This is a genomic window from Enterobacter cancerogenus, assembly GCF_019047785.1.
Lineage (GTDB): Bacteria > Pseudomonadota > Gammaproteobacteria > Enterobacterales > Enterobacteriaceae > Enterobacter > Enterobacter cancerogenus.
In genome coordinates this window covers 3144670-3199788 of the sequence record NZ_CP077290.1, presented here as the reverse complement: position 1 = coordinate 3199788, position 55119 = coordinate 3144670, and the positions used below count along the sequence as shown (strand labels likewise).

The 55119-nt window shown below is 52.6% G+C and carries 66 protein-coding genes, 2 tRNA genes and 4 rRNA genes (1 of these 72 only partly in view); 27 read left to right on the top strand and 45 right to left on the bottom strand.

The genetic code is table 11. From position 1 onward, the window contains the following. A protein-coding gene (gene csrD, locus I6L58_RS15155) for an RNase E specificity factor CsrD (protein ID WP_088208426.1) crosses the window boundary here: on the bottom strand, positions 1-1632 show its 5' portion. Its footprint begins 309 nt before the window's first position; 1632 of the gene's 1941 nt are visible here — the first part of the coding sequence; it begins with the start codon at positions 1630-1632; its stop codon lies beyond the left edge, outside the window. Positions 1633-1814: 182 nt separating this feature from the next. Here csrD and acuI point away from each other — a divergent pair, with 182 nt between their 5' ends. The 14 genes from acuI (at position 1815) to I6L58_RS15085 (ending at position 14753) form a co-directional block, all read left to right on the top strand. Continuing rightward, positions 1815-2789 (top strand): acrylyl-CoA reductase (NADPH), encoded by a 975-nt coding sequence (gene acuI, locus I6L58_RS15150; protein WP_088208425.1) that lies wholly within the window; start codon positions 1815-1817, stop codon positions 2787-2789. A 77-nt stretch (positions 2790-2866) separates the two neighbouring features. Next, positions 2867-3868: a protein-methionine-sulfoxide reductase catalytic subunit MsrP gene (gene msrP, locus I6L58_RS15145; protein WP_088208424.1), complete on the top strand. Its 1002-nt coding sequence runs from the start codon at positions 2867-2869 to the stop codon at positions 3866-3868. Further along, positions 3868-4467 carry a protein-methionine-sulfoxide reductase heme-binding subunit MsrQ gene (gene msrQ, locus I6L58_RS15140; protein WP_006178856.1) on the top strand — a complete coding sequence of 200 codons (600 nt, stop codon included), beginning with the start codon at positions 3868-3870 and terminating at the stop codon, positions 4465-4467. Before msrP ends, msrQ begins: the two co-directional genes overlap by 1 nt. A gap of 234 nt (positions 4468-4701) precedes the next feature. Beyond that, positions 4702-5154: a type II 3-dehydroquinate dehydratase gene (gene aroQ, locus I6L58_RS15135; RefSeq protein ID WP_088208423.1), complete on the top strand. Its 453-nt coding sequence runs from the start codon at positions 4702-4704 to the stop codon at positions 5152-5154. Between the two features lie 21 nt (positions 5155-5175). Then, positions 5176-5643: an acetyl-CoA carboxylase biotin carboxyl carrier protein gene (gene accB / locus I6L58_RS15130; RefSeq protein WP_006178858.1), complete on the top strand. Its 468-nt coding sequence runs from the start codon at positions 5176-5178 to the stop codon at positions 5641-5643. Between the two features lie 10 nt (positions 5644-5653). After that, the gene (accC, locus tag I6L58_RS15125) at positions 5654-7003 is read left to right on the top strand and encodes an acetyl-CoA carboxylase biotin carboxylase subunit (RefSeq protein ID WP_006178859.1); all 1350 of its coding nucleotides are present in this window, start codon (positions 5654-5656) and stop codon (positions 7001-7003) included. A gap of 109 nt (positions 7004-7112) precedes the next feature. After that, entirely contained in the window at positions 7113-7355 is a 243-nt protein-coding gene (locus I6L58_RS15120) for a YhdT family protein (RefSeq protein ID WP_088208422.1), read from the top strand. Continuing rightward, positions 7345-8796, top strand: a complete 1452-nt coding sequence (panF, locus tag I6L58_RS15115) for a sodium/pantothenate symporter (protein ID WP_088208421.1) — start codon at positions 7345-7347, stop codon at positions 8794-8796. Before I6L58_RS15120 ends, panF begins: the two co-directional genes overlap by 11 nt. A gap of 11 nt (positions 8797-8807) precedes the next feature. Further along, complete coding sequence (gene prmA, locus I6L58_RS15110) at positions 8808-9689, top strand: 50S ribosomal protein L11 methyltransferase (protein ID WP_006178862.1); 882 nt, start codon at positions 8808-8810, stop codon at positions 9687-9689. A gap of 136 nt (positions 9690-9825) precedes the next feature. Further along, entirely contained in the window at positions 9826-10566 is a 741-nt protein-coding gene (locus I6L58_RS15105) for a carbonic anhydrase (protein ID WP_088208420.1), read from the top strand. Positions 10567-10896: 330 nt separating this feature from the next. Next, a complete protein-coding gene (gene dusB, locus I6L58_RS15100) occupies positions 10897-11862 on the top strand; it encodes a tRNA dihydrouridine synthase DusB (protein WP_006178865.1) in 966 nt (321 codons plus the stop codon). Positions 11863-11885: 23 nt separating this feature from the next. Continuing rightward, positions 11886-12182, top strand: a complete 297-nt coding sequence (gene fis, locus I6L58_RS15095) for a DNA-binding transcriptional regulator Fis (RefSeq protein ID WP_000462905.1) — start codon at positions 11886-11888, stop codon at positions 12180-12182. Positions 12183-12363: 181 nt separating this feature from the next. Beyond that, entirely contained in the window at positions 12364-12528 is a 165-nt protein-coding gene (locus I6L58_RS15090; RefSeq protein ID WP_006178888.1) for a DUF2556 family protein, read from the top strand. Positions 12529-12668: 140 nt separating this feature from the next. After that, positions 12669-14753: a putative bifunctional diguanylate cyclase/phosphodiesterase gene (locus I6L58_RS15085; RefSeq protein WP_088208419.1), complete on the top strand. Its 2085-nt coding sequence runs from the start codon at positions 12669-12671 to the stop codon at positions 14751-14753. Here I6L58_RS15085 and envR read toward each other — a convergent pair. Then, entirely contained in the window at positions 14748-15395 is a 648-nt protein-coding gene (gene envR, locus I6L58_RS15080) for an acrEF/envCD operon transcriptional regulator (protein ID WP_088208418.1), read from the bottom strand. The genes I6L58_RS15085 and envR overlap by 6 nt on opposite strands. Before the next feature lie 401 nt (positions 15396-15796). On the opposite strand from envR, the gene I6L58_RS15075 reads away from it, so the two are divergent. The 7 genes from I6L58_RS15075 (at position 15797) to I6L58_RS15045 (ending at position 25139) form a co-directional block, all read left to right on the top strand. Then, the gene (locus I6L58_RS15075; protein ID WP_006178891.1) at positions 15797-16936 is read left to right on the top strand and encodes an efflux RND transporter periplasmic adaptor subunit; all 1140 of its coding nucleotides are present in this window, start codon (positions 15797-15799) and stop codon (positions 16934-16936) included. Positions 16937-16947: 11 nt separating this feature from the next. Then, complete coding sequence (locus I6L58_RS15070; RefSeq protein ID WP_088208417.1) at positions 16948-20061, top strand: efflux RND transporter permease subunit; 3114 nt, start codon at positions 16948-16950, stop codon at positions 20059-20061. Between the two features lie 243 nt (positions 20062-20304). Continuing rightward, positions 20305-20526: a lipoprotein gene (locus I6L58_RS15065; protein WP_006178893.1), complete on the top strand. Its 222-nt coding sequence runs from the start codon at positions 20305-20307 to the stop codon at positions 20524-20526. A gap of 459 nt (positions 20527-20985) precedes the next feature. Continuing rightward, complete coding sequence (locus I6L58_RS15060; protein ID WP_088208416.1) at positions 20986-22011, top strand: amino acid ABC transporter substrate-binding protein; 1026 nt, start codon at positions 20986-20988, stop codon at positions 22009-22011. Positions 22012-22078: 67 nt separating this feature from the next. Beyond that, on the top strand, positions 22079-23260 hold the full coding sequence (locus I6L58_RS15055) for an amino acid ABC transporter permease (RefSeq protein ID WP_088208415.1): 1182 nt from the start codon (positions 22079-22081) through the stop codon (positions 23258-23260). 9 nt (positions 23261-23269) lie between these two features. Continuing rightward, complete coding sequence (locus tag I6L58_RS15050) at positions 23270-24373, top strand: amino acid ABC transporter permease (protein ID WP_088208414.1); 1104 nt, start codon at positions 23270-23272, stop codon at positions 24371-24373. Positions 24374-24380: 7 nt separating this feature from the next. After that, positions 24381-25139: an amino acid ABC transporter ATP-binding protein gene (locus tag I6L58_RS15045; RefSeq protein ID WP_042322185.1), complete on the top strand. Its 759-nt coding sequence runs from the start codon at positions 24381-24383 to the stop codon at positions 25137-25139. A gap of 102 nt (positions 25140-25241) precedes the next feature. Here I6L58_RS15045 and rrf (I6L58_RS15040) read toward each other — a convergent pair. The 6 genes from rrf (I6L58_RS15040) to I6L58_RS15015 form a co-directional block, all read right to left on the bottom strand. Further along, positions 25242-25357: ribosomal RNA gene (gene rrf, locus I6L58_RS15040) — 5S ribosomal RNA — on the bottom strand. 43 nt (positions 25358-25400) lie between these two features. Then, a tRNA-Thr gene (locus I6L58_RS15035) sits at positions 25401-25476 on the bottom strand. A 14-nt stretch (positions 25477-25490) separates the two neighbouring features. Then, positions 25491-25606: ribosomal RNA gene (rrf, locus tag I6L58_RS15030) — 5S ribosomal RNA — on the bottom strand. Positions 25607-25678: 72 nt separating this feature from the next. After that, positions 25679-28583: ribosomal RNA gene (locus I6L58_RS15025) — 23S ribosomal RNA — on the bottom strand. Positions 28584-28765: 182 nt separating this feature from the next. Beyond that, positions 28766-28841: transfer RNA gene (locus tag I6L58_RS15020), tRNA-Glu, on the bottom strand. Positions 28842-28926: 85 nt separating this feature from the next. Then, a 16S ribosomal RNA gene (locus tag I6L58_RS15015) occupies positions 28927-30466 on the bottom strand. Together the 16S, 23S and 5S rRNA genes with 2 tRNA genes alongside form the textbook arrangement of a ribosomal RNA operon. Before the next feature lie 472 nt (positions 30467-30938). Between I6L58_RS15015 and I6L58_RS15010 the strand changes: the two genes are divergently transcribed. After that, complete coding sequence (locus I6L58_RS15010) at positions 30939-31493, top strand: gamma carbonic anhydrase family protein (RefSeq protein WP_042322194.1); 555 nt, start codon at positions 30939-30941, stop codon at positions 31491-31493. Here I6L58_RS15010 and I6L58_RS15005 read toward each other — a convergent pair. From I6L58_RS15005 to dprA, 6 genes are read right to left on the bottom strand one after another with little or no spacing between them, the layout of a single operon-like run. Further along, positions 31469-31717: a DUF1488 family protein gene (locus I6L58_RS15005; protein WP_006178899.1), complete on the bottom strand. Its 249-nt coding sequence runs from the start codon at positions 31715-31717 to the stop codon at positions 31469-31471. The two genes, I6L58_RS15010 and I6L58_RS15005, sit on opposite strands and share 25 nt — an antisense overlap. Beyond that, on the bottom strand, positions 31714-32532 hold the full coding sequence (gene aroE / locus I6L58_RS15000; RefSeq protein WP_088209520.1) for a shikimate dehydrogenase: 819 nt from the start codon (positions 32530-32532) through the stop codon (positions 31714-31716). The genes I6L58_RS15005 and aroE overlap by 4 nt, the downstream gene beginning before the upstream one ends. A gap of 4 nt (positions 32533-32536) precedes the next feature. Then, positions 32537-33109, bottom strand: a complete 573-nt coding sequence (gene tsaC, locus I6L58_RS14995; RefSeq protein WP_088209514.1) for an L-threonylcarbamoyladenylate synthase type 1 TsaC — start codon at positions 33107-33109, stop codon at positions 32537-32539. Then, positions 33102-33656 (bottom strand): DNA topoisomerase family protein, encoded by a 555-nt coding sequence (locus tag I6L58_RS14990; protein WP_042322196.1) that lies wholly within the window; start codon positions 33654-33656, stop codon positions 33102-33104. The genes tsaC and I6L58_RS14990 overlap by 8 nt, the downstream gene beginning before the upstream one ends. 27 nt (positions 33657-33683) lie before the next feature. Further along, complete coding sequence (gene smg, locus I6L58_RS14985; protein WP_006178903.1) at positions 33684-34157, bottom strand: DUF494 family protein Smg; 474 nt, start codon at positions 34155-34157, stop codon at positions 33684-33686. Beyond that, positions 34129-35253 (bottom strand): DNA-protecting protein DprA, encoded by a 1125-nt coding sequence (gene dprA / locus I6L58_RS14980; RefSeq protein WP_088209515.1) that lies wholly within the window; start codon positions 35251-35253, stop codon positions 34129-34131. The genes smg and dprA overlap by 29 nt, the downstream gene beginning before the upstream one ends. 127 nt (positions 35254-35380) lie before the next feature. Here dprA and def point away from each other — a divergent pair, with 127 nt between their 5' ends. The 5 genes from def to mscL all read left to right on the top strand — a co-directional run bounded on the left by def (position 35381) and on the right by mscL (position 40158). Continuing rightward, a complete protein-coding gene (def, locus tag I6L58_RS14975; protein ID WP_042322199.1) occupies positions 35381-35890 on the top strand; it encodes a peptide deformylase in 510 nt (169 codons plus the stop codon). Between the two features lie 25 nt (positions 35891-35915). Continuing rightward, positions 35916-36863, top strand: a complete 948-nt coding sequence (gene fmt, locus I6L58_RS14970) for a methionyl-tRNA formyltransferase (RefSeq protein ID WP_042322201.1) — start codon at positions 35916-35918, stop codon at positions 36861-36863. A 52-nt stretch (positions 36864-36915) separates the two neighbouring features. Then, the gene (gene rsmB / locus I6L58_RS14965; RefSeq protein WP_088209516.1) at positions 36916-38202 is read left to right on the top strand and encodes a 16S rRNA (cytosine(967)-C(5))-methyltransferase RsmB; all 1287 of its coding nucleotides are present in this window, start codon (positions 36916-36918) and stop codon (positions 38200-38202) included. 22 nt (positions 38203-38224) lie between these two features. Further along, positions 38225-39601: a Trk system potassium transporter TrkA gene (gene trkA / locus I6L58_RS14960; RefSeq protein ID WP_006178908.1), complete on the top strand. Its 1377-nt coding sequence runs from the start codon at positions 38225-38227 to the stop codon at positions 39599-39601. A gap of 143 nt (positions 39602-39744) precedes the next feature. Beyond that, positions 39745-40158 (top strand): large-conductance mechanosensitive channel protein MscL, encoded by a 414-nt coding sequence (gene mscL / locus I6L58_RS14955; protein WP_088209517.1) that lies wholly within the window; start codon positions 39745-39747, stop codon positions 40156-40158. Here the strand turns inward: mscL and I6L58_RS14950 are convergent, their stop codons facing one another. From I6L58_RS14950 to rpsJ, 31 genes are all read right to left on the bottom strand, one after another. Next, complete coding sequence (locus tag I6L58_RS14950; RefSeq protein ID WP_006178910.1) at positions 40159-40374, bottom strand: alternative ribosome-rescue factor A; 216 nt, start codon at positions 40372-40374, stop codon at positions 40159-40161. Between the two features lie 57 nt (positions 40375-40431). Beyond that, complete coding sequence (zntR, locus tag I6L58_RS14945) at positions 40432-40857, bottom strand: Zn(2+)-responsive transcriptional regulator (RefSeq protein ID WP_006178911.1); 426 nt, start codon at positions 40855-40857, stop codon at positions 40432-40434. Positions 40858-40859: 2 nt separating this feature from the next. After that, complete coding sequence (locus I6L58_RS14940; RefSeq protein ID WP_088209518.1) at positions 40860-41228, bottom strand: DnaJ family domain-containing protein; 369 nt, start codon at positions 41226-41228, stop codon at positions 40860-40862. A gap of 107 nt (positions 41229-41335) precedes the next feature. Next, positions 41336-41722, bottom strand: a complete 387-nt coding sequence (gene rplQ / locus I6L58_RS14935; RefSeq protein WP_001216372.1) for a 50S ribosomal protein L17 — start codon at positions 41720-41722, stop codon at positions 41336-41338. Between the two features lie 40 nt (positions 41723-41762). Next, the gene (locus I6L58_RS14930; protein ID WP_002919219.1) at positions 41763-42752 is read right to left on the bottom strand and encodes a DNA-directed RNA polymerase subunit alpha; all 990 of its coding nucleotides are present in this window, start codon (positions 42750-42752) and stop codon (positions 41763-41765) included. Positions 42753-42777: 25 nt separating this feature from the next. Beyond that, a complete protein-coding gene (rpsD, locus tag I6L58_RS14925) occupies positions 42778-43398 on the bottom strand; it encodes a 30S ribosomal protein S4 (RefSeq protein ID WP_004868345.1) in 621 nt (206 codons plus the stop codon). Positions 43399-43430: 32 nt separating this feature from the next. After that, a complete protein-coding gene (rpsK, locus tag I6L58_RS14920) occupies positions 43431-43820 on the bottom strand; it encodes a 30S ribosomal protein S11 (protein WP_003863312.1) in 390 nt (129 codons plus the stop codon). 16 nt (positions 43821-43836) lie between these two features. After that, positions 43837-44193 (bottom strand): 30S ribosomal protein S13, encoded by a 357-nt coding sequence (rpsM, locus tag I6L58_RS14915; protein ID WP_003863308.1) that lies wholly within the window; start codon positions 44191-44193, stop codon positions 43837-43839. A gap of 146 nt (positions 44194-44339) precedes the next feature. Next, positions 44340-44456: a 50S ribosomal protein L36 gene (gene rpmJ / locus I6L58_RS14910; RefSeq protein WP_000868187.1), complete on the bottom strand. Its 117-nt coding sequence runs from the start codon at positions 44454-44456 to the stop codon at positions 44340-44342. Positions 44457-44487: 31 nt separating this feature from the next. Next, entirely contained in the window at positions 44488-45819 is a 1332-nt protein-coding gene (gene secY, locus I6L58_RS14905; protein WP_003863305.1) for a preprotein translocase subunit SecY, read from the bottom strand. Between the two features lie 7 nt (positions 45820-45826). After that, complete coding sequence (rplO, locus tag I6L58_RS14900) at positions 45827-46261, bottom strand: 50S ribosomal protein L15 (RefSeq protein WP_003863304.1); 435 nt, start codon at positions 46259-46261, stop codon at positions 45827-45829. Between the two features lie 3 nt (positions 46262-46264). Further along, complete coding sequence (rpmD, locus tag I6L58_RS14895; RefSeq protein ID WP_003863301.1) at positions 46265-46444, bottom strand: 50S ribosomal protein L30; 180 nt, start codon at positions 46442-46444, stop codon at positions 46265-46267. A 6-nt stretch (positions 46445-46450) separates the two neighbouring features. Beyond that, positions 46451-46951, bottom strand: coding sequence for a 30S ribosomal protein S5 (rpsE, locus tag I6L58_RS14890; protein ID WP_003863299.1), 501 nt, complete (start codon positions 46949-46951; stop codon positions 46451-46453). Positions 46952-46965: 14 nt separating this feature from the next. Further along, complete coding sequence (gene rplR, locus I6L58_RS14885) at positions 46966-47319, bottom strand: 50S ribosomal protein L18 (RefSeq protein ID WP_003863297.1); 354 nt, start codon at positions 47317-47319, stop codon at positions 46966-46968. Positions 47320-47328: 9 nt separating this feature from the next. Beyond that, on the bottom strand, positions 47329-47862 hold the full coding sequence (rplF, locus tag I6L58_RS14880) for a 50S ribosomal protein L6 (protein ID WP_006178917.1): 534 nt from the start codon (positions 47860-47862) through the stop codon (positions 47329-47331). A gap of 12 nt (positions 47863-47874) precedes the next feature. After that, the gene (gene rpsH, locus I6L58_RS14875; RefSeq protein ID WP_006178918.1) at positions 47875-48267 is read right to left on the bottom strand and encodes a 30S ribosomal protein S8; all 393 of its coding nucleotides are present in this window, start codon (positions 48265-48267) and stop codon (positions 47875-47877) included. Between the two features lie 30 nt (positions 48268-48297). Further along, positions 48298-48603, bottom strand: a complete 306-nt coding sequence (rpsN, locus tag I6L58_RS14870; protein ID WP_003863291.1) for a 30S ribosomal protein S14 — start codon at positions 48601-48603, stop codon at positions 48298-48300. A gap of 14 nt (positions 48604-48617) precedes the next feature. Beyond that, positions 48618-49157: a 50S ribosomal protein L5 gene (gene rplE, locus I6L58_RS14865; RefSeq protein ID WP_001096206.1), complete on the bottom strand. Its 540-nt coding sequence runs from the start codon at positions 49155-49157 to the stop codon at positions 48618-48620. A 14-nt stretch (positions 49158-49171) separates the two neighbouring features. Further along, positions 49172-49486, bottom strand: a complete 315-nt coding sequence (rplX, locus tag I6L58_RS14860; RefSeq protein ID WP_006178919.1) for a 50S ribosomal protein L24 — start codon at positions 49484-49486, stop codon at positions 49172-49174. 10 nt (positions 49487-49496) lie between these two features. Next, on the bottom strand, positions 49497-49868 hold the full coding sequence (rplN, locus tag I6L58_RS14855) for a 50S ribosomal protein L14 (RefSeq protein ID WP_006178920.1): 372 nt from the start codon (positions 49866-49868) through the stop codon (positions 49497-49499). A 166-nt stretch (positions 49869-50034) separates the two neighbouring features. Next, on the bottom strand, positions 50035-50289 hold the full coding sequence (gene rpsQ, locus I6L58_RS14850) for a 30S ribosomal protein S17 (protein ID WP_006178921.1): 255 nt from the start codon (positions 50287-50289) through the stop codon (positions 50035-50037). Continuing rightward, positions 50289-50480 carry a 50S ribosomal protein L29 gene (gene rpmC, locus I6L58_RS14845; protein WP_003863282.1) on the bottom strand — a complete coding sequence of 64 codons (192 nt, stop codon included), beginning with the start codon at positions 50478-50480 and terminating at the stop codon, positions 50289-50291. The genes rpsQ and rpmC overlap by 1 nt, the downstream gene beginning before the upstream one ends. Beyond that, the gene (rplP, locus tag I6L58_RS14840; RefSeq protein WP_002919759.1) at positions 50480-50890 is read right to left on the bottom strand and encodes a 50S ribosomal protein L16; all 411 of its coding nucleotides are present in this window, start codon (positions 50888-50890) and stop codon (positions 50480-50482) included. Before rplP ends, rpmC begins: the two co-directional genes overlap by 1 nt. Before the next feature lie 12 nt (positions 50891-50902). Continuing rightward, positions 50903-51604, bottom strand: coding sequence for a 30S ribosomal protein S3 (rpsC, locus tag I6L58_RS14835; protein WP_000529945.1), 702 nt, complete (start codon positions 51602-51604; stop codon positions 50903-50905). Positions 51605-51621: 17 nt separating this feature from the next. Further along, entirely contained in the window at positions 51622-51954 is a 333-nt protein-coding gene (rplV, locus tag I6L58_RS14830) for a 50S ribosomal protein L22 (RefSeq protein WP_002919773.1), read from the bottom strand. A 14-nt stretch (positions 51955-51968) separates the two neighbouring features. Next, positions 51969-52247: a 30S ribosomal protein S19 gene (gene rpsS, locus I6L58_RS14825; protein WP_001138117.1), complete on the bottom strand. Its 279-nt coding sequence runs from the start codon at positions 52245-52247 to the stop codon at positions 51969-51971. A 16-nt stretch (positions 52248-52263) separates the two neighbouring features. After that, a complete protein-coding gene (gene rplB, locus I6L58_RS14820; RefSeq protein ID WP_008457150.1) occupies positions 52264-53085 on the bottom strand; it encodes a 50S ribosomal protein L2 in 822 nt (273 codons plus the stop codon). A 17-nt stretch (positions 53086-53102) separates the two neighbouring features. Then, positions 53103-53405, bottom strand: coding sequence for a 50S ribosomal protein L23 (rplW, locus tag I6L58_RS14815; protein WP_000617546.1), 303 nt, complete (start codon positions 53403-53405; stop codon positions 53103-53105). Beyond that, positions 53402-54007 carry a 50S ribosomal protein L4 gene (rplD, locus tag I6L58_RS14810; protein ID WP_003031119.1) on the bottom strand — a complete coding sequence of 202 codons (606 nt, stop codon included), beginning with the start codon at positions 54005-54007 and terminating at the stop codon, positions 53402-53404. Before rplD ends, rplW begins: the two co-directional genes overlap by 4 nt. Positions 54008-54017: 10 nt before the next feature. Then, positions 54018-54647, bottom strand: a complete 630-nt coding sequence (rplC, locus tag I6L58_RS14805; protein ID WP_006178923.1) for a 50S ribosomal protein L3 — start codon at positions 54645-54647, stop codon at positions 54018-54020. Positions 54648-54679: 32 nt separating this feature from the next. After that, positions 54680-54991 carry a 30S ribosomal protein S10 gene (gene rpsJ, locus I6L58_RS14800; RefSeq protein ID WP_001181005.1) on the bottom strand — a complete coding sequence of 104 codons (312 nt, stop codon included), beginning with the start codon at positions 54989-54991 and terminating at the stop codon, positions 54680-54682. Positions 54992-55119 lie beyond the last annotated feature (128 nt).

Genomic DNA, 55119 nt, shown 5'->3' with positions numbered 1-55119 from the left:
CGCGACGCGAGCACCAAGCGCATTGATTAACCGTACCACAGGACGTAACCGGCTGATGTGTTGACCTACATCTGCCTCTGCAAGTTCAAAAATAATGCGTTTACGTTGCGATTTTTCGCATTGCATTAACGTATCGCGTAGCCAGCGCTGGAAACGCGGGCGAATCAGTGACTCAACGGTGACCTGTAATGCCAGGTTTTCCTCGGGCCAGAACGACAGGAACGGGATCAGGCGGGAGATTTGCTGGCGGTCGTACTCTTCGGACAGGCCAAACTGCAGCACCATCGGCAGGTATTCGGCGGAGATGACCTCTTCCGTGCCGTCAAAAATACGGCACATCAGCTCGCGATGATGAACCAGGCCATTTTTCATAACCGCCGGTTTTTGGTATATGCGCGGCCCGCCGCGACTTAACATCTGCTCGATCAGCGTACGCCAGCGCACGTTGCCGCGCCCTTTTTCCGGCAGCGAATCATCATAAATCGCCCAGCCGTTCGCCCCCTGCAGGACCGCATTGCGGGTTGCCGCTTCCGCATGTTCCATCACCTGTTCGGTTGCCTGCCCGCCGCGCCATGCGCAGATGCCGATGTGCACCATATCGTCTCTGTCGAACAACTTGCTTTGCGGCAAGGCATCGACGGCTTTCAGCAGTTGGCTGGCAATACTCTCTGACTCTTTCAGCGTGCGATGGGGAAGCAACACGGCAAAATCACTGCGGTGATAGCGCGCCAGAAGCGAACCCGGGTAGCGCATAATAAAGGTTGAGAGCAGGTTGATGAGCGTAAAGAGATTCTCTTCCGCCACGCGGCGGCCCCAAGTATCGCGCAGCAGATCGAAATCAGGCAGGCGGATCATCATCACCACCCCGTGCGCCCCTACCTTTTCGGCATCATCCAGCAGCGTGGCCAGCTGATTATCAAAGAAGAGACGGTTATTCAAGCCCGTTTTGTTATCCTGCGCGGCGTAGGAGCGGATCAAGGTATCCATGCGGCTACGCTGATCGCTGGCGAACTGAATTTCAGACAGCAGCACGTCCAGCGCGCTGCTGGTGCGTGTCGGCCATTCATAGACCGAACCGCGCACCTGCGGACCACGTTCGCCGTTCAGTATTCGTACCGAACGGTTCTCCAGCAGCTCCTGGCCCGAGAGCTGACGACGCAGCCAGCGCACGGCGAGAAAAATCAACACCACGATAAAGCCAACGGCCATGGTCAGCGGTGCGGTGGTCATCAACGAGCGGAAGTAATTGGACATCGGGTCCAGGTAGACCATCCTGATGGTCATGCCGGGATGTTTGAGCGAATTAACCGCGACCTCCCGGTACTGATTCACCGTGCCGGCAGGCCGATAGCTTGTTTGTCGGGCATGGCTAAAAACCGTTTTTTTGCCCTGGGTGATATCGATCTGAACAATATCTACCGGCACCATCAGCTCGTCCAGCTCGCGCGACAGCGCCGGGAGCGAGGTGGTAATCAGACGGGTATCAATGACCGATGCCACCGACTGAACGCGATTGACCAGCTTATCCTGAATGGCATTGTAAAAGCTCAGGGAACAGCCAATCAGCGTGACGAAGATGGTGAGCCCCGTCAGCAGCGTGATAAACGCTGAAAATTTTGTGGTTAATCGCATCCTTGAGATTACTCCGTGGGTTGATGGAATAGCGAGTAAGCGCTAACTTGCATTTGAGATGCGACATACTACCAAACCTGGCCTATCTGGCAATTTATTGCGTTAAATCGGCATAACGTTTCATTGTGCGAGTATAGTCTTAAGGAATTATTTTCCAATCATCTGAGTCGTAAGGAACCAGTATGCAGGCTTTGATTTTAGAACAGCAGGACGGTAAAACCCTTGCCTCGGTGCAAGCCATTGAAGAGGGCCGTCTGCCCGAAGGCGACGTCACCGTGGACATTGACTGGTCCAGCCTGAACTATAAGGATGCGCTGGCGATTACCGGCAAAGGTAAAATCATCCGAAATTTCCCGATGGTGCCAGGAATTGATTTTGCGGGCCATGTGCACACCAGCGAAGATCCGCGCTTCCACGCCGGGCAGCAGGTGCTGCTCACCGGCTGGGGCGTGGGTGAAAACCACTGGGGCGGCCTGGCTTCTCAGGCGCGCGTGAAGGGCGACTGGCTGGTACCGATGCCGGCGGGGTTAGATGGCCGTAAAGCGATGATCGTAGGGACAGCCGGCTTTACCGCTATGCTGTGCGTGATGGCGCTGGAGGACGCCGGGATCCGCCCGGAATCTGGCGAAATTGTCGTGACCGGCGCGAGCGGTGGCGTGGGTAGCACCGCCGTTGCCCTGCTGCATAAGCTGGGTTATCAGGTTGTGGCCGTCTCTGGCCGTGAGAGTACGCATGACTATCTGCGTCAGCTGGGGGCGAGCCGCATTCTTGGCCGGGAAGAGTTTGCCGAAACCCGTCCGCTGGAAAAACAGCTTTGGGCAGGCGCAGTTGATACCGTAGGTGACAAAGTGCTCGCGAAAGTCCTGGCGCAGATGAACTACGGCGGCTGCGTGGCTGCCTGCGGTCTGGCGGGCGGTTTTGCCCTGCCAACCACCGTGATGCCGTTTATTCTGCGTAACGTGCGCCTGCAAGGGGTCGATTCTGTGATGACGCCTGCAGCCCGTCGCGCTGAAGCCTGGGAGCGTCTGGTGCGTGATCTGCCGGAGTCCTTCTTTACCCAAAGTGCCACCGAAATTTCCCTCAGCCAGGCACCTGACTATGCCAATAAGATCATGGACAACCAGTTCCATGGCCGCGCGCTGGTGAAAATAGCCTAATCTTCAAATTTTCGTGACATATTCGCGCTAACCGCTCTCCTCCGTCATGCTTACAAAAACGCATGACGGAGGATGCCATGAAAAACCGAAAGCTGACGGAAGCCGACGTAACGTCTGAATCTGTCTTTATGTTACAGCGCCGCCAGATCCTGAAAATGCTTGGCATCAGCGCGACCGCCTTAACGCTTACCCCTGCGGCCCACGCCGACCTGCTCGACTGGTTTAAGGGTAACGACCGCCCCAAAGCGCCCTCCGGTGCGCCCCTCACCTTTACGAAACCCGCACAATGGCAAAATAAACTGGCGCTGACGCCAGAAGATAAAGTCACGGGCTATAACAACTTCTATGAATTTGGCCTTGATAAGGCCGATCCTGCGGCCAACGCAGGCAGCATGAAAACCGATCCCTGGACGCTGAAAATTGACGGCGAGGTTGCCAAACCGCTGACGCTGGATCACCACGACCTCACCACCCGTTTTCCGCTGGAGGAGCGCATCTACCGGATGCGCTGCGTGGAGGCCTGGTCCATGGTGGTTCCCTGGGTTGGCTTCCCGCTGCATAAGCTGCTGGCGATGGTTGAGCCCACCAGCAACGCGAAGTACGTCGCGTTCCAGACGCGGTATGCGCCAGACGAGATGCCGGGTCAAAAGGATCGCTTTATCGGCGGCGGGCTTGAATACCCCTATGTGGAAGGGTTGCGCCTCGACGAAGCCATGCATCCGCTTACGCTGCTGACCGTGGGCGTTTACGGCAAAGCGCTGCCGCCGCAGAACGGGGCACCCATTCGCCTGACCGTGCCGTGGAAGTACGGCTTTAAAGGGATTAAGTCCATTGTCAGCATCAAACTCACCCGCGAGCGCCCCCCCACCACCTGGAACCTGGCGGCACCGGGCGAATACGGCTTTTTTGCGAACGTGAACCCGCATGTGGATCACCCGCGCTGGTCGCAGGCCACCGAACGGTTTATTGGGTCGGGCGGTGCGCTGGACGTTAAACGCCAGCCGACGCTGCTGTTTAACGGCTACGCGGATGAGGTGGCGTCGCTGTACCGTGGGCTGAATTTACGGGAGAATTTCTAGTGCGCTTAACCGCAAAGCAGATCGTCTGGCTGAAGGTGCTGCTGCACCTGGCCGGTTTGCTTCCTTTTATCTGGCTGTTCTGGGCGGTGAATGCAGGCGCGTTCAGCGCCGACCCAGCGAAGGATATCCAGCACTTTACGGGTAGGATGGCTCTGAAATTTTTACTGGCGACCTTGCTGGTCTCACCGCTGGCGCGTTACGCTAAACAGCCATTATTGATACGCACCCGTCGTCTGTTAGGGCTATGGTGTTTTGCCTGGGCGACGATCCATCTCACCAGCTATGCGCTGCTTGAGCTGGGGATTAACAATTTGTCGCTACTGGGCCGCGAACTGGTGACGCGCCCCTACCTGACGCTGGGCATTGTGAGCTGGCTGATTTTGCTGGCGCTGACGCTCACCTCCACGCAGTATGCCCAGCGAAAACTGGGCCGACGGTGGCAGTATTTGCACAACGTCGTCTATCTGGTTGCGATCCTCGCCCCCATTCATTACCTGTGGTCGGTGAAAATTCTCTCGCCGCAGCCCATCCTCTATGCGCTCCTGGCGCTGGGCCTGCTGGCGTGGCGTTATAAGAAGTTCCGCCAGTGGTTGCGATAGTGCGCGAAACTGTGCGTTTTCCCGCAGAATACTTATCATCCGTGAATCTTTTTGGGTTTGCGGTTGATAATCTTCCCTGATAAGACCAGTATTTAGCTGCCAAATGCTACGAAATCGTTATAATGTGCGACTTTGGTTTTCCTGACAGGGGTTTTAGGCCTCTGAAAAGGTGACAATCGCGCATCGAAGGTATATTTTGTTTTTTACCCGAGATTCGCAGGAGATAGCGGCACAATGGCTGATAAATTTCAAATCTTAGTCCTTAACGGACCGAACCTGAACATGCTCGGAACCCGTGAGCCAGAGAAGTATGGCACGCTAACATTGAGTGAAATTGTTAACCGTCTGGGTACGGAAGCAGCGTCATTAGATGTGGATTTGGATCATTTTCAGTCAAATGCGGAGTACGCAATCATCGACCGTATTCATCAGGCTAAAGACAATGTGGACTATATCCTGATCAATCCGGCCGCGTTTACGCACACCAGTGTTGCTATCCGCGACGCACTGCTTGCGGTGAGTATCCCGTTTATCGAGATCCACCTGAGTAACGTGCATGCCCGAGAACCGTTCCGCCACCATTCCTACCTGTCGGATATCGCCGCTGGTGTTATCTGTGGACTGGGTGCAGACGGTTATTCATACGCTTTACAGACAGCGGTAAAACGCCTGTCACAATCACACTAAACAAGAGTACGGAACCCACTCATGGATATTCGTAAGATTAAAAAACTGATCGAGCTGGTTGAAGAATCAGGCATCTCCGAACTGGAAATTTCTGAAGGCGAAGAGTCTGTACGCATCAGCCGTGCAGCCCCAGCCGCTAGCTTCCCGGTAATGCAGCAGGCTTATGCAGCACCGATGATGCAGCAGCAGCCTGCGCTTGCCGCAGCCGTTGCGCCAGCAGCAGACGCTGCACCTGCCGCAGCCGCAGAAATCAGTGGTCACATCGTACGTTCCCCAATGGTTGGGACTTTCTACCGCACCCCGAGCCCGGACGCGAAAGCGTTCATCGAAGTGGGTCAGAAAGTCAATGCAGGCGATACCCTGTGCATCGTCGAAGCCATGAAAATGATGAACCAGATCGAAGCTGACAAGTCAGGTACTGTGAAAGCGATTCTGGTCGAAAGTGGTCAGCCGGTAGAATTTGACGAGCCGCTGGTCGTCATCGAGTAACGAGGCGAACATGCTGGATAAAATTGTTATCGCCAACCGTGGCGAGATTGCACTGCGTATTCTTCGTGCCTGTAAAGAACTGGGCATCAAGACCGTGGCCGTGCACTCAAGCGCGGATCGCGATTTAAAACACGTATTGCTGGCGGATGAGACGGTCTGTATTGGCCCGGCTCCGTCCGTAAAAAGCTATCTGAACATCCCGGCTATCATCAGCGCCGCTGAAATCACCGGCGCGGTGGCAATTCATCCGGGTTACGGCTTCCTCTCAGAGAATGCCAACTTTGCCGAGCAGGTTGAACGCTCTGGCTTTATCTTCATCGGCCCGAAAGCCGACACCATTCGCCTGATGGGCGACAAAGTGTCTGCGATCACCGCAATGAAGAAAGCCGGTGTTCCAACTGTACCAGGCTCCGACGGCCCTCTGGGCGACGATATGGATGTTAACCGTGCCCATGCGAAACGCATTGGCTACCCGGTGATCATCAAGGCGTCCGGCGGCGGCGGCGGTCGTGGTATGCGCGTTGTGCGCAGCGATGCAGAACTGGCCCAGTCCATTGCCATGACAAAAGCGGAAGCGAAAGCGGCTTTCAGCAATGACATGGTTTACATGGAAAAGTACCTGGAAAACCCACGCCACATCGAAATTCAGGTGTTGGCTGACGGTCAGGGTAACGCCATCTATCTGGCAGAACGCGACTGCTCCATGCAGCGTCGTCACCAGAAAGTGGTCGAAGAAGCGCCAGCTCCGGGCATTACTCCGGAACTGCGTCGCTACATCGGCGAGCGTTGCTCCAAGGCCTGTGTGGATATCGGCTATCGCGGCGCAGGTACTTTCGAGTTCCTGTTCGAAAACGGCGAGTTCTACTTCATTGAGATGAACACCCGTATTCAGGTTGAACACCCGGTTACCGAAATGATCACCGGTGTTGACCTGATAAAAGAGCAGCTGCGTATCGCTGCCGGCCAGCCTCTGTCCATCAAACAGGACGAAGTTGTGGTCAAAGGCCATGCGGTAGAATGCCGTATCAACGCCGAAGACCCGAACACCTTCCTGCCAAGCCCGGGTAAAATTACGCGTTTCCACGCGCCGGGTGGCTTTGGTGTGCGCTGGGAGTCTCATATTTACGCCGGTTACACCGTACCGCCGTACTATGACTCAATGATCGGTAAACTCATCTGCTACGGCGAGAACCGTGACGTGGCGATTGCCCGCATGAAGAACGCCCTGCAGGAGCTGATCATCGACGGTATCAAAACCAACGTTGATCTGCAGATGCGCATCATGAGCGACGAGCACTTCCAGAATGGTGGAACTAACATCCACTATCTGGAGAAGAAACTCGGTCTGAACGAGAAGTAAGTTTGCAGCAACGCGAAAAGGCCGGTGAATCCGGCCTTTTTTTATTTCTGGGGGGAGCCATGCCCCATCATGTACAATCCCCGCTTTCTTCATCCACAAGGGACAAAAAATGGACAAGCGTTTTGTTCAGGCCCATAAAGAAGCGCGCTGGGCGCTGTGGCTGACCCTTCTCTATCTCGCCGCTTGGTTGGTAACTGCTTACTTACCTGATTCGTCTATCGGCATTACCGGCCTGCCTCACTGGTTTGAGATGGCGTGTCTTCTGGTGCCGCTGGTCTTTATCCTGCTGTGCTGGGCAATGGTGAAATTCATTTATCGCGATATTCCGCTGGAGGACGATGATGCAGCCTGAAGTCATTCTGCCGCTTATCGCTTACCTGTTAGTGGTGTTTGGTTTGTCCGTTTATGCGATGCGTAAAAGGAGCACCGGCACCTTCCTGAATGAGTATTTTCTCGGTAGCCGCTCGATGGGCGGCGTTGTGCTGGCCATGACGCTTACCGCCACCTATATCAGCGCCAGCTCGTTTATCGGGGGTCCCGGTGCCGCCTATAAATACGGGTTAGGCTGGGTGCTGCTGGCGATGATCCAGTTGCCTGCCGTCTGGCTCTCTTTGGGTATTCTCGGCAAAAAATTTGCCATTCTGGCTCGTCGCTATAACGCCGTGACGCTCAACGATATGCTGTTTGCGCGCTATCAGAGCCGTCTGCTGGTGTGGCTCGCAAGCCTGAGCCTGCTGGTCGCCTTTATTGGTGCGATGACGGTACAGTTTATCGGCGGCGCGCGTTTGCTGGAGACGGCAGCGGGGATCCCCTATGAGACCGGCCTTATCATCTTCGGGGTGAGTATTGCGCTGTACACCGCCTTTGGCGGGTTCCGTGCCAGCGTGCTGAACGATACGATGCAGGGGATGGTGATGCTTATTGGCACTATCGTTCTGCTGGTGGGGATTGTTCATGCGGCAGGCGGCCTGAGCCATGCCGTGGAAACCCTGGAAGCGATCGACCCGAAACTGGTCTCGCCGCAGGGCGCGGACGATATCCTCTCCCCAACGTTTATGACCTCGTTCTGGGTGCTGGTGTGCTTTGGGGTGATTGGCCTGCCGCATACCGCAGTGCGATGCATCTCTTATAAAGACAGCAAAGCGGTGCACAGAGGCATCATCATCGGCACCATCGTTGTGGCGATCCTGATGTTTGGTATGCACCTGGCAGGCGCGTTAGGCCGCGCGGTGATCCCGGACCTGACGGTCCCCGATTTGGTGATCCCAACGCTGATGGTCAAAGTGCTTCCGCCCTTTGCTGCCGGGATATTCCTCGCCGCGCCTATGGCCGCCATTATGTCGACGATCAATGCTCAGCTCCTGCAAAGTTCCGCTACGATCGTTAAAGACCTCTATCTGAACCTGCGCCCGGAGCAGGTCGAAAACGAGCGACGCCTGAAGCGGATGTCAGCCGTGATTACGCTGCTGTTAGGGGCGTTGTTGTTGCTGGCCGCCTGGCGTCCGCCGGAAATGATCATCTGGCTCAACCTGCTCGCGTTCGGTGGGCTTGAGGCGGTCTTCCTGTGGCCGCTGGTGCTGGGGCTTTACTGGGAGCGGGCCAATGCCGCAGGCGCGCTGAGCGCTATGATTGTTGGCGGCGTGCTGTACGCCGTTCTTGCGACGTTTAATATTCAGTATCTGGGCTTCCATCCGATTGTGCCTTCGTTACTGTTAAGCTTACTGGCGTTTGTGGTAGGGAACCGTTTTGGTCAACCCGTCCCACAGCCCGCTGTGATTTCTACTGATAAATAAAGAGTTTTGCCATGCCGTGGATCCAACTGAAACTGAATACAACCGGCGCGAATGCCGAAGAGCTGAGCGATGCGCTGATGGAGGCCGGCTCGGTTTCCATCACCTTCCAGGACACGCATGATACGCCGGTTTTCGAGCCGCTTCCGGGTGAAACCCGCCTGTGGGGCGACACCGACGTTATCGGCCTGTTCGATGCCGAAACCGACATGAACGAGGTCGTCGCGATTCTGGAAAACCACCCGCTTCTGGGCGCAGGCTTTGTCCATAAGATCGAGCAGATCGAAGACAAAGACTGGGAACGCGAGTGGATGGATAACTTCCATCCAATGCAGTTCGGTAAACGCCTGTGGATCTGCCCGAGCTGGCGCGACGTTCCCGATGAAAACGCGGTGAACGTTATGCTTGATCCGGGTCTGGCATTTGGTACAGGCACGCACCCTACTACGTCGCTATGCCTGCAGTGGCTGGACGGACTGGATCTGGAAGGCAAGACCGTGATCGACTTTGGCTGCGGCTCGGGGATCCTCGCGATTGCCGCGCTGAAGCTGGGCGCAGCGAAAGCGATCGGGATCGACATCGATCCCCAGGCTATCCAGGCCAGCCGCGATAACGCTGAACGTAACGGCGTCTCCGACCGTCTGGAGCTGTACCTGCCAGACGCGCAGCCAGAAGCGATGAAAGCCGACGTCGTCGTCGCGAACATTCTGGCAGGCCCTTTGCGCGAGCTAGCCCCGTTAATCAGCGTGCTGCCCGTTGAAGGCGGTCTGCTGGGTCTTTCCGGCATCCTCGCCAGCCAGGCCGACAGCGTCTGCGAAGCCTATGCCGATCTCTTTACGCTCGATCCGGTGGTTGAGAAAGAAGAGTGGTGCCGTATTACTGGCCGTAAAAAGTGATCTTTTGGCGTGGTCATCTGACCACGCCTTTCCTCTCTGATATTGCTCCCGCCTCCTGGTTTTCTCCGGTAAAATACCCTTACAAATCATGCGTTAATTAAATGATTTGAACTATAAAATTCACCGGAAGAATATTATGAAACACATCACTGGCAAGGCAGCGCTGCTGGCGCTGAGCATCATTTCCGCTTCAGCGTATGCATCACACTGGAGCTATGAAGGCGAAGGCGCTCCGGAGCACTGGGGCGAACTGGATGAGGCGTATAAAACCTGTCAAAGCGGTATGAATCAGTCCCCGATTAACATTGATTCCACACTTAAGGCCCACCTCACCCCGTTACAAACGCACTACACCGAGGGTCCCATCACGCTGACGAACAACGGGCACACCATTCAGGCTGGAGAAAAAGCGGACACGCGCGACAGCATTACCCTGGATAAACAGACCTGGTCTCTTCAGCAATTCCATTTCCATGCGCCGAGTGAAAACACGATCCATGGCAAAAACTATGCGATGGAAATGCACCTGGTGCACAAGAATGCTGAAGGCGAACTGGTCGTGGTTGCGGTAATGTTTGATAAGGGCGCGCCGAACGCTGAGCTGGAAAAGCTGTGGAAAGTGATGCCTGAACATGCGGAGCAAAATGCGACGATTAATCAGAACCTTAATCTGAATAACCTTCTGCCGAAAGACAAAACCTACTGGCGTTTTAGCGGTTCGCTTACCACTCCTCCGTGTTCCGAAGGCGTTATCTGGGTTGTCCTTAAACATCCTTTGACGCTCTCTGCTGAACAACTGGAGAAATTCACCCATACCATGCACCACGATAATAACCGCTCGGTACAGTCACTCCATGGCCGTGTCGTCGTGGAGTAATGTGCATTTTTCGCACTAAGATCATGTTCTAAAATGCGACGCAGATCGCATTGAAGCGGGATAAACTGCTGCTAAAAACAGCAGATTATCCCGCTAAACCGATTCATTTATTCAGAAACGATGAGAAGTTACGGGAAATTGTAAGCGCCTATAAAATAAGCGTTAGCGCATAACTCAATGATTTAAATAGTGAATAAATCTCATCACCACGTCAGGCCGCTGATTCCTTGATCTACAACAGAGGATTGTTCAAAGTTTGGCCTTTCATCTCGTGCAAAAAATGCGTAATATACGCCGCCTTGCAGTCACAGTATGGTCATTTCTTAACTCATGCGCATCGGACACCACCAGCTCAGAAATCGCCTGATCGCAGCCCCTATGGCAGGTATTACCGACCGGCCGTTCAGGACGCTGTGCTACGAGATGGGAGCCGGATTAACCGTTTCCGAGATGATGTCGTCTAACCCGCAGGTTTGGGAAAGCGATAAGTCCCGTCTACGGATGGTGCACGTTGATGAGCCAGGTATTCGCACCGTGCAAATTGCCGGAAGCGTGCCTGAAGAGATGGCAGATGCCGCGCGTATTAACGTGGAAAGTGGTGCCCAGATTATTGATATCAATATGGGGTGCCCGGCCAAAAAGGTGAATCGCAAGCTTGCAGGCTCAGCCCTTCTGCAATACCCCGACCAGGTCAAAGCGATCCTGACGGCGGTTGTCAGCGCAGTGGACGTTCCTGTTACGTTAAAGATTCGCACGGGTTGGTCGCCGGAACACCGTAACTGTGTAGAGATTGCCCAACTGGCCGAAGATTGTGGCATTCAGGCTCTGACCATACACGGACGCACTCGCGCCTGCTTGTTCAATGGTTACGCTGAATACGACAGCATTCGGGCAGTTAAGCAGAAAGTTTCCATTCCGATTATCGCGAATGGTGACATTACTGACCCGCTTAAAGCCAGAGCTGTGCTCGACTATACGGGAGCTGATGCTCTGATGATAGGACGTGCAGCTCAGGGAAGACCCTGGATCTTTCGGGAAATCCAGCATTATCTGGACACTGGAGAGCTGCTTGCTCCACTGCCTCTGGCAGAGGTTAAGCGCTTGCTTTGTTCGCACGTTCGGGAATTGCATGACTTTTACGGCCAGGCAAAAGGGTACCGAATTGCGCGTAAACACGTTTCCTGGTATCTCCAGGAGCACGCTCCAAATGACCAGTTTCGGCGCACATTCAACGCCATAGAGGATGCCAGCGTACAGCTGGAGGCGTTGGAGGCATACTTCGAAAATTTTGCGTAATGAAATAAAGAGCTGACAGAACTATGTTCGAACAACGCGTAAATTCTGACGTACTGACCGTTTCTACCGTTAACTCTCAGGATCAGGTAACTCAAAAGCCCCTGCGTGACTCGGTTAAACAGGCACTGAAGAACTATTTTGCTCAACTGAACGGTCAGGATGTTAATGACCTGTATGAGCTGGTACTGGCTGAAGTTGAACAGCCACTGTTGGACATGGTGATGCAATACACCCGCGGTAACCAAACCCGCGCAGCCCTGATGATGGGTATCAACCGTGGTACCCTTCGTAAGAAGCTGAAAAAATACGGCATGAACTAATTTCGATTAGCGAAATGCTTGTTTAAAAAGGCGCTACTCGGCATGGGGAAGCGCCTTTTTTATCGCCTGTTGTTCTCGTCCGTCAACGCTTTGTAAACCTTCATCTCCCCCCCCTTTTAAACGCCCGCGTTTCGTGTATATTTCCACCACCTTACAGGCTCTTTTCGTCCGGAATGACACAATGATTCGTAAATACTGGTGGCTGGTTGTCTTTGCTGTCTCAGTTTTCCTTTTCGATGCCCTGCTGATGCAGTGGATTGAACTGTTAAGTACTGAAACCGACAAGTGCCGTAATATGAATTCCGTCAATCCGCTGAAACTTGTGAACTGTTCCGAACTCGACTAACTGCCTGACGTCGTTCAAAAACCCTGTTATTACCTACTAAAAACAGGGCCTTAAATCCCTTTTAGTCATTATCTGACGATGATAATGTCTCAGCCCTTCTTAACTGCCCTTGTTAAATCTCTCATTACGAGTGAACAACCATGCTGGTTAGCCAATACAACCAAATCCTTGTCGTCATCTCCTTCGTCGTTGCTATCCTGGCCGCCTACACCGCGCTGAATATGGCTGCGCGCGTTGCCGGGAGTCAGGGCGTGGCGTCCCGCGTCTGGCTGGCCGGTGGCGGCATTTCAATGGGTATTGGCATTTGGGCCATGCACTTTATTGGCATGCTGGCGATGGACCTCTCCATGAGCATGAGCTATAGCATCACGCTGACGGTGCTCTCGATGATCATCGCCATCGGCTCGTCGCTCTTTGCCCTGTGGCTCGTCAGTTGCGATCGGCTTCGTTTACGCCGGCTCCTGCCTGGCGCACTGGTCATGGGGACGGGTATCGTCGCCATGCATTACACCGGCATGGCGGCCCTGGAAGTCACGCCCGGCATCGTCTGGGATAAAGTATGGGTGGCGGTTTCCGTGGCGATCGCCCTCGCCGCCTCCCTGGTCGCCCTGTGGCTGACGTTTCGTTTGCGTCATGATGCCGCGCAGGTTGCGCTGATGAGGCTGGGCGCCGCCATCACCATGGGGGTCGCCATTGCCGGTATGCATTACGCGGGCATGAAGGCGGCGCAGTTCCCGGCGTCGACCATGCTTCACCACCATGGCATTAACGGCAGTTGGCTGGCGGTACTGGTGAGCGTCATTGCGCTCTCCATTTTGGGGATCACCCTGCTGGTCTCGATACTCGATGCACGGCTTCAGGCACGCACGTCTCTGCTGGCCTCCTCCCTGGCGGAAGCCAACCGCGAGCTGGCCCAGCTGGCACTTCAGGATACGCTGACCCGCCTGCCAAACCGGCTCCTGCTTGAGGACCGACTCGGCCAGGCCATCAGTAAAGCCGATCGGGAAGGCCGCCATTTCGCGCTCATGTTTATGGACCTCGACGGGTTTAAAACGGTGAATGATGCCTATGGTCATGACGTGGGCGATAAGCTGCTGGTGGCGGTCACACAGCGCCTGCTGCAGCCCCTGAAGGGACAGTACACGCTTGCCCGTATTGGCGGGGATGAGTTTGTGCTTCTCGCCGAGACTGACGGGCCAGACGATGCCGCCTCGTTGGCCAGCGCCCTGGTTCGCGCCATTGATAGCCCGTTCGCCCTGGAGCCTTACGAACTGGTGGTGACGCTCAGCATCGGCATTGCGCTCTATCCTCACGACGGTAAAACAGATCGCGAGCTGATGTTTAACGCCGATGCGGCGATGTATCACACCAAGCATATGGGGCGAAATGGCTATCACTTCTTCCAGCCGTCGATGAACACCCTGGCGCAGACCCATTTGCAGCTGATGAACGACCTGTGGATGGCCGTGGATCGTGCCGAGCTGCGCCTGCTGTATCAGCCAAAATTCCACGCGCCCGCCGGGCCTGTTTTGGGTTTTGAGGCGCTGCTGCGCTGGCAGCACCCCACGCAGGGGTTACTGACGCCGGACCTTTTCCTGCCTCTGGCGGAGAAAACAGGGCTGATCGTTCCGATTGGCAACTGGGTTATCGATGAAGCCTGCCGGCAGCTGCGCCAGTGGCATCTTCAGGGGCATAACGATTGGTCGATGGCGGTGAATCTGTCAACGCTGCAGTTCGAACAGCCTTCGCTGGTGCAGACGGTGCTCGACTGTCTGGCGCGCCATAACGTGCCGCCGGAGATGTTGATCCTTGAAGTGACGGAAACCACCGCGATGAGCGACCCTGATGAAAGCGTGCGGGTGCTGACGGAGCTTACTGACGCGGGCGTGAAGGCGTCGATTGACGATTTTGGTACTGGCTATTCCAGCCTGCTCTATCTCAAAAAGCTCCCGGCCTGCGAGTTGAAAATTGACCGCGCCTTTGTGAAGGAACTGAGTGGAGAGAGCGAAGACGCCACCATCGTCTCGGCCATTGTGGCGCTGGCAAAAACGCTGAATCTGAAAGTGGTGGCGGAAGGTGTTGAAACCGAAGCCCAGCAGGCATTTTTAACGCAACTCGGCTGCAATACGCTGCAGGGTTATCTCCTGGGGAAACCTGTTACCGCACAAGCCGTTGAAGCGCTTTGCCAGAGCGGGACGTTATCACCTTCACATACCTCATCATGACGCCGTATTGTATGCCACTGACGGCACTCGCGTGATGTGCAGCGTCGTCAAAATATTATCCACCAGCGCGGGTGCCTGTTGATAAAGATTGAAACGGGTACTGTTCATTAACCAGTTTTTAATTATTCCGCTAAAGAAACCATGAAAAACGATCAGGACCAGATCAATATTTACCTGCGGAGAGATAACTTTTCTGGCGATACACTTTTCCAGCGTCGCGCGTAGATGCTCATCATTAAAGCCGATACGCCGTCTAATTTCACACTCTGAAATCATATCGTTATTAAATTCACATTTATGATACAGAATTTGTAACAGGGCGCACTGGCGTGGCTCCCGGGCAATATATTGCAGCGCCGCGATAAATTGTTCGCGAAGCATCCTTAAAGGGTCGTCATTTTCCGTGAACGGCAGGCGTTCGCGAATAATGTCGCGCAAGGGAAGTTGTTGCTCCCAGATAGCGTTGAATATTTCTGATTTACTGGAAAAATGCCAGTAGATCGCCCCGCGCGTCACCTGCGCGGCGTCCGCAATGTCGGTGAGGGTTGTGTTGGTGACGCCACGCGTGGCGAACTGTTCGATGGCAGCTTCAATCAACTGTTGTCGGGTTTTCTGTGCATCTTCTTTCTTTTTTCGCGCCATAAACTGCTACTCATTGCTCTCAGGATGAATGCACTACGAGGAAAAGTGGGATTGTCGTGTAAACAAAATTATTCCCTATAACGAGAAATAAGTTTGCACAAAAAAAGTCAATGGCATTCATTTATAATTATGGCAAATACATAATCACAATTAAATTCACGTAATTTATGAATGTAGTTTAACTACATCCTCCATTATCTAACTAAATTGCCAGAAGTTTATTCATAAAAGCACCTGGTCAGATTCCGATTTTTAACTCGCACGACCTGGCGTCGCACTTATAAATTAAAAAACATTATCTTTCCTCACTATTATACGCAGCTACATTTTTATTTTTTGCCCCCTACCCTGTTCACCGATTCACGACAAATATCGGTAAACGGGTATTTAAAGGAACCGTAATGACCAATCATTTCAGACTCTTACCTTTATCCGGTTTCATTGTCTGCGCCGCGCTGCTCGCCGGATGTGATGGGCAGGATAATGTACAGCAGCATGCGCAGCCGCCACAGGTTAGCGTTCACATCGTTAAAAGCGCCCCGCTGGCGGTCACCACAGAGTTACCGGGCAGAACGGATGCTTTTCGCGTTGCGGAGGTTCGTCCTCAGGTGAGTGGAATCATTCTGCGTCGTAATTTTACTGAAGGCAGTGATGTCAAAGCGGGCCAGTCTCTTTATCAAATCGACCCTGCCACCTACCAGGCAGCTTACGACAGCGCAAAAGGCGATCTGGTAAAAGCGCAGGCGGCGGCGAATATTGCTCATCTGACGGTGAAGCGTTATGTCCCCCTGGTCGGTACGCAGTACGTCAGCAAGCAAGAGTACGATCAGGCCGTGGCAAACGCGCAACAGGCCGATGCCAGCGTCGTGGCAGCAAAAGCCGGTATGGAAAGCGCACGTATCAATCTTGCGTATACCAAAGTCACTTCTCCTATTGACGGTCGTATTGGTAAATCCAGCGTCACCGAAGGCGCGCTCGTCACGAACGGGCAGTCTACTGCGCTGGCGACGGTGCAACAGCTCGACCCGATTTATGTCGACGTTACCCAGTCCAGCGGCGAATTTATGCGTCTGAAACAGACGAGCCTGCAGAAAGGCGAAAATGCCAGCTCGGTTGAACTGATCATGGAAAATGGTCAACCCTATCCGCTGAAAGGCACGCTTCAGTTCTCCGATGTCACCGTCGATGAAAGCACCGGATCTATCACCCTGCGAGCGCTGTTCCCGAACCCACAGCACATGCTTTTACCCGGCATGTTTGTGCGCGCCCGCATAGATGAAGGTACGCAACCGGATGCCATTCTGGTTCCGCAGCAGGGCGTCACCCGTACGCCACGCGGCGATGCAACCGTGCTGGTCGTGAACGACAAAAATCAGGTTGAAACACGTACGATCGTTGCGCCACAGGCCATTGGCGATCGCTGGCTGGTAACGAAAGGGCTGAAAAATGGGGAGCGCGTGATCGTTAGCGGCCTGCAGAAAGTCCGTCCTGGCGTCACCGTTGTGGCAACACCTGATACCGCCGCTACTCCTGCCAGTTAAGGGAAGACTTCATGGCTAATTTCTTTATTCAGCGGCCAGTTTTCGCCTGGGTGCTCGCCATTATTTTGATGATTGCGGGCGGCCTCGCCATTTTAAAACTGCCCGTCGCACAATATCCAACCATTGCTCCCCCTGCGGTCGCCGTCACGGCGACGTACCCGGGTGCGGATGCGCAGACGGTTCAGGATACCGTCACCCAGGTTATCGAGCAGAACATGAACGGCATCGATAACCTGATGTACATGTCGTCCACCAGCGATTCCGCAGGTAATGTGACCATTACCCTGACGTTCCAGTCGGGGACCGACCCTGACATTGCTCAGGTTCAGGTTCAAAACAAACTTCAGCTGGCGATGCCGCTGCTCCCACAAGAAGTACAGCAGCAAGGGATCGGCGTAGAAAAATCCAGCAGTAGCTTCCTGCTGGTGGCGGGATTTGTTTCTGATAATAAAAGTCTGAGCCAGGATGATATCTCTGACTATGTCGCCTCGAACGTGAAAGATGCAATTAGCCGGACCTCAGGGGTTGGCGATGTTCAGCTGTTTGGTGCGCAGTACGCGATGCGTATCTGGCTCGACAGTAACGCCATGAACAAATACCAGCTTACCCCTCTGGATGTGATTAACCAGTTAAAGACGCAGAACAACCAGATTGCAGCGGGTCAGTTAGGCGGTACACCGTCTATACCCGGACAGCAGTTAAACGCCTCAATTATTGCTCAAACGCGTTTGAAATCGCCGGAAGAGTTTGGTCGGGTCACGCTGAAGGTCAACCCGGATGGCTCAATGGTGCATCTGAAGGATGTTGCCCGAATTGAGCTGGGCGGCGAAAACTACAACATGGTCACCAAGATTAATGGCCAGGCGGCAACCGGCCTTGGGATCAAACTGGCTACCGGTGCAAACGCGCTGGATACAGCTGCCGCCATTAAGAGCAAGCTGGCGCAGCTGCAACCCTTCTTTCCACAGGGCCTGAGAGTCGTTTATCCGTACGACACCACACCTTTCGTGAAGATCTCTATTCACGAAGTGGTGAAAACGCTGTTTGAAGCGATCATTCTCGTTTTCCTGGTGATGTATCTGTTCCTGCAAAATCTGCGGGCAACGCTGATCCCGACAATTGCCGTGCCGGTCGTGCTGCTTGGCACCTTCGCCATCCTGGCGGCGTTTGGTTTCTCCATAAACACCCTGACGATGTTTGGGATGGTGCTGGCGATAGGCTTGCTGGTGGATGATGCCATCGTGGTCGTCGAGAACGTCGAGCGCGTCATGGTTGAAGACAAACTGCCGCCCAAAGAGGCGACGCAGAAGTCGATGGAACAGATCCAGGGCGCACTGGTCGGCATCGCCATGGTTCTTTCGGCGGTCTTTATTCCGATGGCCTTCTTTGGCGGCTCGACCGGCGCCATCTACCGCCAGTTCTCACTGACTATCGTCTCTGCCATGGCGCTCTCGGTGCTGGTTGCGCTGATTTTAACGCCTGCGCTGTGCGCCACACTGCTTAAACCCGTTTCCGGCGATCACCACGAGAAGAAAGGGGGGTTCTTTGGCTGGTTTAACGCGCTGTTTGACAGGAGCGTGGATCATTACAGTAACAGCGTGAGCGGGATCTTACGCAAAACCGGGCGTTATCTGCTGGTCTATCTCATTATCGTCGGCGGCATGGCGGTGCTGTTCCTGCGCCTGCCGACCTCGTTCCTGCCCGAAGAGGATCAGGGGGTGTTCATGACGATGGTGCAGCTGCCAGCCGGTGCTACGCAGATGCGCACCCAGAAGGTGCTGGATCAGGTTCAGGATTACTATCTGACGAAAGAGAAAGCGAACGTTGAATCTGTCTTCACGGTAAACGGGTTCAGCTTTAGCGGCCAGGGCCAAAACTCAGGCATCGCGTTTGTCAGCCTCAAGCCCTGGGAAGAACGTCCGGGTAAGGAAAATGGCGTAGGTGCAATTGTGAGCCGCGCAACGAAAGCCTTCAGCCAAATCAAAGATGGCCTGGTCTTCCCGTTCAACCTACCCGCTATTATTGAGCTGGGTACCGCGACTGGCTTCGACTTTGAATTGATAGATCAGGCAAACCTGGGACATACGCAACTTACGCAGGCACGTAATCAGCTGCTTGGTATGGTAAGAGAGCATCCTGACCTGCTGGTTCGCGTGCGTCCTAACGGCCTGGAAGATACGCCTCAGTTCAAGCTGGATGTCGATCAGGAGAAAGCCCAAGCCTTAGGCGTAAGCGTTTCTGATGTAAACCAGACCGTCTCAACGGCGTTGGGTGGCACCTATGTAAACGACTTTATCGACCATGGACGCGTGAAAAAAGTGTACGTTCAGGCCGATGCCCGTTTCCGTATGTTGCCTGGCGACATTAACAGCCTGTATGTCCGTAGCGCGAACGGTGAAATGGTCCCCTTCTCGGCCTTTAGCAGCTCACACTGGGTGTACGGTTCGCCACGTCTGGAGCGCTTCAATGGGATGCCATCAATGGAGATCCTTGGTGAGTCCGCACCGGGAAAAAGTACCGGTGAAGCAATGGCGTTAATGGAAAGCCTGGCCTCAAAACTGCCTGCTGGTATCGGCTATGACTGGACGGGGATGTCTTACCAGGAACGACTTTCCGGTAACCAGGCACCGGCGTTATACGCCATTTCACTGATCGTGGTGTTCTTATGCCTGGCCGCTCTTTATGAAAGCTGGTCTATTCCGTTCTCGGTCATGCTGGTTGTGCCGTTAGGCGTCATCGGTGCGCTTCTTGCCGCATCGATGCGCGGGCTGAACAACGATGTTTACTTCCAGGTGGGCCTGCTCACAACCATCGGTTTGGCGGCCAAGAACGCCATATTGATCGTTGAATTTGCTAAAGATCTCATGGATAAAGAGGGTAAAGGCATTATCGAAGCGACGCTTGAGGCCTCGCGAATGCGCTTGCGCCCTATCCTGATGACGTCTCTGGCATTTATTCTCGGCGTCATGCCGCTGGTCATTAGCAGTGGTGCAGGCAGCGGTGCGCAAAACGCCGTCGGCACGGGCGTAATGGGAGGGATGCTTTCAGCGACCCTGCTGGCCATCTTCTTCGTGCCCGTCTTCTTTGTGGTGGTGCGGCGACGTTTCACGAAACATAAAGATTAATGAATGACTGAAAAGGCACCTCTGGTGCCTTTTTTAATTCCCGCGAGAATAACGTTTCATGTGCTCCACACTTTCTCCATTAATTACTTTTAGCGTCCGTTTTTCTCCATGATTTTTACAAACCACATAATTTGAGATTATTCCCCATGCGGGATGGGCTTATAGCAGTGGTAAAATAGGTGCTAATTCGTTAATTGCCGCTCTGGCTTTAAGGCGAATGTGAGAAAACACTGAGGTAACATCATGAAAAGATTCATTTCCGTTGCACTTCTCGCTGCGCTGCTTGCTGGTTGCGCACACGATTCTCCATGTGTACCGGTATACGACGATCAGGGCCGACTGGTTCATACCAATACCTGCATGAAAGGCACCACCCAGGATAACTGGGAAACTGCAGGTGCCATTGCCGGTGGCGCTGCCGCTATCGCAGGTCTGACGCTGGGCATCGTCGCCCTGACCAAATAAAAACGTCTTTGAAAGCGCGGCTCAGTCCGCGCTTTTGCTTCCCTTCTTCCTGAACGTAAAAAGGTTAATGTTAAATTCAGGGAAAACCGTCATTCAAAAACCCGTCACATCTTTTTTTGTATCGTCTATTTAATTTCATTTTTCTTCGTGATTATTTTCACATATTAATTACATTCAATACCCTGCCAATATTCACGTCAGAAACTATCTTTCGTTTAAACATGCGCTTAAATAAACTTTTGCTCCAATTTGTGGCGCAGGTTGGAATTTCGCACCATTCCAGAGCATTCGATTTATTTAACCCTGTCTACACTCAGCATTGTGCGCCCTGTTCTCGTTTATTTTATCGGGCGTAAACCTGGCATTACGTTTGCTTTATAAACGTCGGCCACATCCACAGACAGGTCAAAGCGTTTCAAAACGCCTTTATAACGATAATTTCGCCACACAGGATGCATTATGAAAAAGACGATGATAGCCAGCCTGGCCGCAGCGGGCGTGTTGTTTGCTGTTGCCAGCCAGGCCCATGCGGGTACGACGCTGGATGCCGTTAAAAAGAAAGGTTTTGTACAATGTGGGATCAGCGACGGTTTGCCTGGCTTCTCTTATGCCGATGCAAACGGCAAATTTACCGGCATCGACGTTGATGTCTGCCGTGGCGTTGCCGCTGCGGTTTTCGGTGATGACAGCAAAGTGAAATATACCCCGCTTACGGCAAAAGAACGTTTCACGGCGTTGCAGTCAGGCGAAGTGGATATGCTGTCGCGTAATACCACCTGGACATCTTCACGTGATGCCGGTATGGGCATGTCATTCACCGGTGTAACCTATTACGACGGTATCGGGTTCCTCACCCACAATAAAGCTGGCCTGAAAAGTGCCAAAGAGCTGGACGGCGCAACTGTATGTATTCAGGCGGGAACGGACACTGAGCTTAACGTCGCAGATTACTTCAAAGCAAATAGCATGAAGTACACCCCGGTCACCTTTGACCGCTCAGATGAGTCAGCGAAAGCGCTGGAATCAGGACGTTGCGATACGCTTGCGTCGGACCAGTCGCAGCTGTATGCCCTGCGAATTAAGCTGAGTAATCCGGCTGAATGGATTGTCCTTCCTGAGGTTATTTCTAAAGAACCTCTCGGCCCCGTCGTTCGCCGTGGTGATGAAGACTGGTTCTCCATCGTGCGCTGGACGCTGTTCGCCATGTTGAATGCAGAGGAGATGGGCGTCACCTCGAAAAACGTCGATGAGAAAGCTGCAAATCCATCGACACCGGATATGTCACACCTGCTGGGCAAAGAGGGCGATTTCGGCAAAGACCTGAAGCTTGATAACAAATGGGCTTACCACATCGTTAAACAGGTCGGGAATTATGGCGAAATTTTCGAGCGCAACGTGGGTTCTGAAAGTCCGCTGAAGATAAAACGCGGCCAGAACAATCTCTGGAACAACGGCGGCATTCAGTACGCCCCACCTGTACGTTAAGCATCGGCTGTAACGGGCACTGCGCTCGCGGTGCCCACTCCGGAGACATGGTTACCGAGGTTTTTTTATGCCCCATCGCCGCTCTGCCATAAAAGGATCGCTATCCTTTTCTCATCCCGCGGTCCGCGCCTGGCTATTTCAGATTATTGCTGTTATCGCGGTTGTCGTCATCGCCGCTTATATAATTCATAACACCGTGACCAATCTGAATAATCGCGGTATTACATCCGGCTTTGCATTCCTGGATCGCAGCGCGGGTTTTGGAATTGTTCAGCATCTTATCGATTACCAGGAAGGTGATACCTACGGGCGCGTGTTTGTGGTTGGTCTGCTGAATACGCTACTGGTCTCGGCTCTGTGCATCGTTTTCGCGTCGCTGCTTGGGTTCTTCATTGGCCTGGCGCGGCTTTCCGATAACTGGTTGTTGAGGAAACTGTCGACCTTTTACATTGAGACGTTCCGCAATATCCCGCCCTTGTTGCAGATCTTTTTCTGGTATTTCGCTGTCCTGCGCAACCTCCCGGGGCCGCGCCAGGCCGTAGACGCTTTCGACCTGCTTTTTCTCAGCAACCGGGGGCTCTACATCCCTTCCCCTCAGGTTGCTGAGGGGATATACGCCTTTGTTATCGCTATTGCACTTGCGCTTGTCATCTCTGGCGGTCTGTTTCGCTATAACCGGAAACACCAGGTTAAAACCGGACAACTTCGTAAGACATGGCCATTCGCGCTAGCGTTGATTGTTGTCCTGCCATGGGCTGCCCGGAGTCTGTTTGGCGCCGCGCTGCACTGGGATGTTCCCCACCTGCGCGGGTTTAATTTCCAGGGTGGTATGGTTTTAATCCCGGAGCTGGCCGCCCTGACGCTGGCGCTGTCTATTTATACCTCAGCGTTTATTGCTGAGATCATTCGAGCAGGGATCCAGGCCGTACCCTATGGACAACACGAGGCCGCACGCTCTCTGGGCTTGCCAAATACGGTGACGCTGCGTCAGGTCATTATTCCTCAGGCTCTACGGGTCATCATTCCGCCACTGACCAGTCAGTATCTGAATATTGTGAAAAACTCGTCGCTGGCGGCCGCGATTGGCTATCCGGATATGGTGTCGCTGTTCGCCGGAACCGTGCTTAATCAGACCGGCCAGGCGATTGAAACCATCGCCATCACCATGTCTGTCTACCTGATCATCAGCCTGAGCATTTCGTTGTTGATGAACCTCTACAACCGCCGCATCGCGCTGGTTGAGCGCTAAGGAACGATGATGAGTAAAGCGATACTGTCACACTCTGCGCGCCCATCCCTCTCTCCGGGCGGACGCTATGTTACCTGGGCACGTAAGAATCTGTTTTCCAGCTGGGGTAACTCGCTTCTGACGGTGGTTTGCCTGTGGCTGATGTGGGAATTACTTCCTCCGCTGCTGAACTGGGCCTTATTACAGGCAAACTGGACGGGCACGACTCGCGAAGACTGTACTAAAGCGGGAGCATGCTGGGTATTTATTCACCAGCGATTTGGCCAGTTCATGTATGGGTTATACCCTCATGAACAGCGCTGGCGGATCAATCTGGCGCTGGCGATCGGGTTGCTCTCCATCGCCGTTATGTTCTGGAAAAAAGTCCCTCACCGTGGACGCTATATCGCCTGCTGGGCGGTTGTGTATCCCCTTGTCGTATGGGTGCTGCTGTACGGTGGTTTTCTGGGGCTGGAACGCGTCGAAACCCGCCAGTGGGGCGGCCTGACGCTGACGTTGATCATTGCTTCCGTTGGGATTGCCGGCGCGTTGCCGTGGGGGATTTTGCTCGCACTGGGACGGCGCTCCACCATGCCGGTGGTGCGCGTGCTCTCCGTTATTTTTATTGAATTCTGGCGCGGCGTGCCGCTCATCACCGTTCTGTTTATGTCATCAGTCATGCTGCCGCTGTTTATGGCGGAGGGCACCACCATAGACAAGCTGATCCGTGCCCTGGTCGGGGTCATTCTCTTCCAGTCCGCCTATGTGGCTGAAGTGGTTCGTGGCGGGCTTCAGGCGCTGCCTAAAGGACAGTACGAAGCCGCAGAATCCCTGGCGCTGGGTTACTGGAAAACGCAGGGGCTGGTGATCCTCCCCCAGGCGCTCAAGCTGGTTATTCCCGGGTTGGTCAACACGATCATCGCCCTTTTTAAAGATACCAGCCTGGTGATCATCATCGGGTTGTTCGATCTCTTTAGCAGCGTGCAGCAAGCCACCGTTGATCCCGCCTGGCTCGGGATGTCCACGGAAGGGTATGTCTTTGCCGCGCTGATCTACTGGATCTTCTGTTTTAGCATGTCGCGCTATAGCCAACATCTGGAAAAGCGCTTTAACACCGGGCGTACACCGCACTGAGGAAATGATGAGCCAAATAACGATGACCCCCGCCGACGCGATGATTACGCTGGAAAACGTCAATAAATGGTACGGGCAGTTTCACGTATTAAAAGACATTAACCTGAAGGTAAAACAGGGGGAAAGGATCGTCCTGTGCGGTCCTTCTGGATCGGGAAAATCAACGACAATCCGTTGTATTAACCATCTTGAAGAGCATCAGCAGGGGCGGATTGTGGTGGATGGTATTGAGCTGAATGAAGATATCCGCAATATCGAACGCGTTCGCCAGGAAGTGGGGATGGTGTTTCAGCACTTTAATCTGTTCCCGCACCTGACCGTTTTGCAGAACTGCACGCTGGCACCTATTTGGGTTCAAAAGATGCCGAAAAAAGAGGCTGAAGCGCTGGCGATGCACTACCTGGAACGCGTGCGCATTGCAGAACATGCTCATAAATTCCCGGGACAGATCTCCGGTGGTCAGCAGCAACGCGTCGCTATCGCGCGGTCGCTGTGCATGAAGCCGAAAATCATGCTGTTTGATGAGCCAACGTCCGCTCTCGATCCAGAAATGGTCAAGGAGGTGCTGGATACCATGATCGGGCTGGCGCAATCGGGGATGACCATGCTGTGCGTGACGCATGAGATGGGATTTGCGAGAACCGTAGCTGACAGGGTGATCTTTATGGATCGCGGTGAAATTGTTGAGCAGGCTCCGCCAGATGAGTTCTTTGCTCATCCTAAGTCAGAGCGTACACGGGCATTTTTATCTCAGGTGATCCATTAAGTGTTTTGTGCCCGGAAGCGCTACGCTTACCGGGCCTGCAGATTCATACGGCCCCAAACGCAAAAAGGCCATCCTTCCGGATGGCCTCTTCACTTATTTGATGTCTGGCAGTTCCCTACTCTCACATGGGGAGACCCCACACTACCATCGGCGCTACGGCGTTTCACTTCTGAGTTCGGCATGGGGTCAGGTGGGACCACCGCGCTAAAGCCGCCAGACAAATTCTTTTACTTCTTGCCGAACTTTAACCTAAGTATAAAGTGGTGCTGATACCCAGAGTCGAACTGGGGACCTCACCCTTACCAAGGGTGCGCTCTACCAACTGAGCCATATCAGCACGCTAAATTTGATGCCTGGCAGTTCCCTACTCTCACATGGGGAGACCCCACACTACCATCGGCGCTACGGCGTTTCACTTCTGAGTTCGGCATGGGGTCAGGTGGGACCACCGCGCTAAAGCCGCCAGGCAAATTCTGTTAATCTGTATCAGAGCTGAAATTTGATTGTCTGTCTCTTCGCCGAAACAGCTTCGGCGTTGTAAGGTTAAGCCTCACGGTTCATTAGTATCGGTTAGCTCAACGCATCGCTGCGCTTACACACCCGACCTATCAACGTCGTCGTCTTCAACGTTCCTTCAGGAGACTTAAAGTCTCAGGGAGAACTCATCTCGGGGCAAGTTTCGTGCTTAGATGCTTTCAGCACTTATCTCTTCCGCATTTAGCTACCGGGCAGTGCCATTGGCATGACAACCCGAACACCAGTGATGCGTCCACTCCGGTCCTCTCGTACTAGGAGCAGCCCCCCTCAATTCTCCAGCGCCCACGGCAGATAGGGACCGAACTGTCTCACGACGTTCTAAACCCAGCTCGCGTACCACTTTAAATGGCGAACAGCCATACCCTTGGGACCTACTTCAGCCCCAGGATGTGATGAGCCGACATCGAGGTGCCAAACACCGCCGTCGATATGAACTCTTGGGCGGTATCAGCCTGTTATCCCCGGAGTACCTTTTATCCGTTGAGCGATGGCCCTTCCATTCAGAACCACCGGATCACTATGACCTGCTTTCGCACCTGCTCGAGCCGTCACTCTCGCAGTCAAGCTAGCTTATGCCATTGCACTAACCTCCTGATGTCCGACCAGGATTAGCTAACCTTCGTGCTCCTCCGTTACTCTTTGGGAGGAGACCGCCCCAGTCAAACTACCCACCAGACACTGTCCGCAACCCGGATTACGGGTCCACGTTAGAACACCAGCCATTAAAGGGTGGTATTTCAAGGACGGCTCCACGCAGACTGGCGTCCACGCTTCAAAGCCTCCCACCTATCCTACACATCAAGGACCAGTGTTCAGTGTCAAGCTATAGTAAAGGTTCACGGGGTCTTTCCGTCTTGCCGCGGGTACACTGCATCTTCACAGCGAGTTCAATTTCACTGAGTCTCGGGTGGAGACAGCCTGGCCATCATTACGCCATTCGTGCAGGTCGGAACTTACCCGACAAGGAATTTCGCTACCTTAGGACCGTTATAGTTACGGCCGCCGTTTACCGGGGCTTCGATCAAGAGCTTCGCGTTGCCGCTAACCCCATCAATTAACCTTCCGGCACCGGGCAGGCGTCACACCGTATACGTCCACTTTCGTGTTTGCACAGTGCTGTGTTTTTAATAAACAGTTGCAGCCAGCTGGTATCTTCGACTGATTTCAGCTCCACCCGCAGGGGCTTCACCTACATATCAGCGTGCCTTCTCCCGAAGTTACGGCACCATTTTGCCTAGTTCCTTCACCCGAGTTCTCTCAAGCGCCTTGGTATTCTCTACCTGACCACCTGTGTCGGTTTGGGGTACGATTTCGTGTTACCTGATGCTTAGAGGCTTTTCCTGGAAGCAGGGCATTTGTTACTTCAGCACCGTAGTGCCTCGTCATCACACCTCAGCGTTAAAAGGTACCGGATTTACCTGGAACCTCCGCCTACATGCTTAAACCGGGACAACCGTCGCCCGGCTAACATAGCCTTCTCCGTCCCCCCTTCGCAGTAACACCAAGTACAGGAATATTAACCTGTTTCCCATCGACTACGCCTTTCGGCCTCGCCTTAGGGGTCGACTCACCCTGCCCCGATTAACGTTGGACAGGAACCCTTGGTCTTCCGGCGAGCGGGCTTTTCACCCGCTTTATCGTTACTTATGTCAGCATTCGCACTTCTGATACCTCCAGCATGCCTCACAGCACACCTTCAACGGCTTACAGAACGCTCCCCTACCCAACAACGCATAAGCGTCGCTGCCGCAGCTTCGGTGCATGGTTTAGCCCCGTTACATCTTCCGCGCAGGCCGACTCGACCAGTGAGCTATTACGCTTTCTTTAAATGATGGCTGCTTCTAAGCCAACATCCTGGCTGTCTGTGCCTTCCCACATCGTTTCCCACTTAACCATGACTTTGGGACCTTAGCTGGCGGTCTGGGTTGTTTCCCTCTTCACGACGGACGTTAGCACCCGCCGTGTGTCTCCCGTGATAACATTCTTCGGTATTCGTAGTTTGCATCGGGTTGGTAAGCCGGGATGGCCCCCTAGCCGAAACAGTGCTCTACCCCCGAAGATGAGTTCACGAGGCGCTACCTAAATAGCTTTCGGGGAGAACCAGCTATCTCCCGGTTTGATTGGCCTTTCACCCCCAGCCACAGGTCATCCGCTAATTTTTCAACATTAGTCGGTTCGGTCCTCCAGTTAGTGTTACCCAACCTTCAACCTGCCCATGGCTAGATCACCGGGTTTCGGGTCTATACCCTGCAACTTAACGCCCAGTTAAGACTCGGTTTCCCTTCGGCTCCCCTATACGGTTAACCTTGCTACAGAATATAAGTCGCTGACCCATTATACAAAAGGTACGCAGTCACCCCATAAAGAGGCTCCCACTGCTTGTACGTACACGGTTTCAGGTTCTTTTTCACTCCCCTCGCCGGGGTTCTTTTCGCCTTTCCCTCACGGTACTGGTTCACTATCGGTCAGTCAGGAGTATTTAGCCTTGGAGGATGGTCCCCCCATATTCAGACAGGATACCACGTGTCCCGCCCTACTCTTCGAGTTCACAGCATGTGTGCTTTCGTGTACGGGACTATCACCCTGTACCGTCGGACTTTCCAGACCGTTCCACTAACACACAAGCTGATTCAGACTCCGGGCTGCTCCCCGTTCGCTCGCCGCTACTGGGGGAATCTCGGTTGATTTCTTTTCCTCGGGGTACTTAGATGTTTCAGTTCCCCCGGTTCGCCTCGTTAACCTATGTATTCAGTTAACGATAGTGCAACGGATTGCACTGGGTTTCCCCATTCGGACATCGACGGGTCAAAGGTTCATATCACCTCGCCGTCGCTTTTCGCAGATTAGCACGTCCTTCATCGCCTCTGACTGCCAGGGCATCCACCGTGTACGCTTAGTCGCTTAACCTCACAACCCGAAGATGTTTCACTTCTGATTGCGAAAATTTGAGAGACTCGAACACACATTAACTGTGTGTCGTTTCAATTTTCAGCTTGATCCAGATTTTTAAAGAGCAAATATCTCAAACGTCACCCGAAGATGAGTTTTGAGATACTGAGGCAGGTGACTTTCACTCACGAACCAGCAAGTGGCGTCCCCTAGGGGATTCGAACCCCTGTTACCGCCGTGAAAGGGCGGTGTCCTGGGCCTCTAGACGAAGGGGACGTGTCAGTCTCAATCGCAAGACGCCTTGCTATTTACTTTTCATCAGACAATCTGTGTGAGCACTACAAAGGCAGGTTCTTTAAGGTAAGGAGGTGATCCAACCGCAGGTTCCCCTACGGTTACCTTGTTACGACTTCACCCCAGTCATGAATCACAAAGTGGTAAGCGCCCTCCCGGAGGTTAAGCTACCTACTTCTTTTGCAACCCACTCCCATGGTGTGACGGGCGGTGTGTACAAGGCCCGGGAACGTATTCACCGTAGCATTCTGATCTACGATTACTAGCGATTCCGACTTCATGGAGTCGAGTTGCAGACTCCAATCCGGACTACGACGCACTTTATGAGGTCCGCTTGCTCTCGCGAGGTCGCTTCTCTTTGTATGCGCCATTGTAGCACGTGTGTAGCCCTACTCGTAAGGGCCATGATGACTTGACGTCATCCCCACCTTCCTCCAGTTTATCACTGGCAGTCTCCTTTGAGTTCCCGGCCGGACCGCTGGCAACAAAGGATAAGGGTTGCGCTCGTTGCGGGACTTAACCCAACATTTCACAACACGAGCTGACGACAGCCATGCAGCACCTGTCTCAGAGTTCCCGAAGGCACCAAAGCATCTCTGCTAAGTTCTCTGGATGTCAAGAGTAGGTAAGGTTCTTCGCGTTGCATCGAATTAAACCACATGCTCCACCGCTTGTGCGGGCCCCCGTCAATTCATTTGAGTTTTAACCTTGCGGCCGTACTCCCCAGGCGGTCGACTTAACGCGTTAGCTCCGGAAGCCACGCCTCAAGGGCACAACCTCCAAGTCGACATCGTTTACGGCGTGGACTACCAGGGTATCTAATCCTGTTTGCTCCCCACGCTTTCGCACCTGAGCGTCAGTCTTTGTCCAGGGGGCCGCCTTCGCCACCGGTATTCCTCCAGATCTCTACGCATTTCACCGCTACACCTGGAATTCTACCCCCCTCTACAAGACTCTAGCCTGCCAGTTTCGAATGCAGTTCCCAGGTTGAGCCCGGGGATTTCACATCCGACTTGACAGACCGCCTGCGTGCGCTTTACGCCCAGTAATTCCGATTAACGCTTGCACCCTCCGTATTACCGCGGCTGCTGGCACGGAGTTAGCCGGTGCTTCTTCTGCGGGTAACGTCAATCGACAAGGTTATTAACCTTATCGCCTTCCTCCCCGCTGAAAGTACTTTACAACCCGAAGGCCTTCTTCATACACGCGGCATGGCTGCATCAGGCTTGCGCCCATTGTGCAATATTCCCCACTGCTGCCTCCCGTAGGAGTCTGGACCGTGTCTCAGTTCCAGTGTGGCTGGTCATCCTCTCAGACCAGCTAGGGATCGTCGCCTAGGTGAGCCGTTACCCCACCTACTAGCTAATCCCATCTGGGCACATCTGATGGCAAGAGGCCCGAAGGTCCCCCTCTTTGGTCTTGCGACGTTATGCGGTATTAGCTACCGTTTCCAGTAGTTATCCCCCTCCATCAGGCAGTTTCCCAGACATTACTCACCCGTCCGCCACTCGTCACCCGAGAGCAAGCTCTCTGTGCTACCGTTCGACTTGCATGTGTTAGGCCTGCCGCCAGCGTTCAATCTGAGCCATGATCAAACTCTTCAATTTAAGTTTGATGCTCGTGAATTAAACTTCGTAATGAATTACGTATGTTCACTCAGAGACTTGGTATTCATTTATTGTCCGAAGACATTAAGAATCCATGTCACTTTGAGTGCCCACACAGATTGTCTGATAAATTGTTAAAGAGCAGTTGCGACGCGCTTTAGCGCTCTGTCGCGAGGTGGCGTATATTACGCTTTCCTCTTTCAGAGTCAACCCTGAATCTCAGGATTTTTTCTCTTCAACCGACCGGTTGTTGTGTGAAGTGATTCACATCCGCCGTGTCGATGGAGGCGCATTATAGGGATCCCATTTTTTAGCACAAGTATTTTTTGGATCTTTTTTACTGACTGCTGATTTTCCGCGCTTTTCGCTGAAATCCCATCCGATCTGACTAAATATTGACGCATTTTGTCTTGCCTCGACCCTACAATGCGATCAAAGTCTTCTTATATAACGCTCATCTGTCGAGGTAGATATGTCTGCAGCATTACGTCCCTATAAAGATCTGGTCCCTCAAACAGGCGATCGCGTGATGATCGATCCCAGCAGCGTGGTCATTGGCGATGTTCGAATGGCAGACGATGTCAGTGTGTGGCCGCTCGTCGCGATCAGGGGGGACGTCAACTATGTAGCAATTGGCGCACGGACCAATATTCAGGACGGCAGCGTCCTGCATGTCACTCACAAATCGTCCTACAACCCGCAGGGCAATCCGCTTATTATCGGCGAGGATGTTACCGTAGGTCATAAAGTCATGCTTCACGGCTGCACGATTGGAAACCGGGTTCTGGTAGGGATGGGGTCGATTTTGCTCGATGGCGTCATCGTAGAAGATGACGTAATGATTGGCGCCGGGAGTCTTGTTCCGCAAAATAAACGCCTGGAAAGCGGCTATCTCTATTTAGGCAGCCCGGTAAAACAGATCCGCCCCTTAAAAGAGGCGGAAATTGAAGGGCTGAAGTACTCGGCCAACAACTACGTTAAATGGAAAAATGACTATCTGGATCAGGACAACCAAATCCAGCCCTGATCGTCCTCCATCTGATCGCGAATTAAATCGCTGGCTTCCTCTTCAAGATCCCAGCGATTTTCGCAGAATATTTCAAGCGGCGCGGAGCCACCAAAGCGACGACGTAGCGTTTCCCCGCTAATAGCACAGGTAAGCTGCATGCCGTGTACCAGCACCGGGAAACATACCGCCTGCTTCTCTTCATCCCAAATTTCCCGGTCCGGAAAGTGGATCGCCTGGTTCACGCCATCAGTTCCCGTTTCAACGTTTCAATCACCGGCTCAACCTCAGGCAACACGCCATGCCAGAGAAGTACAGCATGCGCAGCTTGTCCCACCAGCATACCCAGACCATCCGCCATATGTTTTGCGCCATGTTTTTCGCACCACGCCAGGAAAGGCGTTTTTCCCTTCTGATAATACATGTCATATAAATAGAGATGACTGCTTATCAGCGACGCAGGGATCGCGGGGACTTCACCGCCAATGCCGCTGGACGTCGCATTAATGACGAGATCGAACTCCCGATCGGCAAGATCGTTAAGGTCTACCGCACTCACGCTGCTGGTGTGTGCAAATAACGCTGCCAGCGCTTCCGCTCTGGAGAAGGTTCTGTTGGTAATGGTTACAGCACAATCCAGCGAAAGCAGAGGAAGCAGCACGCCCCGTGAAGCCCCACCCGCGCCAATCAGCAGAACCCGAAAGCCGGGTTTAATAAATGACAGTCTTTCGAGATCGCTGAGTAAGCCGATCCCGTCGGTGTTATCACCCAGAAGGCGTCCATCCTCAAGCCGTTTGAGGGTATTCACCGCGCCCGCAAGAGACGCACGCTCGGTGAGTTCATCCGCGCGTTCGAACGCCTCTTCCTTAAAAGGCACGGTCACATTCGCACCTTTACCGCCCGCCGAGAAAAAGGCGTCCAAAGCAGGCACAAATGCATCTACGGGAGCCAACACACGGCCATAGGGATGATCTATCTGAAGTTGCTCAGCAAATTGCTGATGGATCAACGGTGATTTACTGTGCGCTATCGGATTACCAAAAACAGCGTAGGTTTCCATCATGTTACCCCTGTCGAAAACGTTCGCCGGTTAAGGCATCGCGAATTTCAGACGGATTCAGGCGACCGCCCGTTTCGCCGATCGCGACCGGAAAATCATTCCCGAACTGAGCCAGCACTTCTTCGGTTGTGCGACAAGGAGGCAATCCCGTCAGGTTGGCGCTGGTAGAGACCAGGGGTTTACCAAACGCCAGACACAGTTCCACCACCAGCGGATGGTCAGTTACGCGAACGGCGAGGGAATCAAAGCGCCCGGTCAACCAGCGCGGCGTGGTTGGCTGTGCCGGGAAAACGAAGGTCACTGGCCCAGGCCAGGCCGAGAAGATCGTCTCACGCTGCGCCGGGGTCAGCATGGAATCATCTATATAAGGTTTAAGCTGCTCATAGTTAGCAGCAATTAAAATCAGCCCTTTTTCAACGGGTCTCTGCTTGAGTGCAAGTAAACGACTGACGGCCTTCTCACTGTCGGGGTCACAACCGACACCAAAGACAGCCTCTGTCGGATAAGCGATGACTTCTTCATTTTTCAGGACGTCCACCGCATGCGCAATGGAGCCTGTTGGCAGGTTATTATTCACTGGTTTGATCCGCCGAAACCGGCTTTCCACATTGTTTACTGGCGCAGAAGTGTTTCAAGCCTTGCGCCGTTTTCTTCTCTATAAGTAGCGGATAATTGCAATGAGGGCAGACCCCCGCTACCGGTTTGAAATTGATAACGAACTGGCATTCAGGATAGCGATCGCATGAATGGAAGGTCTTACCAAAACGAGAACGACGCTGCACCAGCTGCCCGCGTTGACACTGTGGGCAGGCAATCGCCGTTTCATCGGGCTTATCAATTTGTTCTGTATGTCCACATTCAGGGTATCGGCTGCATCCGATAAACATCCCGAAACGCCCCTGTCTCAGCGCCAATTCGCTGCCGCAAAGTGGGCACAATTGCCCCTCCAGAACTTTGACGATATGTCCGTCCGCCTGGCTTTTCAGGGGACGGACATAATCACATTCCGGATAGTGTGAACAACCGAGAAACGGACCGTGTTTCCCGGACCGAATGACAAGTTCAGCCCCGCACTGTGGACAGGGCTCATTTTTATGCACCGTGAACAGTGCTGATTTGGCCATAACAACTCTTGGTGCTGCACATAGAATTTAGTGCAGCATACCTTCATTCACTTCAAAGAGTAATTCTTCCATTTGCTGATAGGCATTTTCACAGCCCGGAATATTGAACAGAACCATCAGGATGACCCACTTGAGATCGTCCAGTTCAAATTCTGCCGTATCCAGCGCCATCACGCGCTCTATCACCATTTCTCGCGTTTCGAGGTTTAGCACCTGAATCTGCTCAAGGAATAAAATGAATCCCCGGCAGCTTGCATCCAGCCTTTCACACTCTTCAGCTGTATAGATGCGTACAGAAAGTGGGTCCGAAGCCAACTGCATCGGCTCGGCCAGACCTTCCTGATAATCAGCCAGTTTCTCCAGCCACATCAACGCATTATAAATATCTTCCCGCTCAAATCCTGCATCGGTAAGATCCCGTGTCAATTTGTCCTGATCCACTCGCATTTCTGCTTCGTTATGGATGTAAGTCTCAAACAAATACATCAGTACGTCGAACATGGCTTGCCCTCCTTAATCGGACATAGCCGCCGGGTACAGCTGCGATCCATCCTGCTAACTCCAGTTCGAGTAGCTGTGCTACCGTAACTGGCACAGGTTGGCCGGCACGTTCAGCGACAACGTCAACAGGTGTTACCTCATCTCCTACGTTAGCCAGGAGCTTGGGAAATGGCAATGCCACCGCCTGCTGATCTGATGAATTATGTCTCTTTTCGGGTTCCTCTGGCAGCCACTGCAAACCGTGTTGCACATTTTGCAGAATGTCTTCAATACAGGTAACAGGCGTTGCGCCTTGCTTGATGAGCCAGTGTGGGCCTTCGCAACCGGGATTACCAACAGGGCCGGGTAGCGCAAACACTTCTCGCCCCTGCTCCAGAGCGCACCTTGCCGTAACAAGCGAACCACTGCGTATTGCCGCTTCGACGACCAGGACGCCCTGGCTCAACCCGCTGATAATCCGATTACGGCGAGGAAAATTACCGGGCCTGGGCTGCGTCGATAAAGAGAACTCCGACACTATCGCCCCGCCCGACTCAACCAGCCGCTCAGCCAGATGATGATGCCGTCGCGGGTACACGCTAAAAAGCCCGTTGCCTAACACCGCCACGCTGCGGCCACCTGCTGCAAGAGCTGCGTGATGAGCAACGCCATCGATACCGCACGCCAACCCGCTGGTTATCGTAAAACCGCACTGCGCCAGCGACTCGCACAGGATCTTTCCCCATCGCTCACCATACCATGAGGGGGCACGACTCCCGACAACCGCCAGTTGAAGGGTTGTGAGCACATCCAGGCTTCCTTTCACAAACAGCGCGCCGGGATAATCAGGAAAGGTTCGCAACAAAGGGGGATAGAGAGGATGATGGGCAGTCAGCAAATGATGCCCCGGCTGCTCTAACCATTTAAGGCTTGATTCCAGCTCGCATTCACTCAGCGCAACGAATTTTTCGGCGCGCTTTGCTGACAGCCCCGCCTCCCTTGCTGAGCCAGTATCGATAACGGTCTGGCGCGAGAGTTTTTCTGCGATATCCAGCATCTCTTCGCCACCCAATGAACCGATGCTGATAAGCCGTAACCATATCTCTGTAGATGTCATCCTTTCCCCTGCCACACGCCGTCTCCGCAATCATTGCGATTGGTCACAGATGCTGTCAATCGAAGGGGGATTTGTCTAGAATAGAGTTATTAATCTTATCAACTCCTGAACACGACTCTGGAAATTTATGGCAGTTTTGCAAGTGTTACATATTCCGGACGAGCGCCTTCGCATCGTCGCTGAACCGGTTAAAGAAGTGAATGCAGAAATTCAGCGTATCGTCGATGATATGTTCGATACCATGTACGCCGAAGAGGGCATTGGCCTTGCGGCAACGCAGGTAGACATTCACAAGCGTATTATCGTGATTGACGTTTCTGAAAATCGCGACGGCCGCCTGGTGCTGATTAACCCTGAACTGCTGGAAAAGAGTGGCGAAACGGGCATTGAGGAAGGCTGCCTGTCTATTCCAGAACAACGTGCTTTGGTCCCACGCGCCGAGAAAGTAAAAATTCGCGCACTCGATCGTGAAGGCAAGCCGTTCGAGCTGGAAGCAGACGACCTGCTGGCAATTTGTATTCAGCACGAGATGGATCATCTGGTCGGTAAACTGTTTATCGATTACCTCTCCCCACTGAAACAGCAGCGTATTCGTCAGAAAGTCGAGAAACTGGATCGTATGCGCTCTCGCGCGTAATATCCCCCCGGATACAAGGATCAACGTGTCTAAAACACTACGCATTATCTTCGCGGGAACGCCTGATTTTGCAGCGCGTCATCTGGACGCGCTGTTATCTTCTGGTCACAACGTTGTTGGCGTCTTCACCCAACCGGATCGTCCAGCAGGTCGTGGTAAAAAGCTCATGCCAGGCCCGGTGAAAGCCCTGGCCGAAGAACATGGCCTCCCGGTTTTCCAGCCCGCCTCTTTACGTCCTGAAGAGAACCAGCAGCTGGTCGCTGACCTGAATGCCGATGTGATGGTCGTCGTGGCTTACGGTTTAATTCTGCCTAAAGCTGTGCTTGATATGCCGCGTCTCGGGTGCATCAACGTACACGGTTCACTGCTGCCACGCTGGCGCGGTGCGGCGCCGATTCAGCGTTCGCTATGGGCGGGTGATGCAGAAACCGGTGTGACCATCATGAAGATGGACGTAGGTTTAGACACCGGTGACATGTTGTATAAACTGTCGTGCCCTATTACCCCAGAAGATACCAGCGCCACGCTGTACGATAAGCTGGCAGAGTTGGGTCCACAGGGCCTCATCAAGACCCTGGAGCAGCTTGCTGAAGGCACCGCAAAGCCTGAAGTTCAGGATGAAGCGCTGGTGACTTACGCCGAAAAACTCAGCAAAGATGAAGCTCTGCTTGACTGGGCGCTTCCTGCGGCTCAGCTAGAGCGTTGCATACGCGCCTTCAACCCCTGGCCAATGAGCTGGATGGTCATTGACGATCAGCCGGTGAAAGTCTGGAAGGCCTCGGTGATAGAGAGCCATGTGCAGGCCGCTCCGGGGACGATCGTTGAGGCAAATAAACAGGGTATCCAGGTCGCCACGGCAGAGGGCATTTTGAATCTTGAGTCACTGCAGCCGGCTGGCAAGAAAGCGATGAGTGTGCAGGATCTGCTCAATTCCCGGCGTGAATGGTTTATCCCTGGCAATCGTCTTGCCTGAGCAAATTAATTCTTAAGGCCCGGAGTTTCCGGGCATTTTTATTTCTACGGTTATGAAAAAACAAAATTTACGCAGTATGGCGGCACAGGCCGTTGAAAAAGTTATTGAGCAGGGCCAGTCACTGAGCAATGTCCTGCCACCGCTGCAACAAAAAGTCTCTGATAAAGATAAGGCGCTGCTGCAGGAGCTGTGCTTTGGTGTGCTTCGCACGTTGTCTCAGCTTGAATGGATGATTAGCCAACTGATGGCACGCCCCATGACCGGCAAACAGCGTAGCGTGCATTATTTGATTATGGTGGGATTCTATCAGCTCCTGCATACCCGCATTCCCCCTCATGCTGCGCTTGCCGAAACGGTGGAAGGCGCCATTGCGATTAAGCGTCCTCAGCTTAAAGGATTGATTAACGGGGTACTGCGCCAGTTCCAGCGACAGCAGGAGGAACTTGTAGCTGAGTTCGCCCAGACTGAGAAGCGTTTCCTTCATCCTGACTGGCTGCTGAACCGCCTGAAAAAAGCCTATCCAACGCAGTGGCAAACCATTGCAGAGGCCAATAATCAACGCCCTCCAATGTGGCTTCGCGTGAACCGCACTCATCATAAGCGCGATGAGTGGCTGGCGTTGCTGGAAGAGTCAGGAATGAGCGGATTCATCCACGAAGCTTACCCGGATGCCGTGCGTTTAGCCTCCCCTGCCCCGGTAAACGCCTTGCCTGGGTTTGAAGAGGGCTGGGTGACCGTACAGGATGCTTCTGCACAAGGCTGCATGACCTGGCTTGAACCAAAAAACGGTGAGAAGATCCTCGATCTCTGTGCTGCACCCGGCGGCAAAACAACGCATATTCTGGAAGTTGCGCCGCAGGCCGACGTTCTCGCCGTTGACGTCGATGAGCAGCGCCTGTCACGCGTCTATGACAACCTGAAGCGTTTAGGCATGAAGGCCCAGGTTAAGCAAGGCGATGGCAGAACACCCGCAGACTGGTGTGGCAACACGCAGTTCGATCGCATTTTGCTTGATGCTCCCTGCTCTGCAACGGGCGTTATCCGTCGTCATCCCGACATTAAATGGCTGCGCCGCGATCGTGACATCAAGGAACTGGCTCAACTGCAGTCCGGCATCCTCGATGCTATCTGGCCGCACCTGAAAGCTGGCGGAACCCTGGTATATGCAACCTGCTCCGTACTTCCCGAGGAAAACAGTCAGCAGATTGCCGCCTTCCTTAAACGTACGCCTGACGCAGCGCTGCATGATACGGGCACGCCTGAACAGCCGGGACAGCAGAACCTGCCTGGCGCTGAAGAGGGTGATGGCTTCTTTTACGCTAAGCTAATCAAAGAGTGATGTTGAGAACAGGTCACGAAATATGAAGATTATCATTCTGGGTGCAGGACAGGTTGGCGGGACGCTGGCGGAAAATCTTGTCGGCGAAAATAACGACATCACCATTGTCGATACAAACGGCGAACGCCTGCGCGTTTTACAGGACAAATTTGACCTGCGCGTTGTGCAAGGACACGGTTCACATCCCCGCGTCCTGCGTGAGGCGGGTGCTGACGATGCCGACATGCTGGTTGCCGTAACCAGTTCTGACGAAACCAATATGGTTGCATGCCAGGTGGCCTATTCGCTTTTCAACACGCCAAACCGAATCGCCCGCATACGTTCTCCGGACTATGTGCGGGATGCAGAAAAGCTGTTTAATTCAGAAGCGGTACCTATCGATCATCTTATCGCGCCGGAACAGCTGGTTATCGACAGCATTTATCGCCTGATCGAATACCCGGGCGCTTTGCAGGTGGTCAACTTTGCCGAAGGTAAAGTCAGTCTTGCCGTTGTTAAGGCTTATTACGGTGGCCCGCTGATAGGCAATGCGCTGTCCACGATGCGCGAGCACATGCCACATATTGATACGCGTGTCGCCGCCATTTTCCGTCACGACCGGCCAATCCGTCCGCAAGGCTCTACGATTGTTGAAGCGGGCGATGAAGTCTTCTTTATCGCGGCATCACAACATATCCGCGCGGTGATGAGTGAGCTTCAGCGTCTTGAAAAACCCTATAAGCGCATCATGCTGGTCGGCGGTGGCAACATCGGTGCAGGACTTGCCCGACGTCTTGAGAAAGATTACAGCGTAAAACTGATCGAGCGCGATCAACAGCGCGCCTCCGAACTCGCGGAAAAATTACAAAATACGATCGTATTTTTCGGCGATGCATCGGATCAGGAGTTGCTGGCGGAAGAGCATATCGATCAAGTTGATCTGTTCATTGCGGTGACCAACGACGATGAAGCGAACATTATGTCCGCTATGCTCGCGAAACGTATGGGGGCCAAAAAGGTGATGGTGCTTATTCAGCGCCGTGCCTACGTTGACCTTGTACAGGGCAGCGTCATTGATATCGCGATTTCTCCACAGCAGGCGACGATTTCCGCCCTGCTGAGCCATGTGCGTAAAGCTGATATCGTGGGTGTTTCATCACTTCGTCGTGGGGTGGCTGAAGCCATTGAGGCCGTCGCGCATGGCGATGAAACTACCTCACGCGTTGTCGGCCGTTCCATCGATGAAATTAAGCTCCCACCGGGAACAATCATCGGTGCCGTAGTCCGTGGAAATGACGTCATGATCGCCAATGATAATTTACGTATCGAACAAGGCGACCATGTAATTATGTTCCTTACGGATAAGAAATTTATTACCGACGTTGAACGGTTATTCCAGCCAAGCCCATTCTTCCTTTGATATCAGGGGGTTCATTATTGAGCCCCTCATTTAACCCTCTCATCTCTAAGCCTTTTATTTTTCATAGCGAATATTTATCACCAATGGCAAATGGCTAATCATTTGTTAAACTTATAGGCGTCAGGTGGTTCAAGGAGAAAATAATGAGTTTTATTAAAGAATTTCGCGAATTTGCGATGCGCGGGAATGTGGTGGATTTGGCGGTGGGTGTCATTATTGGTGCGGCGTTCGGTAAGATCGTTTCATCTTTAGTTGCCGACATTATTATGCCACCTTTAGGGTTGCTGATCGGCGGCATCGATTTTAAACAGTTTGCCGTTACGCTTCGCGAGGCTCAGGGAGATATTCCTGCCGTCGTAATGCACTACGGCGTGTTCATCCAGAATGTGTTTGATTTTGTGATTGTGGCGTTCGCCATTTTTATGGCCATCAAGCTCATCAACAGGCTTAACCGTAAAAAAGAAGAACCTACAGCTGCGCCTGCAGCACCGTCCAAAGAAGAAGTGTTGCTGAGTGAAATCCGTGATTTGTTAAAAGAGCAGAATAACCGCTCTTAATCAGCACCAAAAAGCCGGAAGGCCAGTGGTAAATAAGCGAATCGCTTGCTTGCCACTGGCCTCCCAGTTACCTCGTTTTGCATGTTTATCTTTACGCAGATAGCTCCCTTTTCCTTTTTTACCCTTCTCAACACGCTGCCTGAAAAGCGGATCGTGAAGCAGTGCCTCAATGGCGTTATCCTTAATTTGTCCTTTGGTATGCTGATAGCGGCTCATAATCTCTCCTGAGCATGGTTAATGACGACGGGAGTCTAGTCCCGGACTGGCTAAAAATCAACATCCCTGCGGCTCCCCAGTAGCCCCTTGCTCGAGCGTTTCCAGAATGGAACAATACACGCTGCTGTGCGCGGTACCGCAGCACGCATCATTCAGCCGTTGCAGTGAACGCTGCATGGTCTGCAACTCCTGAATACGTGCTTCAACCTCATCCAGCCTTGCCTGGACAATACTTTTAGATTCCTGACAGGTGTGATGTTCAGGATCGATGCGGATCGATAACAGTTCGCGGATCGATTCCAGCGAAAATCCGAGCTGACGCGCGTACCGAATAAAGCGCAAACGCTGGAGATCGTTATCCGTATAGAGACGGAACCCCCCCTCAGTTCGCACTTCATGATCTATCATCTGCTGCTTCTCGTAATAGCGGACAGTGTCCGGCGTTACGTTTGCGAGCCTGGCAAGTTCACCAATACGATACATGCTTATTCCTCGTCTAATTTTTGCCTGATACTTTCGTAATAGTCACCCTGCAAAAAGTCGGTGCTCATTCCCGCCTGCCGTAGTCTGAGCCCGATTACTCTCAATCGGCGACTTATTTCCTGATGCCGCGGATCGTCCTTACGAATGCCCTTGAGCAGGTCAGTCAGTTCGACAGCTTCTTTGCGCTGTTCCAGTTCGGGAGGTAAACAGCCTGCGTTTTTCAGTAATCGGTATCCGGCTCGCAGATCGGCAGGAATGTGCGAATCATCATCCAGCACTAAGGGCGTGCCGCTACCCGGGAGATTATCGAATTCACCTTTTCGTTGGGCATCGCAGATATGGCGTTCTGCCCATTGGTCCAGCAACCACATGTTGAACTCCACGCAGTGGACATAAAAGATACAGGTATAGCAGAGAAGTGGGGATCCTGCGGATATAAAAAAACCCGCCGAGGCGGGTTTTTTTACGTTACTACAGATTACTCTGCAGCAGCTTCTGCTTTAGATTCTGAACGATCAACCAGCTCGATGTAAGCCATCGGCGCGTTGTCGCCTGCACGGAAGCCACACTTCAGAATACGAGTGTAACCACCGGCACGGCTCGCGAAACGCGGGCCCAGTTCGTTAAACAGTTTTGCCACGATCTCGTTATCACGAGTACGGGCGAATGCCAGACGACGATTAGCAACGCTGTCAGTCTTGGCAAGAGTAATCAGCGGCTCAACTACGCGACGCAGCTCTTTCGCTTTAGGCAGGGTCGTCTTGATGATCTCATGACGAACCAGTGAACCTGCCATGTTGCGGAACATAGCCTGGCGATGGCTGCTGTTGCGGTTCAGTTGACGACCACTCTTACGATGGCGCATGACCTTATCCTTCTCAGTAAAACCTTAACCTGTGATCCGGTTACTCGTCAGCAATGCTTGCCGGTGGCCAGTTTTCCAGGCGCATGCCCAGAGACAGACCACGTGAAGCCAGCACGTCTTTAATCTCGGTAAGAGATTTTTTACCCAGGTTTGGCGTTTTCAGCAACTCAACCTCGGTACGCTGTACCAGATCACCGATATAGTGGATAGCTTCTGCCTTGAGGCAGTTAGCAGAGCGGACAGTCAACTCGAGATCGTCAACAGGGCGCAGCAGGATCGGATCGAATTCTGGTTTCTCTTCTTTCACTTCCGGCTGACGTACATCACGTAAGTCAACGAAAGCTTCCAGTTGTTCTGCCAGGATGGTTGCCGCACGACGAATCGCCTCTTCAGGATCGATTGTGCCGTTGGTTTCCATTTCGATGACCAGCTTGTCCAGGTCGGTACGCTGTTCTACACGCGCTGCTTCAACATTGTAGGCAATACGCTCTACAGGGCTGTAGCATGCGTCGACCAGCAGACGGCCGATTGGGCGCTCATCTTCTTCCGAATGAATTCGGGCAGAAGCCGGCACATAACCACGACCGCGCTGAACTTTGATACGCATGCTAATCGCTGCGTTCTCATCGGTCAGGTGGCAGATCACGTGCTGCGGCTTGACGATTTCAACATCACCGTCGTGGGTGATGTCGGCTGCAGTCACAGGGCCAATGCCAGATTTATTCAGAGTAAGAATAACTTCATCTTTACCCTGAACTCTCACCGCCAGCCCTTTCAGGTTGAGCAGGATTTCAAGGATATCTTCCTGAACGCCTTCTTTGGTGCTGTACTCATGAAGTACACCATCAATCTCAACCTCGGTCACCGCGCAACCCGGCATCGATGAGAGCAGAATACGGCGCAGTGCGTTACCCAGAGTATGGCCAAAGCCACGCTCTAAAGGCTCAAGGGTCACCTTGGCGTGCGTCGAACTCACTTGCTCGATATCTACCAGGCGCGGTTTTAGAAACTCTGTCACAGAACCCTGCATTGTGTCCTCTCTTTGGTACTAAGCTTTACTTGGAGTAAAGCTCGACGATCAGGTGTTCGTTAATGTCCGCAGACAGATCAGAACGTTCCGGCTGACGCTTGAACGTACCTTCCATCTTGCCAGCATCAACTTCCAGCCAGGTTGGCTTTTCACGCTGCTCAGCCAGCTCCAGAGCGGCCTTCACGCGAGATTGCTTTTTCGCTTTCTCACGAATGCTAACAACGTCATTCGCTTTAACCTGATAAGAAGCGATGTTAACAACACGACCGTTTACCATGATTGCTTTATGGCTAACCAGCTGGCGTGATTCAGCACGAGTCGCGCCGAAGCCCATACGGTATACAACGTTGTCCAGACGACCTTCCAGCAGGGCCAGCAGGTTTTCACCTGTGTTGCCTTTCAGACGTGCTGCTTCTTTATAGTAGTTACGGAACTGACGCTCCAGCACACCGTACATACGGCGAACTTTTTGCTTTTCACGCAACTGCACACCATAGTCAGACAGACGCGGTTTACGCGCACCGTGCTGGCCAGGAGCTTGTTCAATTTTACACTTGGTATCGATCGCGCGAACGCCAGACTTAAGGAATAAGTCGGTGCCCTCACGACGGCTCAGCTTGAGCTTAGGACCCAAATATCTTGCCATTTTCTATCTCCAACTAACCTAAAAAACGAGCGTTATACGCGACGTTTTTTCGGCGGACGACAACCGTTATGAGGGATCGGAGTCACATCAGTAATATTCGTGATGCGGAAACCAGCGGCGTTCAGAGCGCGAACAGTAGATTCACGACCCGGACCCGGACCTTTAACCATAACTTCCAGATTCTTGATGCCGTATTCTTTTACGGCTTCAGCGCAACGCTCTGCTGCAACCTGAGCTGCGAACGGAGTGGATTTGCGAGAACCACGGAAACCGGAACCACCGGCTGTTGCCCAACCCAATGCGTTACCCTGACGATCAGTAATAGTAACGATGGTGTTGTTGAAAGAAGCATGGATATGAGCCACGCCGTCAGAGACTTGTTTTCTTACACGTTTACGTGCACGAACTGGTGCCTTTGCCATTATTCAATCACCCCGATTATTTCTTGATCGGTTTGCGCGGACCCTTACGGGTACGTGCGTTGGTCTTAGTACGCTGACCGCGCACTGGCAGACCACGACGATGACGCAAACCGCGATAGCAACCAAGATCCATCAGGCGCTTGATGCTCATGCTGATTTCACGGCGCAGATCACCTTCAACGACAAATTTGGCAACTTCGTCACGCAGCGTGTCGATTTGTTCTTCAGACAGCTCACTGATCTTAACATCTTCAGCGATACCCGCTGCAGCCAGAATGGCTTTGGAACGGGTCTTGCCGACGCCGTAGATCGAAGTTAATGCGATCACAGCATGTTTCTGATCAGGAATGTTAATGCCTGCTATACGGGCCACTATGCACTCCTACTATTTAATATGTACGCACCATGCTGAAAAGCCCGTTTTCAGGATACTCAAATGGAAACGTACAGACATACAAAAGATTGGCTGGCTAATCTAGCCAGCTCAACCCAACTTTGCAAGAAAAATATGCGAAATAATCAGCCTTGGCGCTGTTTATGCTTCGGCTCGGCACTGCAAATCACACGGATGACACCATCACGCTTAACGATTTTGCAGTTACGGCATAATTTCTTGACGGAAGCACGAACTTTCATTTTTACTCTCCGTAACTTCTCAGGCGACCAATTAGCGGCCGTAGCCTTTCAGGTTCGCCTTCTTCAATGCAGACTCATACTGACTGGACATCATCAGAGTTTGCACTTGAGCCATAAAGTCCATAATCACGACAACAACGATAAGCAACGAGGTCCCACCGAAGTAGAACGGCACTTTCATTGCATCACGCATGAACTCCGGGATCAGGCAGATAAAAGTAATATAAAGCGCACCAACCAAAGTCAGGCGAGTCATTACTTTATCGATATACTTCGCCGTTTGCTCTCCCGGACGAATTCCTGGTACAAATGCACCGGACTTCTTCAGGTTATCTGCTGTTTCACGCGGGTTGAAGACCAACGCCGTGTAGAAGAAACAGAAGAAGATGATCGCAGACGCATAGAGTAACACATAAAGTGGTTGCCCAGGCTGCAAATACAGCGAAATTGTTGTCAGCCAGTTCCAACCAGTACCGCCCCCGAACCATGACGCGATGGTCGCCGGGAACAGAATAATACTGGAAGCGAAGATAGCCGGGATAACCCCCGCCATATTCACTTTCAGCGGTAAATGTGTGCTCTGTGCAGCATAGACACGACGACCCTGTTGACGTTTAGCGTAGTTCACCACAATGCGGCGTTGACCACGTTCCACGAAGACAACAAAGAACGTCACTGCAAATACTAATACTGCAACCAACAGCAACAGGAGGAAGTGCAGGTCGCCTTGACGCGCTTGCTCGATAGTGTGGGCGATGGCCGGCGGGAGACCCGCAACGATACCGGCGAAGATAATGATCGAGATACCGTTACCGATACCACGCTCAGTAATCTGTTCGCCGAGCCACATCAGGAACATCGTTCCTGTGACCAGACTTACAACAGCGGTGAAATAGAATGCAAAGCCTGGGTTTAACACCAGACCCTGCATACCAGGCATATTCGGAAGACCGGTAGCAATACCGATCGACTGGAATATTGCCAGCACCAGAGTACCGTAGCGGGTGTACTGACTAATCTTACGACGTCCAGACTCCCCTTCTTTCTTCAACTCTGCCAGGGCCGGATGAACGACCGTCAGCAGCTGGATAATAATCGATGCCGAAATATACGGCATGATACCCAGAGCAAAGATAGAAGCACGGCTGAGAGCACCACCAGAGAACATGTTAAACATTTCAATGATGGTGCCTCGCTGTTGCTCAAGCAGTTTGGCAAGTACAGCGGCATCGATACCAGGGATCGGAATAAAAGAGCCAATACGGAACACAATCAGCGCGCCGATAACAAACAGCAGTCTGCGTTTCAGCTCGCCAAATCCACCTTTGGCACTTTGAAAATCTAATCCCGGTTGCTTAGCCATCTGCTACTTATTCCTCAATTTTACCGCCAGCAGCTTCGATAGCAGCACGAGCACCTTTAGTAACACGCAGGCCACGAACAGTTACCGGAGTAGAAACTTCACCAGCCAGGATCACTTTCGCGAACTCGATCTGGATACCGATAATGTTTGCTGCTTTCAGCGTGTTCAGGTCTACAACGCCGCCTTCAACTTTCGCCAGGTCAGACAGACGGATTTCCGCTGTGATCGCTGCTTTGCGAGAGGTGAAGCCGAACTTCGGCAGACGACGGTACAGTGGCATCTGACCACCCTCGAAACCGCGACGTACGCCACCGCCAGAACGAGAGTTCTGACCTTTGTGACCACGACCACCGGTTTTACCGAGGCCAGAACCGATACCACGACCCAGGCGTTTACCCGCCTTTTTAGAGCCTTCGGCCGGAGACAGAGTATTTAAACGCATCTCTTACTCCTCAACTTTAACCATGAAGTAAACCGCGTTGACCATACCACGAACAGCGGGAGTATCCTCGCGCTCAACGGTATGTCCAATACGACGCAGACCCAGGCCAAGCAGCGTTGCCTTGTGTTTCGGCAGACGACCGATTGCACTGCGGGTTTGAGTGATTTTAATAGTCTTTGCCATGGTCAATTACCCCAGAATTTCTTCAACGGATTTACCACGCTTGGCAGCGACCATTTCTGGAGAATTCATATTTTCCAGGCCATCAATAGTTGCACGAACCACGTTGATCGGGTTGGTGGAACCATATGCTTTAGCCAGAACGTTATGAACTCCAGCAACTTCCAGAACGGCGCGCATTGCACCACCGGCGATGATACCGGTACCTTCTGAAGCTGGCTGCATGAATACACGAGAACCCGTGTGAACACCTTTAACCGGGTGTTGCAGGGTGCCGTTGTTCAGCGCGACGTTAATCATATTGCGACGGGCTTTTTCCATCGCTTTCTGGATCGCTGCTGGAACTTCACGCGCTTTACCGTAACCAAAACCAACGCGACCGTTACCATCACCAACTACAGTCAGAGCTGTGAAGGAGAAAATACGACCACCTTTAACGGTTTTAGATACGCGGTTAACCGCGATCAGCTTTTCCTGCAGTTCGCCAGCCTGTTTTTCGATGTGAGCCATCTTACACCTCTACCTTAGAACTGAAGGCCAGCTTCACGGGCAGCATCTGCCAGTGCCTGGACACGACCATGATATTGGAACCCGGAACGGTCAAAGGAAACATTGCTGATGCCTTTTTCCAGAGCGCGTTCTGCAACAGCTTTACCTACAGCTGCAGCGGCGTCTTTGTTACCGGTGTACTTCAATTGTTCTGAGATAGCTTTTTCTACAGTAGAAGCAGCTACCAGAACTTCAGAACCGTTCGGTGCAATTACCTGTGCGTAAATATGACGCGGGGTACGATGTACCACCAGGCGAGTTGCACCCAGCTCTTTGAGCTTGCGGCGTGCGCGGGTCGCACGACGGATACGAGCAGATTTCTTATCCATAGTGTTACCTTACTTCTTCTTAGCCTCTTTGGTACGCACGACTTCGTCGGCGTAACGAACACCCTTGCCTTTATAAGGCTCAGGACGACGGTAGGCGCGCAGATCTGCTGCAACCTGACCGATCAGCTGTTTATCAGCGCCTTTCAGCACGATTTCAGTTTGAGTCGGACATTCTGCAGTGATACCGGCCGGCAGCGGATGCTCAACAGGGTGTGAGAAGCCCAGAGACAGGCCTACTGCATTCCCTTTGATCGCTGCACGATAACCTACACCAACCAGCTGAAGCTTTTTAGTGAAGCCTTCGGTAACACCAACAACCATTGAGTTCAGCAGGGCACGCGCGGTACCAGCCTGAGCCCATCCATCCACGAAACCATCACGTGGACCGAAGGTCAGAGCGTTATCTGCATGTTTAACTTCAACAGCATTGTTGAGGGTACGAGTCAGCTCGCCGTTTTTACCTTTGATCGTAATAACCTGACCGTCGATTTTTACATCAACGCCGGCAGGAATAACGACCGGTGCTTTAGCAACACGAGACATTCTTTCCTCCGATTAGGCTACGTAGCAGATAATTTCGCCACCAAGACCAGCCTGGCGCGCTGCACGATCAGTCATAACACCTTTAGAGGTAGAAACAACCGCGATACCCAGACCAGCCATAACTTTAGGCAGCTCATCTTTTTTCTTATAGATGCGCAGGCCTGGGCGGCTGACACGCTGAATGCTTTCTACAACAGCTTTACCCTGGAAATACTTGAGAGTAAGTTCCAGTTCCGGCTTGGTGTCGCCTTCAACTTTAAAATCTTCGATAAAACCTTCTTCCTTCAGCACGTTGGCAATTGCCACTTTCAGCTTGGCGGAAGGCATGGTGACCGCAACTTTGTTCGCGGCCTGACCGTTACGGATACGGGTCAGCATATCCGCGATCGGATCTTGCATGCTCATCTGTCTTTACTCCCGTGATTCAATTGGTAATTACCAGCTAGCCTTTTTCAAGCCTGGTACTTCACCGCGCATGGCGGCTTCACGCAGTTTGATACGGCTCAACCCAAACTTGCCCACATAACCATGTGGACGACCTGTTTGACGACAGCGGTTACGCTGACGAGACGGGCTGGAATCACGCGGCAGAGACTGCAGCTTGAGAACCGCATTCCAACGATCTTCGTCGGAAGCGTTCACATCAGAAATGATCGCTTTCAGTTCAGCGCGTTTAGCGAAGAATTTATCAGCTAAAGCTACGCGTTTTACTTCGCGTGCTTTCATTGATTGCTTAGCCATTCAGTAACCCTACCTTACTTGCGGAACGGGAAGTCAAAGGCAGCCAGCAGAGCACGGCCTTCTTCATCAGATTTCGCAGTAGTGGTAATGGTAATATCCAAACCACGCACGCGGTCGACTTTATCGTAGTCGATTTCTGGGAAGATGATCTGCTCACGGACACCCATGCTGTAGTTACCACGACCGTCGAAAGACTTAGCGGACAAGCCACGGAAGTCACGGATACGTGGAACAGCAATAGTGATCAGGCGCTCAAAGAACTCCCACATGCGTTCGCCACGCAGAGTTACTTTACAGCCGATCGGATAGCCCTGACGGATTTTGAAGCCTGCAACAGATTTGCGTGCTTTGGTGATCAGCGGTTTTTGACCGGAGATTGCTGTCAGGTCAGCTGCTGCGTTATCCAGCAGTTTCTTGTCAGCGATCGCTTCACCAACACCCATGTTCAGGGTGATCTTCTCGACCCGAGGGACTTGCATGACAGAATTGTAGTTAAACTCAGTCATGAGTTTGTTAACTACTTCGTCTTTGTAGTAATCATGCAGTTTCGCCATCGTACTACTCCAAATTACTTGATAGTTTCACTTGTAGATTTGAAGAAACGGACTTTTTTGCCGTCTTCGAATCTAAAGCCTACACGGTCAGCCTTGCCGGTAGCCGCATTGAAGAGAGCAACGTTAGAAACCTGAATAGCAGCTTCTTTTTCAACGATGCCACCTGGTTGGTTCAGGGCCGGAACCGGCTTCTGATGTTTCTTAACCAGGTTGATACCTTCAACGACGAGTTTGCCGGAAGACAGAACATTTTTTACTTTACCGCGTTTACCTTTATCTTTACCGGTTAACACGATAACTTCGTCATCACGACGGATTTTCGCTGCCATGATTCGCTCCTTAGAGTACTTCTGGTGCCAGAGAGATAATTTTCATGAACTTTTCAGTACGAAGTTCACGAGTTACCGGCCCAAAGATACGCGTGCCGATAGGCTGCTCGCTGTTATTGTTCAAAATAACGCATGCATTACCATCGAAGCGAATGACAGAACCGTCAGGGCGACGAACACCCTTCTTGGTGCGCACCACTACCGCCTTCAGCACATCACCTTTTTTGACCTTACCACGTGGAATTGCTTCCTTGATGGTGATCTTGATGATGTCGCCTACGCCTGCGTAGCGACGGTGCGAGCCACCCAGAACCTTGATACACATTACGCGACGTGCACCGGAGTTGTCGGCGACGGTCAGCATAGTCTGTTCTTGGATCATTTTAGTGCTCCGCTAATGTCAACTACTACCTGAGACTCTAAAATCAGAGCCGTTAAAAAGCCCCATATCGAGGGCGCGGCATTATAACACCGCTTCTGCAATATGGGTAGAAAAAATAAACGGCTCATCGCTGAGCCGTTTATTCGTATTGAGAATGCGTACTCTATTACAGAACCGCTTTCTCTACAACGCGAACCAGCGTCCAGGACTTAGTCTTGGACAGTGGACGGCATTCACGGATTTCAACCTTGTCGCCGATACCACATTCGTTGTTCTCGTCATGTACGTGCAGTTTGGTCGTACGTTTGATGAATTTACCGTAGATCGGGTGTTTCACGAAACGTTCGATAGCAACAACCATGGATTTCTCCATTTTGTCGCTAACAACACGACCTTGCAGAGTACGGATTTTATCGGTCATTACGCACCCGCCTTCTGAGTCAGTAAAGTCTTAACGCGTGCAACATTGCGACGCACTTGCTTCAGCAGGTGAGTCTGTTGCAGCTGGCCACTTGCAGCCTGCATACGCAGGTTGAACTGCTCACGCAGCAGGTTCAGCAGCTCAGCGTTCAGCTCTTCAACGCTTTTTTCACGCAGCTCTTTTGCTTTCATTACATCACCGTCTTAGTTACAAAGGTGGTTTTGATAGGCAGTTTCGCTGCTGCCAGGCCGAAGGCTTCACGGGCCAGCTCTTCCGGAACACCGTCCATTTCATAAAGGACTTTGCCCGGTTGGATCAAGGCAACCCAGTACTCCACGTTACCTTTACCTTTACCCATACGAACTTCCAGTGGCTTCTCGGTGATCGGTTTATCCGGGAATACACGGATCCAGATCTTACCTTGACGCTTAACTGCACGGGTCATTGCACGACGTGCTGCTTCGATCTGACGTGCAGTCAGACGACCACGGCCAACAGCTTTCAGACCGAAAGTGCCGAAGCTAACATCCGTACCCTGCGCCAGACCACGGTTGCGGCCTTTGTGCACTTTACGGAATTTTGTACGCTTTGGTTGTAACATCAGCGACGCTCCTTATTTACGGCCTTTACGCTGCTGCTTTTTAGGTTGAGCAGCCGGTTTTTCCGGTTGTTCAACAGCAGCCATACCACCCAGGATCTCACCTTTGAAGATCCATACCTTAACGCCGATTACACCGTAAGTGGTGTGCGCTTCAGAGGTGTTGTAGTCGATGTCAGCACGCAGAGTGTGCAGCGGTACGCGACCTTCGCGGTACCATTCGGTACGTGCGATTTCCGCGCCGCCCAGACGGCCGCTAACTTCAACTTTGATACCTTTAGCGCCCAGACGCATTGCGTTCTGTACAGCACGCTTCATAGCACGACGGAACATAACACGACGTTCCAGCTGTGAAGTGATGCTGTCAGCAACCAATTTAGCGTCCAGTTCAGGCTTACGAACTTCAGCGATATTGATCTGTGCAGGAACGCCAGCGATATCCGCTACGACCTTGCGCAGTTTTTCTACGTCTTCGCCTTTCTTACCGATTACGATGCCAGGGCGAGCAGTGTGAATAGTCACACGGATGCTCTTAGCTGGACGCTCGATAACGATACGAGATACAGACGCTTTAGCCAGTTCCTTAGTCAGGTACTGACGTACTTTAAAATCGCTGTCCAGGTTGTCAGCGAATTCTTTGGTGTTCGCAAACCAGGTAGAGTTCCATGGTTTTACAATACCCAGGCGAATACCATTAGGATGTACTTTCTGACCCATTGCTAGTCTCCAGAGTCTCAGCGATCGGACACAACCACAGTAATGTGGCTGGTGCGCTTCAGGATGCGATCTGCACGACCTTTCGCACGCGGCATAATGCGCTTCATGCTTGGGCCTTCATCTACGAAAATTTTCGCGACTTTCAGATCGTCGATGTCAGCGCCATCGTTGTGTTCAGCGTTAGCAATGGCAGATTCCAGTACTTTCTTGACCAATACCGCAGCTTTCTTGTTGGTATAGGTCAGGATGTCCAGGGCCTGCGACACTTTCTTACCGCGAATCAGGTCAGCAACAAGGCGAACCTTCTGTGCAGAAGAACGAGCATGGCGATGTTGAGCTAAAGTTTCCATCTCTTCCTCCTACCTTATTTCTTCTTCGCTTTTTTATCAGCAGCGTGGCCGCGATAAGTACGAGTCGGTGCGAATTCACCCAGTTTGTGACCAACCATTTCGTCGGTAACAAAGACTGGAACGTGCTGACGACCATTATGGACAGCGATGGTCAAACCGATCATGTTAGGAAAGATCGTTGAACGACGGGACCAAGTGCGCAGGGGCTTCTTGTCTCCGCTTTCCACCGCTTTCTCTACCTTCTTCAGCAAGTGCAGGTCAATAAAAGGACCTTTCTTGAGAGAACGTGGCATGGCTTATCCTCTAAAATTATTTGCTACGGCGACGTACGATAAATTTATCAGTACGCTTGTTGCTGCGGGTCTTCTTACCTTTGGTCTGAACGCCCCACGGAGATACCGGGTGCTTACCAAAGTTACGACCTTCACCACCACCATGTGGGTGATCGACTGGGTTCATCGCAGTACCGCGAACGGTAGGACGAACACCACGCCAGCGTGCAGCACCTGCTTTACCCAGAACGCGCAGCATATGCTCAGCATTGCCAACTTCGCCCAGAGTAGCGCGGCAGTCTGCTTCGACTTTACGCATTTCACCAGAACGCAGACGCAGGGTGACATAAGCACCATCACGCGCAACGATCTGAACGTAAGTACCAGCGGAACGTGCCAGCTGACCGCCTTTACCTGGTTTCATTTCTACGTTATGAACGGTAGAACCAACCGGGATATTGCGCATCGGCAGGGTGTTACCTGCTTTGATTGCAGCATCAACGCCAGACTGAATCTGGTCGCCAGCTTTCAGGCCTTTAGGGGCCAGGATGTAACGGCGTTCGCCATCTTTGTACAGAACCAGCGCGATGTTCGCGGAACGGTTCGGATCGTACTCAAGACGCTCAACAACTGCTGGGATACCGTCTTTGTTGCGTTTAAAGTCAACAATACGATAAGCCTGCTTGTGGCCACCACCGATGTGACGAGTGGTGATACGGCCATTGTTGTTACGACCACCGGATTTGCTGTTTTTTTCCAGCAACGGAGCAAAAGGCTTGCCCTTGTGCAGCTCAGGGTTAACCACTTTAACTACGTGGCGACGACCCGGAGATGTCGGTTTACATTTAACAACTGCCATTGTATTACTCCTCCGACTTACTCAGCGCCGCCAACGAAGTCCAGGTTCTGGCCTTCCTTCAGGGTGACGTAAGCTTTTTTCCAGTCGCTACGACGACCGATACGCTGTCCGTGACGTTTAACTTTCCCTTTAACAACCAGGGTGTTAACGACTTCGACTTCGACTTCAAACAGTTTCTGCACAGCAGCTTTGATCTCTGCTTTGGTCGCGTCTTTAGCAACTTTGAGAACGATGGTGTTAGTTTTTTCCATCGCAGTAGACGCTTTTTCAGAAACGTGCGGTGCGCGAAGCACCTTCAGCAGACGTTCTTCACGAATCATGCCAGCATCTCCTCAACTTGCTTAACAGCATCAGCAGTCATTACGACTTTGTCGAAGGCGATCAGGCTAACCGGGTCGATACCAGTTGCATCGCGTACGTCAACCTTGTGCAGGTTGCGCGCAGCCAGGAACAGGTTCTCGTCCAGCTCACCGGTGATGATCAGCACATCTTCCAGAGCCATGTCTTTCAGTTTCTGTGCCAGCAGCTTAGTTTTAGGCGCTTCAACAGAGAATGATTCGACAACGATCAGACGATCCTGACGTACCAGTTCGGACAGAATGCTTTTCAGCGCGCCGCGGTACATCTTTTTGTTAACTTTTTGACTGTGGTCCTGAGGACGCGCAGCGAAGGTCACGCCACCTGAACGCCAGATCGGGCTCTTGATAGAACCTGAACGCGCACGGCCGGTACCTTTCTGGCGCCACGGCTTTTTGCCGGAACCAGTTACTTCAGCACGAGTCTTCTGAGCACGAGTACCCTGACGAGCACCAGCTGCATAAGCAACTACAACCTGGTGAACCAGCGCTTCGTTGAAATCACGACCGAAGGTAGTTTCGGAAACAGTCAGCGCGCTCTGCGCGTCTTTCAATACTAATTCCATTGCTATCCCCTTACGCCTTCACAGCTGGTTTAACGATCAGGTCGCTACCGGTTGCACCCGGAACTGCACCTTTAACCAGCAGCAGGTTGCGCTCAGCGTCAACACGTACTACGTCCAGGCTCTGAACGGTTACACGTTCGTTACCCAGCTGACCTGCCATTTTCTTGCCTTTGAACACTTTGCCCGGAGTCTGGTTCTGACCGATAGAACCCGGAACGCGGTGAGACAAGGAGTTACCGTGAGTAGCGTCCTGGGTACGGAAGTTCCAGCGCTTAACGGTACCAGCAAAACCTTTACCTTTAGAGGTACCGGTTACGTCAACTTTTTTAACGTCAGCAAACAGCTCAACGCTAATATCCTGACCTACGGTGAACTCTTCGCCTTCAGCAAGACGGAATTCCCACAGACCACGGCCAGCTTCAACGCCAGCTTTAGCGAAGTGACCCGCTTCTGGTTTGGTTACACGGTTAGCTTTTTTAGCACCAGTGGTCACCTGAACAGCGCGGTAGCCATCGTTAGCCAGATCTTTAACCTGAGTAACGCGGTTTGCTTCAACTTCGATTACGGTTACTGGGATTGAAACGCCATCTTCAGTGAAGATGCGGGTCATGCCCACTTTTTTACCGACTAAACCAATCATTGTATCAACCTCTCAATCGCTCGATGACCTGATTAACCCAGGCTGATCTGCACGTCTACACCGGCAGCCAGATCCAGACGCATCAGAGCATCAACGGTTTTCTCAGTTGGCTCAACGATGTCAACCAGACGCTTGTGAGTGCGGATTTCGTACTGATCACGCGCGTCTTTGTTAACGTGCGGAGAGATCAGAACGGTAAAGCGCTCTTTGCGGGTCGGCAGCGGGATCGGACCACGGACTTGCGCACCAGTGCGCTTAGCAGTCTCGACGATTTCCGCGGTTGATTGATCGATCAGACGATGATCAAACGCTTTAAGGCGGATACGGATTCTTTGGTTCTGCATGAGACCAGAGCTCCAATTATTTTATAAACGAAAATGATTACTCCTCAAACCCATTACGATTGATGGGAGAGTGTAACCGTTCTTACGTAGCTCCCCAATTGGGAGCATTGTTGAGCAACAAAATGAGT

Excerpts from the sequence above, each read along its gene's own strand:
- trkA (WP_006178908.1), top strand. The coding sequence starts at position 38,225 with ATGAAGATTATCATTCTGGGTGCAGGACAGGTTGGCGGGACGCTGGCG.
- rplP (WP_002919759.1), bottom strand. The coding sequence starts at position 50,890 with ATGTTACAACCAAAGCGTACAAAATTCCGTAAAGTGCACAAAGGCCGC.
- dprA (WP_088209515.1), bottom strand. The coding sequence starts at position 35,253 with ATGACATCTACAGAGATATGGTTACGGCTTATCAGCATCGGTTCATTG.
- I6L58_RS14930 (WP_002919219.1), bottom strand. The coding sequence starts at position 42,752 with ATGCAGGGTTCTGTGACAGAGTTTCTAAAACCGCGCCTGGTAGATATC.
- I6L58_RS15085 (WP_088208419.1), top strand. The coding sequence starts at position 12,669 with ATGCTGGTTAGCCAATACAACCAAATCCTTGTCGTCATCTCCTTCGTC.
- mscL (WP_088209517.1), top strand. The coding sequence starts at position 39,745 with ATGAGTTTTATTAAAGAATTTCGCGAATTTGCGATGCGCGGGAATGTG.
- I6L58_RS14940 (WP_088209518.1), bottom strand. The coding sequence starts at position 41,228 with ATGTGGTTGCTGGACCAATGGGCAGAACGCCATATCTGCGATGCCCAA.
- I6L58_RS15045 (WP_042322185.1), top strand. The coding sequence starts at position 24,381 with ATGAGCCAAATAACGATGACCCCCGCCGACGCGATGATTACGCTGGAA.
- I6L58_RS14950 (WP_006178910.1), bottom strand. The coding sequence starts at position 40,374 with ATGAGCCGCTATCAGCATACCAAAGGACAAATTAAGGATAACGCCATT.
- accC (WP_006178859.1), top strand. The coding sequence starts at position 5,654 with ATGCTGGATAAAATTGTTATCGCCAACCGTGGCGAGATTGCACTGCGT.
- rplQ (WP_001216372.1), bottom strand. The coding sequence starts at position 41,722 with ATGCGCCATCGTAAGAGTGGTCGTCAACTGAACCGCAACAGCAGCCAT.
- rpmJ (WP_000868187.1), bottom strand. The coding sequence starts at position 44,456 with ATGAAAGTTCGTGCTTCCGTCAAGAAATTATGCCGTAACTGCAAAATC.
- rplW (WP_000617546.1), bottom strand. The coding sequence starts at position 53,405 with ATGATTCGTGAAGAACGTCTGCTGAAGGTGCTTCGCGCACCGCACGTT.
- smg (WP_006178903.1), bottom strand. The coding sequence starts at position 34,157 with ATGTTCGACGTACTGATGTATTTGTTTGAGACTTACATCCATAACGAA.
- secY (WP_003863305.1), bottom strand. The coding sequence starts at position 45,819 with ATGGCTAAGCAACCGGGATTAGATTTTCAAAGTGCCAAAGGTGGATTT.
- rpsH (WP_006178918.1), bottom strand. The coding sequence starts at position 48,267 with ATGAGCATGCAAGATCCGATCGCGGATATGCTGACCCGTATCCGTAAC.
- rplR (WP_003863297.1), bottom strand. The coding sequence starts at position 47,319 with ATGGATAAGAAATCTGCTCGTATCCGTCGTGCGACCCGCGCACGCCGC.
- msrP (WP_088208424.1), top strand. The coding sequence starts at position 2,867 with ATGAAAAACCGAAAGCTGACGGAAGCCGACGTAACGTCTGAATCTGTC.
- rpsJ (WP_001181005.1), bottom strand. The coding sequence starts at position 54,991 with ATGCAGAACCAAAGAATCCGTATCCGCCTTAAAGCGTTTGATCATCGT.
- aroE (WP_088209520.1), bottom strand. The coding sequence starts at position 32,532 with ATGGAAACCTACGCTGTTTTTGGTAATCCGATAGCGCACAGTAAATCA.
- I6L58_RS15075 (WP_006178891.1), top strand. The coding sequence starts at position 15,797 with ATGACCAATCATTTCAGACTCTTACCTTTATCCGGTTTCATTGTCTGC.
- I6L58_RS14990 (WP_042322196.1), bottom strand. The coding sequence starts at position 33,656 with ATGGCCAAATCAGCACTGTTCACGGTGCATAAAAATGAGCCCTGTCCA.
- zntR (WP_006178911.1), bottom strand. The coding sequence starts at position 40,857 with ATGTATCGTATTGGTGAACTTGCCAGGCTCGCAAACGTAACGCCGGAC.
- envR (WP_088208418.1), bottom strand. The coding sequence starts at position 15,395 with ATGGCGCGAAAAAAGAAAGAAGATGCACAGAAAACCCGACAACAGTTG.
- rplD (WP_003031119.1), bottom strand. The coding sequence starts at position 54,007 with ATGGAATTAGTATTGAAAGACGCGCAGAGCGCGCTGACTGTTTCCGAA.
- fis (WP_000462905.1), top strand. The coding sequence starts at position 11,886 with ATGTTCGAACAACGCGTAAATTCTGACGTACTGACCGTTTCTACCGTT.
- I6L58_RS15090 (WP_006178888.1), top strand. The coding sequence starts at position 12,364 with ATGATTCGTAAATACTGGTGGCTGGTTGTCTTTGCTGTCTCAGTTTTC.
- I6L58_RS15010 (WP_042322194.1), top strand. The coding sequence starts at position 30,939 with ATGTCTGCAGCATTACGTCCCTATAAAGATCTGGTCCCTCAAACAGGC.
- I6L58_RS15060 (WP_088208416.1), top strand. The coding sequence starts at position 20,986 with ATGAAAAAGACGATGATAGCCAGCCTGGCCGCAGCGGGCGTGTTGTTT.
- rplN (WP_006178920.1), bottom strand. The coding sequence starts at position 49,868 with ATGATCCAAGAACAGACTATGCTGACCGTCGCCGACAACTCCGGTGCA.
- rplF (WP_006178917.1), bottom strand. The coding sequence starts at position 47,862 with ATGTCTCGTGTTGCTAAAGCACCGGTCGTTATTCCTGCCGGCGTTGAT.
- dusB (WP_006178865.1), top strand. The coding sequence starts at position 10,897 with ATGCGCATCGGACACCACCAGCTCAGAAATCGCCTGATCGCAGCCCCT.
- rplB (WP_008457150.1), bottom strand. The coding sequence starts at position 53,085 with ATGGCAGTTGTTAAATGTAAACCGACATCTCCGGGTCGTCGCCACGTA.
- rpsE (WP_003863299.1), bottom strand. The coding sequence starts at position 46,951 with ATGGCTCACATCGAAAAACAGGCTGGCGAACTGCAGGAAAAGCTGATC.
- rpmD (WP_003863301.1), bottom strand. The coding sequence starts at position 46,444 with ATGGCAAAGACTATTAAAATCACTCAAACCCGCAGTGCAATCGGTCGT.
- I6L58_RS15065 (WP_006178893.1), top strand. The coding sequence starts at position 20,305 with ATGAAAAGATTCATTTCCGTTGCACTTCTCGCTGCGCTGCTTGCTGGT.
- I6L58_RS15070 (WP_088208417.1), top strand. The coding sequence starts at position 16,948 with ATGGCTAATTTCTTTATTCAGCGGCCAGTTTTCGCCTGGGTGCTCGCC.
- rpsS (WP_001138117.1), bottom strand. The coding sequence starts at position 52,247 with ATGCCACGTTCTCTCAAGAAAGGTCCTTTTATTGACCTGCACTTGCTG.
- rpmC (WP_003863282.1), bottom strand. The coding sequence starts at position 50,480 with ATGAAAGCAAAAGAGCTGCGTGAAAAAAGCGTTGAAGAGCTGAACGCT.
- aroQ (WP_088208423.1), top strand. The coding sequence starts at position 4,702 with ATGGCTGATAAATTTCAAATCTTAGTCCTTAACGGACCGAACCTGAAC.
- rplX (WP_006178919.1), bottom strand. The coding sequence starts at position 49,486 with ATGGCAGCGAAAATCCGTCGTGATGACGAAGTTATCGTGTTAACCGGT.
- prmA (WP_006178862.1), top strand. The coding sequence starts at position 8,808 with ATGCCGTGGATCCAACTGAAACTGAATACAACCGGCGCGAATGCCGAA.
- rplO (WP_003863304.1), bottom strand. The coding sequence starts at position 46,261 with ATGCGTTTAAATACTCTGTCTCCGGCCGAAGGCTCTAAAAAGGCGGGT.
- rpsQ (WP_006178921.1), bottom strand. The coding sequence starts at position 50,289 with ATGACCGATAAAATCCGTACTCTGCAAGGTCGTGTTGTTAGCGACAAA.
- accB (WP_006178858.1), top strand. The coding sequence starts at position 5,176 with ATGGATATTCGTAAGATTAAAAAACTGATCGAGCTGGTTGAAGAATCA.
- rpsD (WP_004868345.1), bottom strand. The coding sequence starts at position 43,398 with ATGGCAAGATATTTGGGTCCTAAGCTCAAGCTGAGCCGTCGTGAGGGC.
- I6L58_RS15105 (WP_088208420.1), top strand. The coding sequence starts at position 9,826 with ATGAAACACATCACTGGCAAGGCAGCGCTGCTGGCGCTGAGCATCATT.
- rpsK (WP_003863312.1), bottom strand. The coding sequence starts at position 43,820 with ATGGCAAAGGCACCAGTTCGTGCACGTAAACGTGTAAGAAAACAAGTC.
- rsmB (WP_088209516.1), top strand. The coding sequence starts at position 36,916 with ATGAAAAAACAAAATTTACGCAGTATGGCGGCACAGGCCGTTGAAAAA.
- I6L58_RS15120 (WP_088208422.1), top strand. The coding sequence starts at position 7,113 with ATGGACAAGCGTTTTGTTCAGGCCCATAAAGAAGCGCGCTGGGCGCTG.
- rpsN (WP_003863291.1), bottom strand. The coding sequence starts at position 48,603 with ATGGCTAAGCAATCAATGAAAGCACGCGAAGTAAAACGCGTAGCTTTA.
- rpsC (WP_000529945.1), bottom strand. The coding sequence starts at position 51,604 with ATGGGTCAGAAAGTACATCCTAATGGTATTCGCCTGGGTATTGTAAAA.
- I6L58_RS15050 (WP_088208414.1), top strand. The coding sequence starts at position 23,270 with ATGAGTAAAGCGATACTGTCACACTCTGCGCGCCCATCCCTCTCTCCG.
- def (WP_042322199.1), top strand. The coding sequence starts at position 35,381 with ATGGCAGTTTTGCAAGTGTTACATATTCCGGACGAGCGCCTTCGCATC.
- acuI (WP_088208425.1), top strand. The coding sequence starts at position 1,815 with ATGCAGGCTTTGATTTTAGAACAGCAGGACGGTAAAACCCTTGCCTCG.
- rplC (WP_006178923.1), bottom strand. The coding sequence starts at position 54,647 with ATGATTGGTTTAGTCGGTAAAAAAGTGGGCATGACCCGCATCTTCACT.
- rplV (WP_002919773.1), bottom strand. The coding sequence starts at position 51,954 with ATGGAAACTTTAGCTCAACATCGCCATGCTCGTTCTTCTGCACAGAAG.
- rplE (WP_001096206.1), bottom strand. The coding sequence starts at position 49,157 with ATGGCGAAACTGCATGATTACTACAAAGACGAAGTAGTTAACAAACTC.
- panF (WP_088208421.1), top strand. The coding sequence starts at position 7,345 with ATGCAGCCTGAAGTCATTCTGCCGCTTATCGCTTACCTGTTAGTGGTG.
- I6L58_RS15055 (WP_088208415.1), top strand. The coding sequence starts at position 22,079 with ATGCCCCATCGCCGCTCTGCCATAAAAGGATCGCTATCCTTTTCTCAT.